The organism is Nannocystis sp. RBIL2 (assembly GCF_026626745.1).
Classification (GTDB): domain Bacteria; phylum Myxococcota_A; class Polyangia; order Nannocystales; family Nannocystaceae; genus Nannocystis.
On record NZ_JAPNJW010000002.1, the window covers coordinates 5303543 to 5361213 of the forward strand.

50 protein-coding genes (2 of these 50 running past the window's edge) are annotated in these 57671 nt (G+C 72.1%); 20 read left to right on the top strand and 30 right to left on the bottom strand.

Annotation, left to right across the window (positions count from 1 at the left end; all coding sequences use genetic code 11):
• On the top strand, positions 1-1254 hold the 3' portion of the coding sequence (locus OV090_RS45925; protein WP_267711364.1) for a hypothetical protein. The gene continues 408 nt to the left of window position 1, outside the view; the window shows 1254 of its 1662 coding nt (coding positions 409-1662); its start codon lies beyond the left edge, outside the window; it ends in the stop codon at positions 1252-1254.
• Positions 1255-1261: 7 nt separating this feature from the next.
• On the opposite strand, the gene OV090_RS45930 is transcribed toward OV090_RS45925, so the two are convergent.
• Positions 1262-2365 (bottom strand): hypothetical protein, encoded by a 1104-nt coding sequence (locus OV090_RS45930; protein WP_267711366.1) that lies wholly within the window; start codon positions 2363-2365, stop codon positions 1262-1264.
• Positions 2366-2879: 514 nt separating this feature from the next.
• Here OV090_RS45930 and eno point away from each other — a divergent pair.
• The gene (gene eno / locus OV090_RS45935) at positions 2880-4169 is read left to right on the top strand and encodes a phosphopyruvate hydratase (protein ID WP_267711367.1); all 1290 of its coding nucleotides are present in this window, start codon (positions 2880-2882) and stop codon (positions 4167-4169) included.
• Between the two features lie 128 nt (positions 4170-4297).
• Here eno and OV090_RS45940 read toward each other — a convergent pair whose 3' ends face one another.
• Positions 4298-4828 carry a hypothetical protein gene (locus OV090_RS45940; protein ID WP_267711368.1) on the bottom strand — a complete coding sequence of 177 codons (531 nt, stop codon included), beginning with the start codon at positions 4826-4828 and terminating at the stop codon, positions 4298-4300.
• Positions 4829-5011: 183 nt separating this feature from the next.
• Here OV090_RS45940 and OV090_RS45945 point away from each other — a divergent pair, with 183 nt between their 5' ends.
• Positions 5012-7558: an ATP-binding cassette domain-containing protein gene (locus OV090_RS45945; protein ID WP_267711369.1), complete on the top strand. Its 2547-nt coding sequence runs from the start codon at positions 5012-5014 to the stop codon at positions 7556-7558.
• A 1-nt stretch (position 7559) separates the two neighbouring features.
• On the opposite strand, the gene OV090_RS45950 is transcribed toward OV090_RS45945, so the two are convergent.
• Positions 7560-8204, bottom strand: coding sequence for a hypothetical protein (locus tag OV090_RS45950; RefSeq protein WP_267711370.1), 645 nt, complete (start codon positions 8202-8204; stop codon positions 7560-7562).
• Positions 8205-8712: 508 nt separating this feature from the next.
• On the opposite strand from OV090_RS45950, the gene OV090_RS45955 reads away from it, so the two are divergent.
• The 4 genes from OV090_RS45955 (at position 8713) to OV090_RS45970 (ending at position 13245) form a co-directional block, all read left to right on the top strand.
• Positions 8713-9342 (top strand): hypothetical protein, encoded by a 630-nt coding sequence (locus tag OV090_RS45955; RefSeq protein ID WP_267711372.1) that lies wholly within the window; start codon positions 8713-8715, stop codon positions 9340-9342.
• Between the two features lie 136 nt (positions 9343-9478).
• Positions 9479-10288: a substrate-binding domain-containing protein gene (locus OV090_RS45960; protein ID WP_267711373.1), complete on the top strand. Its 810-nt coding sequence runs from the start codon at positions 9479-9481 to the stop codon at positions 10286-10288.
• 78 nt (positions 10289-10366) lie between these two features.
• Entirely contained in the window at positions 10367-11710 is a 1344-nt protein-coding gene (locus tag OV090_RS45965) for a hypothetical protein (RefSeq protein ID WP_267711374.1), read from the top strand.
• Positions 11707-13245, top strand: a complete 1539-nt coding sequence (locus tag OV090_RS45970; protein WP_267711376.1) for a hypothetical protein — start codon at positions 11707-11709, stop codon at positions 13243-13245. The genes OV090_RS45965 and OV090_RS45970 overlap by 4 nt, the downstream gene beginning before the upstream one ends.
• 252 nt (positions 13246-13497) lie before the next feature.
• Here OV090_RS45970 and OV090_RS45975 read toward each other — a convergent pair whose 3' ends face one another.
• The 3 genes from OV090_RS45975 to OV090_RS45985 form a co-directional block, all read right to left on the bottom strand.
• Positions 13498-13902 (bottom strand): hypothetical protein, encoded by a 405-nt coding sequence (locus OV090_RS45975; protein ID WP_267711377.1) that lies wholly within the window; start codon positions 13900-13902, stop codon positions 13498-13500.
• Positions 13903-14339: 437 nt separating this feature from the next.
• Positions 14340-14777: a hypothetical protein gene (locus tag OV090_RS45980; protein ID WP_267711379.1), complete on the bottom strand. Its 438-nt coding sequence runs from the start codon at positions 14775-14777 to the stop codon at positions 14340-14342.
• 182 nt (positions 14778-14959) lie between these two features.
• Complete coding sequence (locus tag OV090_RS45985) at positions 14960-17008, bottom strand: permease (RefSeq protein WP_267711380.1); 2049 nt, start codon at positions 17006-17008, stop codon at positions 14960-14962.
• Positions 17009-17641: 633 nt separating this feature from the next.
• On the opposite strand from OV090_RS45985, the gene OV090_RS45990 reads away from it, so the two are divergent.
• Together OV090_RS45990 and OV090_RS45995 are read left to right on the top strand one after the other, a co-directional pair.
• A complete protein-coding gene (locus tag OV090_RS45990) occupies positions 17642-19066 on the top strand; it encodes a VCBS repeat-containing protein (protein ID WP_267711381.1) in 1425 nt (474 codons plus the stop codon).
• Between the two features lie 17 nt (positions 19067-19083).
• Positions 19084-19440, top strand: a complete 357-nt coding sequence (locus OV090_RS45995) for a hypothetical protein (RefSeq protein ID WP_267711383.1) — start codon at positions 19084-19086, stop codon at positions 19438-19440.
• A 3-nt stretch (positions 19441-19443) separates the two neighbouring features.
• On the opposite strand, the gene OV090_RS46000 is transcribed toward OV090_RS45995, so the two are convergent.
• From OV090_RS46000 to OV090_RS46020, 5 genes are all read right to left on the bottom strand, one after another.
• The gene (locus OV090_RS46000) at positions 19444-19968 is read right to left on the bottom strand and encodes a DUF2505 domain-containing protein (RefSeq protein WP_267711385.1); all 525 of its coding nucleotides are present in this window, start codon (positions 19966-19968) and stop codon (positions 19444-19446) included.
• Between the two features lie 281 nt (positions 19969-20249).
• Positions 20250-21413, bottom strand: a complete 1164-nt coding sequence (locus OV090_RS46005) for an SUMF1/EgtB/PvdO family nonheme iron enzyme (RefSeq protein WP_267711386.1) — start codon at positions 21411-21413, stop codon at positions 20250-20252.
• A gap of 125 nt (positions 21414-21538) precedes the next feature.
• Complete coding sequence (locus OV090_RS46010; RefSeq protein ID WP_267711387.1) at positions 21539-22666, bottom strand: FKBP-type peptidyl-prolyl cis-trans isomerase; 1128 nt, start codon at positions 22664-22666, stop codon at positions 21539-21541.
• Between the two features lie 56 nt (positions 22667-22722).
• Positions 22723-23604: a universal stress protein gene (locus OV090_RS46015; protein WP_267711388.1), complete on the bottom strand. Its 882-nt coding sequence runs from the start codon at positions 23602-23604 to the stop codon at positions 22723-22725.
• A gap of 272 nt (positions 23605-23876) precedes the next feature.
• On the bottom strand, positions 23877-25001 hold the full coding sequence (locus tag OV090_RS46020; RefSeq protein WP_267711389.1) for a hypothetical protein: 1125 nt from the start codon (positions 24999-25001) through the stop codon (positions 23877-23879).
• A gap of 402 nt (positions 25002-25403) precedes the next feature.
• On the opposite strand from OV090_RS46020, the gene OV090_RS46025 reads away from it, so the two are divergent.
• A complete protein-coding gene (locus OV090_RS46025) occupies positions 25404-27053 on the top strand; it encodes a fibrinogen-like YCDxxxxGGGW domain-containing protein (RefSeq protein ID WP_267711390.1) in 1650 nt (549 codons plus the stop codon).
• Between the two features lie 112 nt (positions 27054-27165).
• Here the strand turns inward: OV090_RS46025 and OV090_RS46030 are convergent, their stop codons facing one another.
• Positions 27166-27951: a helix-turn-helix transcriptional regulator gene (locus OV090_RS46030; protein WP_267711392.1), complete on the bottom strand. Its 786-nt coding sequence runs from the start codon at positions 27949-27951 to the stop codon at positions 27166-27168.
• Between the two features lie 22 nt (positions 27952-27973).
• The gene (locus OV090_RS46035; protein WP_267711393.1) at positions 27974-28909 is read right to left on the bottom strand and encodes an MBL fold metallo-hydrolase; all 936 of its coding nucleotides are present in this window, start codon (positions 28907-28909) and stop codon (positions 27974-27976) included.
• 561 nt (positions 28910-29470) lie between these two features.
• Here OV090_RS46035 and OV090_RS46040 point away from each other — a divergent pair.
• Together OV090_RS46040 and OV090_RS46045 are read left to right on the top strand one after the other, a co-directional pair.
• A complete protein-coding gene (locus tag OV090_RS46040) occupies positions 29471-29725 on the top strand; it encodes a hypothetical protein (RefSeq protein WP_267711394.1) in 255 nt (84 codons plus the stop codon).
• Between the two features lie 267 nt (positions 29726-29992).
• Entirely contained in the window at positions 29993-30592 is a 600-nt protein-coding gene (locus OV090_RS46045) for a metalloregulator ArsR/SmtB family transcription factor (RefSeq protein ID WP_267711395.1), read from the top strand.
• Between the two features lie 42 nt (positions 30593-30634).
• Here the strand turns inward: OV090_RS46045 and OV090_RS46050 are convergent, their stop codons facing one another.
• The gene (locus tag OV090_RS46050; RefSeq protein WP_267711396.1) at positions 30635-31039 is read right to left on the bottom strand and encodes an MYXO-CTERM sorting domain-containing protein; all 405 of its coding nucleotides are present in this window, start codon (positions 31037-31039) and stop codon (positions 30635-30637) included.
• 398 nt (positions 31040-31437) lie between these two features.
• Here OV090_RS46050 and OV090_RS46055 point away from each other — a divergent pair, with 398 nt between their 5' ends.
• Positions 31438-32265: a protein phosphatase 2C domain-containing protein gene (locus tag OV090_RS46055; RefSeq protein WP_267711397.1), complete on the top strand. Its 828-nt coding sequence runs from the start codon at positions 31438-31440 to the stop codon at positions 32263-32265.
• Between the two features lie 51 nt (positions 32266-32316).
• Here OV090_RS46055 and OV090_RS46060 read toward each other — a convergent pair whose 3' ends face one another.
• The 8 genes from OV090_RS46060 to OV090_RS46095 form a co-directional block, all read right to left on the bottom strand.
• On the bottom strand, positions 32317-33060 hold the full coding sequence (locus OV090_RS46060; RefSeq protein ID WP_267711398.1) for a dienelactone hydrolase family protein: 744 nt from the start codon (positions 33058-33060) through the stop codon (positions 32317-32319).
• A 142-nt stretch (positions 33061-33202) separates the two neighbouring features.
• Positions 33203-34609, bottom strand: a complete 1407-nt coding sequence (locus OV090_RS46065) for a hypothetical protein (protein ID WP_267711399.1) — start codon at positions 34607-34609, stop codon at positions 33203-33205.
• Positions 34610-34657: 48 nt separating this feature from the next.
• Positions 34658-35485, bottom strand: coding sequence for a hypothetical protein (locus tag OV090_RS46070; RefSeq protein ID WP_267711400.1), 828 nt, complete (start codon positions 35483-35485; stop codon positions 34658-34660).
• Entirely contained in the window at positions 35482-36072 is a 591-nt protein-coding gene (locus OV090_RS46075) for an RNA polymerase sigma factor (protein WP_267711401.1), read from the bottom strand. The genes OV090_RS46070 and OV090_RS46075 overlap by 4 nt, the downstream gene beginning before the upstream one ends.
• A gap of 82 nt (positions 36073-36154) precedes the next feature.
• A complete protein-coding gene (locus OV090_RS46080; RefSeq protein WP_267711402.1) occupies positions 36155-37321 on the bottom strand; it encodes a hypothetical protein in 1167 nt (388 codons plus the stop codon).
• A gap of 181 nt (positions 37322-37502) precedes the next feature.
• On the bottom strand, positions 37503-37940 hold the full coding sequence (locus OV090_RS46085) for a hypothetical protein (RefSeq protein ID WP_267711403.1): 438 nt from the start codon (positions 37938-37940) through the stop codon (positions 37503-37505).
• A 208-nt stretch (positions 37941-38148) separates the two neighbouring features.
• Complete coding sequence (locus OV090_RS46090; RefSeq protein WP_267711404.1) at positions 38149-38493, bottom strand: hypothetical protein; 345 nt, start codon at positions 38491-38493, stop codon at positions 38149-38151.
• A 220-nt stretch (positions 38494-38713) separates the two neighbouring features.
• The gene (locus tag OV090_RS46095) at positions 38714-39046 is read right to left on the bottom strand and encodes a hypothetical protein (RefSeq protein ID WP_267711405.1); all 333 of its coding nucleotides are present in this window, start codon (positions 39044-39046) and stop codon (positions 38714-38716) included.
• A 333-nt stretch (positions 39047-39379) separates the two neighbouring features.
• Here OV090_RS46095 and OV090_RS46100 point away from each other — a divergent pair, with 333 nt between their 5' ends.
• From OV090_RS46100 to OV090_RS46120, 5 genes are all read left to right on the top strand, one after another.
• Positions 39380-40261, top strand: coding sequence for an SDR family oxidoreductase (locus OV090_RS46100; RefSeq protein ID WP_267711406.1), 882 nt, complete (start codon positions 39380-39382; stop codon positions 40259-40261).
• Positions 40236-40733: a transporter substrate-binding domain-containing protein gene (locus OV090_RS46105; RefSeq protein ID WP_267711407.1), complete on the top strand. Its 498-nt coding sequence runs from the start codon at positions 40236-40238 to the stop codon at positions 40731-40733. The genes OV090_RS46100 and OV090_RS46105 overlap by 26 nt, the downstream gene beginning before the upstream one ends.
• The gene (locus OV090_RS46110; protein ID WP_267711408.1) at positions 40730-41716 is read left to right on the top strand and encodes a cation transporter; all 987 of its coding nucleotides are present in this window, start codon (positions 40730-40732) and stop codon (positions 41714-41716) included. The genes OV090_RS46105 and OV090_RS46110 overlap by 4 nt, the downstream gene beginning before the upstream one ends.
• A 161-nt stretch (positions 41717-41877) precedes the next feature.
• Positions 41878-43476, top strand: a complete 1599-nt coding sequence (locus tag OV090_RS46115; protein WP_267711409.1) for a leucine-rich repeat domain-containing protein — start codon at positions 41878-41880, stop codon at positions 43474-43476.
• A 300-nt stretch (positions 43477-43776) separates the two neighbouring features.
• Positions 43777-44736, top strand: coding sequence for an aromatic ring-hydroxylating dioxygenase subunit alpha (locus tag OV090_RS46120; protein ID WP_267711410.1), 960 nt, complete (start codon positions 43777-43779; stop codon positions 44734-44736).
• Here OV090_RS46120 and OV090_RS46125 read toward each other — a convergent pair.
• The 8 genes from OV090_RS46125 to OV090_RS46160 all read right to left on the bottom strand — a co-directional run bounded on the left by OV090_RS46125 (position 44733) and on the right by OV090_RS46160 (position 55167).
• Entirely contained in the window at positions 44733-46157 is a 1425-nt protein-coding gene (locus OV090_RS46125; RefSeq protein WP_267711411.1) for a hypothetical protein, read from the bottom strand. The genes OV090_RS46120 and OV090_RS46125 overlap by 4 nt on opposite strands.
• A 4-nt stretch (positions 46158-46161) precedes the next feature.
• Entirely contained in the window at positions 46162-47148 is a 987-nt protein-coding gene (locus tag OV090_RS46130) for an AAA family ATPase (RefSeq protein ID WP_096329844.1), read from the bottom strand.
• Positions 47136-50423 (bottom strand): hypothetical protein, encoded by a 3288-nt coding sequence (locus OV090_RS46135; protein ID WP_267711412.1) that lies wholly within the window; start codon positions 50421-50423, stop codon positions 47136-47138. Before OV090_RS46135 ends, OV090_RS46130 begins: the two co-directional genes overlap by 13 nt.
• Positions 50424-50440: 17 nt before the next feature.
• Positions 50441-50707 (bottom strand): hypothetical protein, encoded by a 267-nt coding sequence (locus tag OV090_RS46140; protein WP_267711413.1) that lies wholly within the window; start codon positions 50705-50707, stop codon positions 50441-50443.
• On the bottom strand, positions 50700-52802 hold the full coding sequence (locus OV090_RS46145) for an AAA family ATPase (protein WP_267711414.1): 2103 nt from the start codon (positions 52800-52802) through the stop codon (positions 50700-50702). The genes OV090_RS46140 and OV090_RS46145 overlap by 8 nt, the downstream gene beginning before the upstream one ends.
• Positions 52803-52815: 13 nt before the next feature.
• Positions 52816-53367, bottom strand: coding sequence for a hypothetical protein (locus OV090_RS46150; RefSeq protein ID WP_267711415.1), 552 nt, complete (start codon positions 53365-53367; stop codon positions 52816-52818).
• 103 nt (positions 53368-53470) lie between these two features.
• The gene (locus tag OV090_RS46155; RefSeq protein ID WP_267711416.1) at positions 53471-54577 is read right to left on the bottom strand and encodes a hypothetical protein; all 1107 of its coding nucleotides are present in this window, start codon (positions 54575-54577) and stop codon (positions 53471-53473) included.
• Positions 54574-55167, bottom strand: coding sequence for a 4Fe-4S single cluster domain-containing protein (locus OV090_RS46160; protein WP_267711417.1), 594 nt, complete (start codon positions 55165-55167; stop codon positions 54574-54576). The genes OV090_RS46155 and OV090_RS46160 overlap by 4 nt, the downstream gene beginning before the upstream one ends.
• 172 nt (positions 55168-55339) lie before the next feature.
• Here OV090_RS46160 and OV090_RS46165 point away from each other — a divergent pair, with 172 nt between their 5' ends.
• Both OV090_RS46165 and OV090_RS46170 read left to right on the top strand, forming a co-directional pair.
• The gene (locus OV090_RS46165; RefSeq protein ID WP_267711418.1) at positions 55340-57436 is read left to right on the top strand and encodes an SDR family NAD(P)-dependent oxidoreductase; all 2097 of its coding nucleotides are present in this window, start codon (positions 55340-55342) and stop codon (positions 57434-57436) included.
• A 125-nt stretch (positions 57437-57561) separates the two neighbouring features.
• Positions 57562-57671: the 5' portion of a hypothetical protein gene (locus OV090_RS46170; protein WP_267711419.1), read on the top strand. 16 nt of this gene lie beyond the right edge of the window; only the first 110 of its 126 coding nucleotides appear in the window; it begins with the start codon at positions 57562-57564; its stop codon lies off the right edge, out of view.

Here is a 57671-nt window from a genome sequence, read left to right on the forward strand (position 1 = left end):
GGCGGGGTCTGGGTCGGCCGGGCGCCGATCTTCGGCGCCGTCGACAACGGCGACCACGTCGTGGAGGTGACCGCGACGAACGGGCCGCTCGTCGACGCCTGGCCGGCGGTGTCGTTCACGGTCAAGACGCCGGCCCCGGGCGGGCAGGCGTGGGCCTTGACGGCCGCGAGCGGAGTGGCGGCCGGCGCCGCCGTCACGCGCGACGGCGACCTGTTGGAGGTCGGCTCCTTCGAGGTCGACGGCGTCTTGAAGCCGTCGATCCGCAAGCGCTCGCGCGTCAACGGTGGCGAGCTGTGGCCCGAAGAGACGATCGTCCTGGACGACCGCGAGGGCGCTGCCGCCGCGGTCGCGGTCGCCCCGGACGGCCGCATCTGGGTCGCGCTCAACGTGAAGGGCGCGGACAAGAAATGGCGGCCGCGGATCGTGCAGCTGGACGCCGAGGGCCACGCGACCGGGATCGAGGTGACCACCGAGGCGGGGCCGACCGTGCGAGGCGTCGCCGTCGACGCCGCGGGCATCGTCGCGGTCGGCTTCGCCGGGTCTGGCCTCGGGGACATGGACGTTATGACATGGCGGATGCTCCATGACGGAACAGCCATGTACACGGCGAAGCCGTGGGACTACGTGCCGCTCGTTCTCGATCCAATGCCCCACAAGTTCGACGACCTCGCGTTCGACGTGGTGATCGTCGACGGCGCGGCGTGGGTCGTCGGCGCGAGCACGGGCAAGCACGACGGGCTCGGCTACGACCCCACGACCCGCGGCTTTGTCGTGCGGCTGGACCTGGAGACCGGCGAAGCGTTGGGCCCGGCGGCGATCGCGGTGCCCGTGAACGCGCTGCGGAACAGCATGTTCCTCGCCGGCGCGCCTCATCCGGACGGCGTCGTCGTCGTCGGCAACGAGAGCAACGACGACGGCACTACGCAGATGCTCACCCTCCAGGCGTTCAACGCCAGCAACGCGCGGACCTACCACGCGAGCGAGTGGTCGGCAGCCGTCGCGTACGGGACCGGCGTCGCCTGGAGCGCCCACGGGACGGCCCTGATCACCGCCGTCGTCCACGACGGCCAGGTGCTCCGCGGCGTCCTGCTCGGCCGCGGCGGACCGGGCGCCAACTTCGACCACCTGTTCCCGGGGACCGAGCCCTCGGCGGCGACCGACCTCGCGCTCGACGCCTACGATCAAGTCTTCATGGTCGGCGAGCGGACGATCGGCGGCGTGCGGCTCGCCCGGGCCTCGCGCGTCCACCAGTGAGCGCAGCTCACTGCGGGATGAAGCTGTTGCACGCCTCGCGTACGAGGCTCGCGGCGGCGCCGTTGAAGAACGTCGCGTACTCGGCCGCGCACATATCGCCGCTGTCGTGGTAGGGGAACAGCTCGATCACGTCCTGGAGGTGCATCGGCCCCGGGGGCTCGTTGTAGTTGCAGCCTGGGATCGGGTCGCCGACGAGCAGCGGCGCGAGGAAGGCGAGCGCCACGATCGAGTCCTCGTCGCCGCCTTTGGCCGCGACCACCGCGTCGCGGACCTTCTTCGGGCTCAGCCAGGATTCAGTGTCCTCGAAGTCCATGATGAGCACGAACACCAGGAGCGCGTCGGGCCGGAGAAAGCCCGCGTTGCAGCCCTCGGGCCCGTTGAGCTCGGGCGAGACGGCCTCGACCAGCGAGTCGGCCAGCGGCGGATCAGACCCTGAAATTCCCACCTGGGCGATACATTTGAACGCTTCGACCGGGTCCGGCTGGCCCGCGATGATGTAGCGGTTCCCGCCGTAGAGGTCGCACGGCTTGTTGTACGCGTAGCCGCCGGCGTTGAAGAGAATGCCCGCGCCGCGCGTGCGATCGCAGGGCCCGATCTGGTCCACGTACTTCCCGCACTCGTAGTCCATGGCGTTCGCACCGCAATGGCCCTTGTTCAGGCACCAGTCGGGCGACTCGCACAGGTCCCCGTGCCACTCCCCGTCCGCGTTGATGCTGATGACATGGGGGTCGAAGTCCGCGAAGTCGGTCGCTATCGTCTCCATGAACCCGGGCAGGCTGGCGATCAGCTTCTCCTGCTCGGGCGCCATCGTGAACAGCGGCGAGATCGCGAACACGAAATCGATCTTGCCCTTGCAGCCCGCGGGCGTCGGATCGCCGAGGTCGGGCGGCGGGGCCATGTCGAACGTCGACGCCGAGCCCGAGCTGCTCGCGGCGGCGCTGTCCTCGGCGCCGCTGGTCGAGGTCGTCGTCGAGGTCGACGTCGTCGTGCTGTCCGAGCCGCTCGTCGTGTGCGCGACGGAAGTGACGCCCGGCCCGGTCGTGACCGCCGGCTGGTTGTCGGTGCCGCACGCGAGCGCGAGGGCGGCGACGACGGCGAGACGGCGAGTCACCCTCGTCAGGGTAGCGCAGCGGGGCGCGCGCTGTCACGCATTCGCCCGACTTCGCCGGCAGACCCGCCCCGACGCCGGTACTCGGTCGAGAAGTCATCGAGGTTCACATGCCGCGAGCATCCCGTCTCATGGCTGACGGCGCGCGGTGTCGGCGAGCGCGTGTCACAATTGCCAGAATAGCGAAGCCATCCCGAGGCCCAGCGAAGCTGCGACTGGCGCCCGGGGTGAGGTCGGCCTTGGCGCCCATGACGGGTGACGGTCGGCTGCGCTCGCATCCCGCGCTTCGGGTGAGCCCGGCAGCCACGCAGTCCCTGCGATGCCTCGCCCGCCCGCGCGGACGATCTCGACGCCCCGCGAGTGAGCAGCCGCGCGGCTGGCCGGCGGGACCGCGGGATTTTCGCGGCAGGTCGCGCGCGTCTGCCAATTCGTTCAGCGCTCGCCCCGGCCCGCGCGCCCGCTCGCCCCGGCGATCGGCTCTGGCCGGCGCCCACGCGAGCGCGCTACCTTCCCGCGCATGAGCGTCATCCTCAGCGTCCACGGGCGGGAGATCCTCGATTCGCGCGGCAACCCCACGGTCGAGGTCGAGGTCGTCACCGACGATGGCAACCTCGGCCGCTTCGCCGTCCCCTCGGGGGCCAGCACCGGCGAGCACGAGGCCCACGAGCTGCGCGACGGCGATGCCAAGCGCTACCTCGGCAAGGGCGTGCAGAAGGCCATCGAGCACGTCAACGGCCCGCTCGCTGACGCCGTCGTCGGCTTCGACGCCCTCGACCAGCTCGCGGTCGACCAGGCCCTGCTCGCCGCCGACGGCTCGGCCAACAAGTCGAAGCTCGGAGCCAACGCGGTGCTCGGGGTGTCGCTCGCGGTCGCCCGCGCGGCCGCCTTCGACGCCGAGCTGCCGCTGTTCCGCTACCTCGGCGGTCCGCTGGCCAACGTGCTGCCGGTGCCGCTGATGAACGTCATCAACGGGGGCGCGCACGCCGACAACAACCTCGACTTCCAGGAGACGATGCTGGTGCCGCACGGCTTCCCGACGTTCTCCGAGGCGCTGCGGGCGGGCGTGGAGATCTTCCACAACCTGAAGAAGATCCTGCGCGCGCAGAAGAAGGTCACGGCGGTCGGCGACGAGGGAGGCTTCGCGCCCGACATGGCGAGCAACGGCGAGGCGCTGGCGGTGCTGGTGCAGGCGATCGAGGCCGCGGGCTACAAGCCGGGCGTGCAGGTCAGCCTCGCCCTCGACGTCGCGGCCTCCGAGTTCTACGACAAGAAGAAGGGCGTCTACGTGCTCGCCGGCGAGGGCGGGCGCGAGCTCGACGGCGCCGCGCTGGTCGGCCTCTACGCCGACCTGGCCGCCAAGTACCCGCTGGTCTCGATCGAGGACGGCATGGCCGAGGACGACTGGGACGGCTGGCGCCTGCTCACCGAGCGCCTCGGCAGCAAGCTGCAGCTCGTCGGCGACGACCTGTTCGTCACCAACCCCGAGCGCCTGCAGCGGGGCATCGACGCCGGGGTCGCCAACAGCATCCTCGTCAAGGTCAACCAGATCGGCAGCCTCAGCGAGACCCTCCAGGCCGTCCGCCTGGCCCAGCACAACCGCTACCGCGCCGTCATCTCCCACCGCAGCGGCGAGACCGGCGACACCTTCATCGCCGACCTCGCGGTCGCCACCGCGGCCGGCCAGATCAAGACCGGCTCCGCCTCCCGCTCCGACCGCGTCGAGAAGTACAACCAGCTGCTCCGCATCGAGGAGCAGCTCGGCGAGTCGGCCCGCTACCCCGGCCCCGAGCTGTTCCGCCGCGGCTGAGGATGTCTCTCGCGACATGAGCGATCGGCCCTGCCCGATCGCTCATGTCTTTAAAAACCTGGCGCGGAGGACATGTCCCTCCGCGCATGTTTGTTTCAGCGAGCCCCGGTGAGGACGGAGGGCCGCGTTCAGGGCGAGGCGGCCTTGGTGGGCGCCGGGGTGGGCGTCGCGGCCGAGGGCGGCGTCGGCTTCTCGATCGTCATCGACGAGCGGGCGCCGCCCGGTAGCTCGCGGGTGACGGTGCCGCTGGGGGCGATCGTCGTGCGGGAGCCGTCGTCGGCGGTGACGATCATCGAGCCGTCGGCGGCGAACTCGGTGCGCTCGACCGACAGCGTCGAGCGCGAGCCGTCGGGGAACACGCGGACCTGCTTGCCGTCCGGCATGATGATCGTGCCGTCCTTCTTGATCTGGACCTTGCTGCCGTCCGGCTTGGTCACCGTGCCGTCGCGCTGGATCGTCACCTTCGAGCCGTCCGACGCGGTCAGGACCTTGGTGCCGCGGCCGCCGGGCTCCATCTTGTAGGCGCCGGACTTGTCGCTCGACACCTCCATCTCGTCGACGTCGCAGGCCACGCCGGCGAGGGTCAGCGTCAGCGCCGCGGTCAGGTGCGAGAGACGCAGGGGCCCGAGACGGGAGGGGCGCGAAATGGGCAGGATCATCTCCCGCTCAGCCTAACACGATCGGCGGGCCCCGAGATTGCCCGCGACGGGCGCGAACGGGTGTGCGACCTGTCCGCTTGAGCAGGCATCCGTTCGCGCAGCCCGCGCTCGAATCCGCAGCCTGCCCCCGCCGAAACGCGAGGAAGTCCCGGCGGCCGGCGCCAGCGGGTACGATGTGCCCGCGTGCATGGGCCCGAGGATACGGTCGTCGTCCGCTCTTCGACGACCTACCTGACGATCGAAGTGGCGGGCCGGAAGCTCCAGGACGTGCGCCTGGGCATGGGCCCGCTGCGGATCGGGCGCAAGCAGGACAACGATGTGGTGATCCAGTCGGCCTGCGTCGCGCAACATCACGCGCGGGTCGAGCCGCACCTGCAGGGCCACCGGATCGTCGATCTCGGCCGCGGCAGCGGCCTCTTGTTCCGCGGCCGGCGCGTCCAATCGCACGTGTTCAACGACGGCGACGTGATCCGCATCGCCGACCCGGTGACCGGCAACTTCGTCAGCCTCACCTATCAGGACCTCGGCAAGCGGGCGCAGGCCCAGCCCGAGGCGCCGGTGCAGCGCTGCGCCCTCGACCGGCCCGCGGTGACCATCGGCCGCGAGGGCTGCGACCTGGTGCTGCCGAGCCTCCAGGTCTCGCGCCGCCACGCGACCATCCGCGCATTCGCCAGCGGCCACGAGCTGACCGATCACGGCAGCGCCAACGGCACCTTCGTCAACGGCGCCCGGGTGCACGTCCACGAGCTCAAACAGGGCGACGTGCTCCAGATCGGCCCCTTCAAGCTGGTCTACACCGGCAAGTCGCTCGATCAGTTCGAGCAGAAGGGAGCGATGCGGATCGACGCGCGCGAGCTGGTGCGGCTCACGCCGGAGGGCAAGGCGATCCTCCATCGCGTCTCGCTCGTGATCGAGCCGCGAGAGTTCGTCGCGCTGGTCGGCGCCTCGGGCGCGGGCAAGAGCACGCTGATGGCCGCGCTGGCGGGCGTGCGCCGACCCGAGGCCGGCCTGGTGCGCGTCGGCAGCGACGACCTGTACGCCAGCTATCACCTGTACCGCGGCGGGATCGCCTACGTGCCGCAGGACGACATCCTGCACCGCCACCTCACCGTCGAGGACGCGCTCCGCTACACCGCGCGGCTGCGCCTGCCGATCGACACCTCGGCGGCCGAGATCGAGGCGCGGATCGTCCGCGTGCTCGAGGAGGTCGAGATGGTCGAGGCGCGCGCGCAGCGGATCACCGAGCTGTCCGGCGGCCAGCGCAAGCGGATCTCGATCGCCTCCGAGCTGCTCGCCGACCCCCACCTGTTCTTCCTCGACGAGCCGACCAGCGGCCTCGACCCGGGGCTCGAGAAGAAGATGATGTACACCCTGCGGTACATCGCCGACTCGGGCCGCACTGTCGTGCTGGTCACCCACGCGACCGCCAACATCACCCAGTGCGACCTGGTCGCGTTCATGGCCGGCGGCCGCCTGGTCTACTACGGGCCGCCCGCGGGCGCGCTGGTCCTGTTCGGCGTCACCAGCGGCGACTTCGCCGACATCTACACCAAGCTGGGCGGCAAGGTCGGCCCGCCCGAGGTGATGCGTCAGGGCGAGCTGGCCGCCGAGTACCGCCTGTGGCACGAACACCACCCGCAGACCAAGCGCGCGCCGACGATGGCCGAGCTGTGGGAGATCCGGTTCCGCCGCTCCGACGAGTACCGGATCTACGTCTACGAGCGGCAGACCGACAGCCAATCCTCGGGGGCGAAGCTCCGCGCGGTCGCCCCGGGCCACTTCCGGATCGCCGCCGAAGAGTCGCTGACGTCGGCGCCCACGCCGGCCCCTCCGCCGCCGAGCCACGACGCGTCGTGGCTGTTCCAGACCCGCGTGCTGGCCGACCGCTACGCCAAGCTGATCGCGGCCGACCGCAAGAACCTGATGATCTTGCTGCTGCAAGCGCCCGTGATCGGCGCGGTGCTGTTGCTCGCGGCGCGGCCGTCGGCGCTGCACATGTCGACCTCGACCAACGGGCGCCTGCTGCTGTTCTTGCTCAGCGTGGTCGCGGTGTGGTTCGGCGTGATCAACTCGGTCCGCGAGATCACGAAGGAGGCGGAGATCTACCGCCGCGAGCGCCTCGCGAGCCTGCGGATCCCCGCGTACCTGCTGTCGAAGTTCGGCGTGCTCGCGGGGCTGTGCGCGGTGCAGAGCCTGGTGCTGATGGTGCTCCTGCTGCTGCGCGTCGACTTCGCCGCCGATTACGTGGCGCTGACCGAGTACGGCCTGATCGACATGACGCGCCAGCCGCCGCTCGGCCTGTGGGGCGGCATGCTGGTCTCGGTGTTCCTCACCTCGCTGTCGGGCGTCGGGCTCGGGCTCCTGATCTCGACCTGGGTGTCGAGCTCCGACAAGGCGATGAGCACCGTGCCGCTGGCGCTGATCCCCCAATTGGTGTTCGCGCTGGCCTTGATGCCGCTGCCCGCGGTCCTGGCCCCGATCTCGTACCTCACCGGCGCGCGCTGGGGCATGGAGTCGATGGGCTCGATCGCCGCGCTGCTCGAGCCGCGCGACATGACCACCTGCGAGTTCCCGGGCGACCCGCTGAGCTGCGAGGTCTACGCCTCGGTCGACTACAGCCCCGCGCCCGGGCACATCGGGCTGGTGTGGATCATCCTCGCGGTCTACACGCTGGCGTGCCTGCTGCTGACCGCGTGGATGCTGCGGCGGCGCGACGCCGCCGACAAGTAGCCTACTCCTCGCCGATCTCGATGTTGTACTTCACCGTCATCTGCGGCCCGTTGTAGCGCGGGAACTCGTGGTCGGCCACGGCCTTGCGCACGCACGGGACGATGCCGAACACCTGCAGGCCGCGCGAGGCGGTCACCGTCACGGCGTCGACGCGACCTGTCTTTCCGAGCAGGCTGACGACCATGTCGAGGCGACCGCCCTTGAGGCCGCCGCCGCTATAACAGGCGGCGATCGACAGACACTCGTTGATCCCGTACTCGACCTCGCGCATGTGAGCGCTGAGCACCTGCTCGCTCAGCTGCTCCTCGCCCTCGCTCCAATCGAGCACCCGCGGGCGCTCGATGTCGAATTGCGGGATCGCCGAGTCGTCGACCGCGACGTGCTTCTTCGGCAGCTCGTCGCGCTCGTGGGTACACTCGCCCCACGACGTGATCTGCGGCCGCATCGGGATCTCGTTGGTCTCGACCTCTTGCTTGGCGGGCGTGTCCTCCGAGCTCTCGACCACGCACGTACCGCCCTCGCAGCGGGTGCCCTGGCCACACAGGCCGCCGCATTGGTCGGGCCCGCGAGAATCACTGTTCCGCTTGCAAGCCACCGGACTCAGGCTGAACGCCACGAGACCGGCGAAGATCATAGTGGTACGCATCGGCTGCCAGGGTAACACCGTCCTGGGTGCAAGAGATGCGGCTCGTCGAGGTTCCGCGCCGGCGGACGTGCGCGCCTCGGCGAGACAGCGCGGTGCGCCCTCGCGCCGGACCCGGACGTGCGCCGGTCAGCCCGGCCCGAACGCGAGAAACTGTCCCACACCCCCGCACCGACGGCCGAACTCGGACGCGCGGCGCCGGTGTCCCAGCCTCGCGGCTGGCGACGATCGCCTCCGCCCGACTCGCGCCTCCGGGTCACCGCGCGGAGGCCTCCGACGCGTCTCGCCTCGCCTGCGTATTTCCGCCTTCACACCGCGACGATTTCCCGCGCCGAACTTCGGCATTCGTGGCTCGCCCATTTCCCCTGCCAAAATTCTCAATGCCATGATCGCCGCCGCAATCGACGTTCCCCCGCGCGACAGCCTGGCCTGCGATCCGTCATCCGCCGCGCGCGGCTTGCCCCGCGCGCGTGCGGCTCGCATCTTCGGCCGAGGAGGTGCTCGCACATCGATGACGACCTACACCTGGACTGCGCCGACGCGCCGCGGCTTCTTGTTCGCCTCGGCGGGCCTCGCCGGACTCGGCGCCGTGTTCGCAACCGACGGCGCGCGCGCGTGCGACAAACACTCCGGCGCCGGCGCACCCTCCGAGGGACGGATCGCCGGGCCGGACGAGCCCGGTGAGCCGATGGAGATCGAAGGCACCGTCTACCGCCCCGACGGCGTCACCCCGGCCGCAGGCGTCGTGCTCTACGCCTATCACACCGCCGCCGACGGCCTCTACGCCGCAACGCCCGGACCGCCGCGCCTGCGGGCCTGGTTTCGCACCGACCCTCGCGGCCGCTACGCCTATCGCACGATCCGCCCCGCCGCCTACCCCGAGCGCCGCTTCGCCGCCCACGTCCACACTCAATTGTGGAGCGACACCGTGCCCGCGCAGTGGGGCACCACCCTGCTGTTCGCCGGCGACCCCTTGCTGTCGGCCAGCGAGCGCCGCGAGTCGGAGGCGCTCGCGCGGTTCGCCAACATCCGCCCGCTCGTCCGCGGCGCCGGCGGTGTGTGGCGCGGCGTCCACGACCTCCGCCTCAAGACCACCGGCGACCACTTCGAGGACAACACCCGCCACGGCCTCCAGGGCTGACACCCGACCTGTCCCTCGGGACACCTCACATGTCCTCGCGGACATCATGCCTTGAGGAACATGTCGCGAGAGACACGCCCGGACCCCGCCGCAGCGGACGCTTGTCTCTCGCGCCGGTGACGGTCATCCTGAGCGCATGTGGACCCGTCGGGCCGTCACCCGCCTCGTCTGGCCGCTGGGCGCCTGCCTGGCGTGCGGCGGCGGCGAGCGGGCCCGGCCATTGCGGCTGGCGACCACCACCAGCGTGCACGACAGCGGCCTCATGGGCGTCCTCGGGCCCGCCTTCACCGCGGCGAGCGGTCGGCCGGTCGAGGTCGTCGCAGTCGGCTCGAAGCGGGCGATCGAGCTGCTCGCCGCCGGCCAGGTCGACGGCGCAGTGACGCACAGCCCGGTCGAGGAGGCGCAGGCCCTGGCGAGCGGGCGGATCGGCGGGCGCACCCCCGTCATGTGCAACGCCTACGTCCTCGTCGGGCCGGTCGCGGCCGCCGGCGTCGTCGCCGGCGCGACCGACATCCGCGGCGCTTTGCGGGCCGTCGCCGGCTCCGGCCGCCGCTTCGTCGCGCGCGGCGACGAGTCCGGCACCCACCACCGCGAGCTGCAGCTGTGGGCGGCCGCCGGCGTCCCGTCCGAGAGCGCCTTCATCCTCCGGGTCCAGGGCACCATGGCCGAGGCGCTGGTCCTGGCCGCGCGCGAACACGCCTTCACCCTCAGCGATCGCGCCACCTTCCTGGCCCGCCGCGGCGATCTCGGGCTCGCAGTCCTGTTTCAGGGCGGCTCCGACCTCGACAACGTCTACTCCGTGCTCGAGCCCGCCCCGCAGGCCGGCGGCGACCTCGACGGCGTGCGCGCCTTCGTCGAGTTCCTGCGCTCTCCGGCGGGCCGGAGCCTGATCGGCAGCTTCGGCGTCGACACCGTGGGCGAGCCGCTGTTCACCCCGGTCGAGTGAGGCAAAAAGCCGCCCCGGGCCGGCCCCAGGCGAGAGATCCTTGCCCTCGCCCGCGCCAGCGGATACCACCTCCTCAGCATGCTCGCCCCTCGCCGTCCCCGCGCCCTCGGCGCGGCGCTCGCCCTGCTCGGGCTGGTCGTCGGCGAGCCCGCGGCCCTCGCCGCGCCCGCCGCCCCCGCGCCCGCCCCGGCGATCCCCGCGGCTCCCACGGAACCTGCCCCGAAGGACAGCCCCGCCGCGAGCCCCGACACGGTCCTCGACGTCGTCCTGCCGAGCGGCCTGCGCGTGCTCGCGGCCCGCGATCTCAGCCTGCCGGTCGCCGCGGTCGTGCTCGCGGTCGAGGTCGGCAGCGAGGACGATCCGCCCGAGCACCCGGGCCTGGTCCACGCGCTCGCCTACCACCTTCACCAGGGCAACCGCGAGCTGCGGCCGGGCGAGTCGATCGCCGCGGCCCAGGACGCCGGCGGCGTCCACCTCCTGGCCACCGGGCCCGGCCAGATCCGCTTCGAGTCGCTGGTGCCGATCTCCCGCCTCGAGGAGGTCCTGTTCGCCGAGTCGCAGCGGCTCCGCTTCCCCACCGTCGACAAGCGCCGCTGGGACATCAGCCTCGGCTGGGCCGGCTCCGACGTGCGCAGCCCCGCCGGCCTGCGCCCGACCGACCTCGCCGCGCTGCACGGCGCCGCCGGCCTCGGCCACGACGGCCGGGCGGTCGACCGCTCGCTCGCCGACATCACCCCGCCGGCCCTCGCCGCCGCCCTGGCGGCCAAGTTCAGCTACGCCCGCGCCACCCTCATCGTCGTCGCCCCCGAGCCGCCGGAGGTCATCCTCGACCAGGTCCGGGCCCGCTTCGCCGACTTGCCGCCGGCGACCCGCGCCTTGCCGGTCCGCTCGCCGGTGCCGGCAAGGCCCCCGGTGGCGCCGATTGCCGCGGGCGGCAAGCCGCCGCTGTTCGCCTGGTCGGTCCCGGCCGACGGCGCCTCGTCGGCCTGGGCCGGGGCGATCTGCCGCGCCCTCAACCGCCAGAAGCCCACCCCCGAGGAGCCCCGCAAGTCGCGGATCGGCTGCGACTTCGACCCCGACCCGCGCCGCGCCGCGCTGGTCCTGCGGGCCGTCGGCGCCGACGATCCGGCCGCCTTCGTGCGCGCCCGCCTGGCCCGCCTCGGCGGCCCCGACCAGCCGCTGCTGACCTCCCAGGCCCAGTTCATGGCCCAGGCGATCCGCCTCTACGCCCGCACCGCCCTCGGCCTGGCCCGGCTGCTGGCCGCCTCGCCGGCGCAGATCCCCGGCCCCGTCGCCGTGGACAGCTCGACCGCGCGCCGCCGCGACGACCTGCTCGGCCTCACCAGCCTCGCCGGCCGCCCCGGCCTCAACCTCACCGTCGAGGACGCGCTCCTCATCGGCCCCGCGGAGCCCAAGCCTTGACCCGACGTCCCCGGCTGCGCGCCTGCCTGCTGACCGCCGTGCTGCTGTCCCTCGGGACAGGTTGCAAGCGCAAGGACACCGTCAAGGTCGAGATCTTCGACGAGGCCGCGCCGCCGGCCTTGACCGAGGCGCTCGGCGCCCTGGCCCCGCCGTGGCCCGCGCCCGAGCGGGTCGTCCTCGCCGACGGCCTCCTCGTCCACTGGCTGCGCGAGGAGGGCACCCCGGCGGTGCACCTGCGCCTGGTCTTTCCGACAGGTGACCTCAAGCCCGCGCTGCAGGGCGCCCCGGCGCTGATCGCCGCCCGCAGCGTCGCGCTCGAGCTCGAGGCTCTGGCCGCGCGCCTGTCGATCCGGGTCGAGTTCACCCCGCGGGCCGGCCGCTACGAGGTCGCAGTCCACGGCGTCGACGCCGAGCTGTCCGCCATCCTCGCCGGCCTCGGCGACATCTTCTCCGCGCCCGGCCTCGACGGCCCGCTCGCCCGCGCCCGCAAGCAGGTCGCCCACGACCTGCGCTCGCCCGACGCCGAGACCCAGGCGCTCGGGGTCCTCACCGCGCGCCTCCTCGGCACCACCCCGGCGCACGAGCAGATCGCCGCCGCCGCCGTGCAGGACGCCCCCGAGACCGCCCTGCGCGACGCCTGGGAGGCCCTCACCGACCCGCGCGGCGCCCTCTTCGTCGTCCACGCCGGCGACAGGCTCGCCGCCCACGAGGACGCCCTGGCCGACCTCGCCGGCCGCTGGAAGCAGCGCGTCAAGCTGATCGCCGCCGGCGAGGCCACCGAGGAGGCGCTGGTCCGCCTGCGCCAGGGCCCGCGTCCGGCCGCACCGCCGGCGCAGCACCTGAGGCGCCCGCCGATCGCCCCGCTCGAGCGGGTCGACCCGCCTGCCTCCGGCCGCGGCAGCCGCAGCCTGCTCGTCCTCGGCCGCTCGCTCCCGCTGGCGACCGCGCGCGACCGCAGCCTCGCGCGCCTGGTCCAGCGCCACCTGCAGGCCGAGCTCGACATCCGCCTCAGCATCACCGGCACCGTCGGCGTGTTCACGATCCACGTCCCGCTCGGCGCCGCCGGCCGCGGCAAGCCGGCCGCCGACCCGCTGGAAGAGGTCGAGGCCGCCGAGCAGGCCGCCGATCCCGCCGAGGCCGACCCGCTGAGCCGACGCCTGCGCCGCGAGCTCACCGTCATCCGCGACTACCTGCGCGAGCGTCCGCTGGCCCAGGACCTGCTCGGCGCCGCCCAGCTGTGGCTCGGCGCGCGCATGGTGGCCGCCAGCGTCGGCGGCGAGGACTGGACCGCGCTGTGGAGCGACGCCCTCGACCTCTCGGTCGCCGACGGCGAGATCGTCGCCGCCCTCGCCCGCGACGCCGAGACCATGCTCGCCGCCACCCCCGACGAGGCCGCCGCCTTCATCACCCGCTGGCTCGACCTCGAAAAGAGCGAGCCCGGCTGGGCCTGGGTCGCCGTCGGCAACGAGGCCGACCTCAAGGGCATCATCGCCGCCGAGAGCAAGGGCATCCAGTTCGACCCCCCGCCCGAGTGACGCCTGTCTGAAAGGACAGGCGACCGCCGACACCGCGCAAGTCGAGGCTGTCCCAAGAGACAGCCTGCACCACGGTCGTTGCGGCCCGAGTGACGACCGACAAGTTCGGCCCGCCGAGACATTTTCGGCAACCTGCCAGGCATCGACCTCGGCGTGCGCCCGGATCGGCCCGCAACCCCTGGTTCCTGGGTCCCAACGTCTTCCCCCTGAGGTCGGCGCATTCGCCATACCGACGAATGCGCCGACGCGGCCTCACTGCGGCTTCGGCAGCTCCTCGGTGCCCTCGCAGATCCGCGGCCCACCGCACGACTCGTCGACGGCGCAGATCCGCGTCAGCGGCTCGAGGGCCGCCGCGACGTCGCGGACGTCGCAGCGCGCCCGGGCGCACGCCTCGAGGCCGGTGCTCGCGTCGGACATACAATCGAGCACGCAGCTGCACGAGCGCTCGTCGTCGCAGGCCTGGACCCCGTCGCAGCAGGCGATCCGCAGGCACGAGCGGCACTCCGGCTCGTCCTCCTCCGGCACGCACTCGGTGCCCGGGCCCCCGTCGTCGCCACCCTCGTCGCCTCCGCCCGAAGGCTCGAGGTCGCACTCGTGAATGAAGGGAATGGCGAACACGAGGCTCGCCGCGAGGACGCTCGCAGAATGAAATAGCATGATCTCTCTCCTTCTCGGCGCCGGACCGAACCGACCGTACGTCTGTCCGCCCCGTCGTCTGCGTGAAATCTGCTTCAGGCCGCGGTACCGTCAATCACAGAATGTTGATATCGGGCACACGCTCCCACCTGTGACGCACTGCCCTGATCCCACCCCCACCCGGCGAACGTGCGCTGCAGAACACCGGTCCGCGAGCTTTAAATCAGCCGTCTCCAACCCCGCCCGACGTGCCCGCGAGCCCCGCCCGTCGACGCCTGTGCCACCCGGCACACTCGCACCGGCGATCTGGCGCACGCGCACCCATCGCCCCATATCCCCCCTTTCCTTTCAACACCCGCCCCGGCCCCCGCAGCCGCCCGCGCTGGGCCGATTCGCAGCACCGCCGCGAAGTCCATCCTCCCACGAATGCCATTACCGCGGAGCAACCGCGCCACCCGTCAGCCCAGCAAGTCCTCGCCGCAGCGCCGCAGCAGCGCCGGCCACGAGTCTTCGGGCCAGTCGGTGTCTCCGGGCGCGATGGAGATCCACGCGCCATAGGCGATCGAGTACACCGCCCACGCGCGGGCGGCCCGGTGCTGCGCGCGGGTGAACGGCTCGCCCCGCGCCGCCTCGTAGTCGGCGATGAACTGCAAGATCGCCTCCGGCGTCGGCACGCGCCGGACCTGCTCTTGCGACCAGTCGGCGGTGTGTCCGTGGGCGTTGACGCCGACGATGCTCACCTCCGGACGCGTCGCCAGCGAGTCCCAGTCATAGCAGGCGACCAGGCGATCGCCCGCGAAGCGCAGGTGCTCGACGCGCCAGTCGCAGTGGCCGAGCACCTGCGGCGACGCGGCGACGCCCGCGACCTCCCGCGCCCGCCGAGCGAGCCCCCGCACCCAGCCCGTCCCCCGTGCGGCAAGCCCTGCCGCGAGTGATGCGAGCGCCCGCCACGCCGCGCGGGAGGATCCAAGCGAGTGATGCGAGCGCCCGCTCCACCCACGCGGGACAATTCCGTGAGAATGATCGTCGTCGGACAAACTCGACGGCCCCGGCCCGTGCCTACAGCCGCGCCCTCGGGCTAATGCGAGTGCCCGCCCCGCCCGCGCGGGAGGACCTCGGGCGCATCATGCTCATGCGAGTGATGCCCGTGCGCCTCATGCCCGTGCGAGTGATGCTCGTGTCCCTCATGCCCGTGCGAGTGATGCTCGTGCGCCTCATGCCCGTGCGAGTGCAAGTGCGTGTGGTGCCCGTGCGAGTGCGAATGCTCGTGGCGATGCTCGTGCGAATGAGGCTCGTGCGAGTGATGCTCGTGCACACCATGCCCGTGCGAGCACCCCTCATGCGAATGATGCGAGTGCCCGCACCCGCCGTGCGCATGCCCGGCCTCGCCGTGGTCGTGCGAATGTCCTTCGCGCTCCCACAGCCGGGCGAAGAACGCCTGCGGCCCCTGGCGCACGAACGAGATCAAAAACAGCCCTGCGAGCGCCCACGCGGCCGCTTCGGCCAGCGGACCGTGCCCCGCGTGCGGCTGCACTCCGGCCACCCCGCGCAGGTCCGGCAGCACCAGGTCGACCATTAGCCCGAGCCCGACCGCCAGCGCCAGCATCGCAGCCGCGAAGCGGGCCGCCGTCGCCCGGCCGTGCTCCTGCGCCAGCACCCCGAACGTCGTCGCGTTCGTCGCCGGCCCCGTCAGCAGGAACGCCAGCGCCGCCCCCGGGCTCAGCCCCTTCGCCAGCAGCGCCGCCACCAGCGGCGTCGCCCCCGACGCGCACACGTAGATCGGCACCCCGAGCGTAGCGAACAGCAGCACCTGCAGCGGCCCCGGGATCGCCATCAACGCCGACGGATCGATCCACGGCTCGATCAGCGCCGCCACCAGCAGCCCAAGCCCGATCCACGGCGCGGTCGTGTCCACCAATTCGCCGAAGCCCGTCCGCAGCCCGCTCCACAGCCGCGCCAGCGCCGGCCCGCGCGGCCCCGCCTCGGGCTCGCTGCTGCCGCCGATCCGCCGCGCCTGCCCGCCGACCCACCAGCCGACCAGCCAGGCCACCAGCGCCGCCGCGACCACCCGCAGCACGGTCATCTCCGCCCCGAGCAGCGGCCACGACAGCAAGATCGCGTCGACCCCGAGCTCCGGCGTGGCGATGAAGAACGCCATCGCCGCCGCCGCCGGCACCCCGCGCTGCAGCAGGCTGCGGTACACCGGCACCACCCCGCACGAGCACAGCGGCAGCGGCAGCCCGACCACCACCCCGCGCAGCGCCTGCCCTGCCGGCCCCCCGCGCTGAAGCCACCGCACCGGCGCCTCTGGCATCAGCCCCGACACCAGCCCGGCCAGCGCGTACGCCAGCAGCAGCGCCGGCGCGCTCTCCCGCAGCAGCTCGCCCAGCGCCGCCAGAGTGCGCGCCAGCGGATCGGCCGCCCCGTGCGTCTCCGCGGCCAGCGCGACCAACAGCCCGAGCCCGACCAGCCCGCCGGCGGTCGCGCCGATCCGGGCCCCGCGGCTATCTGTCTCTTGGGACCTGTGCCCCACGACATGTAACAACAGACCGCCGACGATCGCGTGGAACAGCCCGAGCCAGCTGGCGTCGAGCGCCGCGAACGAGGCGTCGGCGAACACGTAGCCGGCCACCGTGGCCGCCCCGAGCAGCAGCAGCGCCCCCGCGGCCACCACGAACCCGGCCGGCGACAGCAGCCACCACACCCCGACCGCCACCGGCAGCTGGTGGGCGATCACCGCCACCTCGAGCCCGTGCGAATCGCCCTCCTCGAGGTGCGCCAGCGCCAGCGCCAGCCCGTCGGTGAAGGCGTGCAGCGCCATGCCGAGGATCGCCAGAGTCAGCGCGGCGCGGTGGGTGCCGCGGGCCGCCATCCGCAGCGGCCCCTCGGCGATCGCCGGCCCCGCCAGCCCGACGAGCAGGGCCAGGAACGCCGGCCAGCCGGCCAGCGCCAGAGCGCGCGGCACGATCTCGAGCGCCACCAGCCCGGAGACCGCCACCAGCACGAAGCTGTCGAGCGCCGCCATCGTCACGCGCTCGCGACGGGCCGCCGCGTGGAGCAGCGGCCCGAGCACCAGCGCCACCACGCTGATCGCGAGGGTCCAGGTGCCGTGGGAGTCGCCGGGCATCGCGGGCGCGACCATAGCCCGAAATCGCCGCGCGGCGGCACCGGTCCGGACGCCGTTTCCAGGCCGGCCGCGTGCGAGTCGGCGGCAGTCGGGCCCGCCGAGACCGCGGCGTCGCCACCGGCGCCGCCCGACCACGCCGCCTGGCCGGCAGCTCACGCCTCGCCGCCCCGCGTCGATTCTCACCCCGCGCCCGCGACAACGCCCCGCCTTCGCCGAGTCGCCGCCTGCCCGCCGCAATCCTCGTTCACGGGCCGTGACCGGCTCGCCTCGCGACATCGGCGTCACCATCACCGCCGCCCGCTCACCCGCGGCCCACCATCGTCCGCGGCCCGACTGCTTCGTCCCTGGCCGCGCCTCCCCTCCACCTGGCTTCTCCGCGACCTACGTCGTCCGCCGCCGCCCTCTTCGTCGGCGGCCCCATCGCCTCCGCCGCTGGGCCTCTCGTTCGCCCTCGCCGGCCTCACCTGGCGGAAGTGCCATGGCCCATCCGCCATGTCCTTTCGCACCCGAAGCCGCGTGCCGCGCAACGCGCGCAAGCCGACCCGAGGCCCTTCCGCCTTTGCCGTTCGCGGCGGCCCGGACGAGCGACGCTGCGCGTTGACGGCCCCTGGCGGCGCCCGCCATCCTCCCGCCATGGCCTTTTGGACACGGTATTTCCTCGCGCTGACGGCGGTGGCGGCGTGCGGCGGCGGCGACGGCGACGACACCGGCACGACGGGCGCCATGCCCACCTCGACCATGACCATGGCGACCGCCGCCACCATGAACCCCGCCACGACCACCGGCGACAGCGAGAGCATCACCGGCACCACCACCGACGAGGCCACCACCGTCGAGCCCACCACCGTCGAGCCCACCACCGCGGCTCCGGTCACCAGCAGCACCACCAGCGTGGCCTGCGTCGACGGCGAGGCGGACTGTCCCTGTCTGCCCCTTGCGACATGTTTCCCGGGCCTCGAGTGCATCGACGACGTGTGCGTCGGCATGGAGACGCCGGCCATGTGCGGCGACGGTCAGGCCATGCCCGGCGAGGTCTGCTTCAAGCCGTTCGCCCCGCTCGGCATGGGCTCCGGGCCGATCTCCGTCGCGGTCGCCGACTTCAACAAGGACGGCAACGACGACGTCGCCTGCGCCAACAACATGACCAATAACGTCACCGTCCGCACCGGCAAGGGCGACGGCGGCTTCAATGCGCTGAGCGCCCTCGGCGTCGGCATGGGCCCCTACGCGGCCGCCACCCCCGATCTCAACAACGACGGCGCGCCCGACCTCGTCACCGCCAACATCACCGGCAACGACCTCTCGGTCTACCTCAACAGCGGCGGCGGCATGCTCACGGCCCAGCCCGCGGTCCCGGCCGGCGCCCAGGCGCGTCACGTCGTCGCCGCCAAGCTCAACGCCGACGACCTCGACGACCTCGTCGTCGCCAACTACATGGACAACACCCTCACCGTGCTGCTCGGCGACGGCGTCGGCTTCCCCGCGCCCGCCAGCGTCGTCGTCGGCACCGGGCCGACCTGGATCGCCGTCGGCGACATGAACGGCGACCAGAACCTCGACCTCGTCAGCGCCAACTACGGCGCCAGCAGCCTCAGCGTCTCCCTCGGCAACGGCCTCGGCAACTTCGGCCCGCCGACCAGCTCGCCCGCCGGCGGCCAGGTCTACGCCGTCGGCGTCGCCGACCTCAACGGCGACGGCGACATGGACGCGGTCGTCACCATCCCGGCCGCCGGCCAGGTGTTCATCCTCCAGGGCAACGGCCTCGGCGGCTTCGGCGGCGCGATCCCCTACCCCTGCGGCGCCGACCCGATCGGCCTCCTCCTCCACGACGTCTCCGGCGACGGCGCCGTCGACATCATCGTCGCCAACCGCGGCGCCAACACCGTCAGCGTCCTGCGCGGCAACGGCAACGGCGGCTTCACTGCCCCCGAGGCGTTCCCCGTCGGCGCCTCGCCTTACGTCGTCGCCCTGGGCGACTTCAATAAAGACGGCGCGATCGACCTCGTCACCGCCAACAACGGCGACAGCACCGTCAGCGTGCTGATCGCCAACCCCTGAGCCATGTCCTAGAGGACATGTCCGAACAGGCATTCATGACAGACCTCGAGGACATGTCCCTGGAGACAGCAAAGAGCGCGCTGCTGCTCCGCCTGCGCCACGTGTCCGAGGCCTCCATGTGCGCCCAGTGGTACGGGGCGCTCGAGTACATCGTCTGGGACCGGCTCGGCCGCGGCCCGTCGCGGTTCGGCCAGCTGCTCCTCGGCGAGGACTTGCTGGCCGAGCTCGCCGCGCTCGCGCAGCGGGCCGGCGGGTGGTTCGTGTTCGCCTGGGACGCCGACGAGCCCGAGTTCATCGCCCTCGCCGACTGGCTGCCGCGCTACGAGGACTGGCTGCGGGCCGTGCCCGAGGCCGACCGCCCGCGCGACCGCTGAGCCTCAGGAGCTCGCCTTGCCGTTGGCGCGCAGCCACTGGTTGGTGTAGTCGGCGGCCTTTTGATAGCTCTCGCGCATCGTCTTCTCGAGGAACTTCTCGACCATCCCGCCGACGCCGAACATCTTGACCTCGATCTCGAACTCGGCGACGCGGTCCGACTGACCGGGCCCGGTGCGCTCGAGCCACATCTCGGCCTTGATCGTCGTCTTGTCGGCCAGCTTGGACGGCAGGACCCTGGCGATCCACTTCGGCGCGTTGGGCCCGGCGACCTCGAGGCGGCCCTCCTCGACGTACGAGACCGAGTCGCCGAGCACCTTGCGGATCGCCGCCGGCGCGTCGATCTTCGGCGTCACCCGCACCTTCCGCGTCTTGCGGCCGTCGGGCGGGCTCGTCTCCTCGACGACGTCGAACGCCTCGAACTCGAGGCCTTTTTTGTAGAGCTTCTCGTTGTAGTCGTGGTCGAAGAACACCTCGCGCCAGAACGGCTCCGGCTCGATGGCGTACGGGTGCCTGATCGTGAACTTCATCGCCGGGGTTTTTTCACGCGCCCGCGCCCGCGTCAACCGCCGGCGGCGCGGGCCTCCGCGCGCCCGCACCATCGCGCTCCGAGCCATCGCGCCGCGTGCTCGGCACGCCGACCTGCGGCCCCGCGCAAGCTGCGCGAAGGCGCGTCTCCGCGTCCTCGATTCACCCCTGACGGACCTCGCCGCCCGCTCGAACACGCGTCACACGATCTCGGCAGCGATTCACCACACCGGCGCGGAGCGACGCGAGCGACGCCCGGCGATCGCATCGCGCCGGCGGGGCTTCACTTCGCCGGCGTGCCGCGCTGCAGCGCCTCTGCCTCGCGGGGGTTCGCCGCGCAGCGGAAGCCGAAGTGGTGGAACGGCTGATTGCTGGGGAAGTGCGGGCGTCGCCACACGCCGGTCGCGTACGACGCGTCCCAGTACCACGACCCGCCGCGGACGATCTTGCGCAGCTTGCCCGAGCACTCGCGGGCCACCTCGCCGTCCTTCGCGCACGGACCGAGCGGATCGATCCCCTCGCAGTCGGCCCCGCACTCCGCGTAGCTGCGGGTGAACCAGTCGGCCACCCACTCCCATGAATTTCCGGACATGTCGTAAAGGCCATATCGGCCCGGCGCCCGCGAGCCGACCTCCCACGGTCGCCCCGTGTCCGGCTTGCTGCCCTGCTTCTTGACCCCGCAGCCGCGCCCCGACTCGTCCTTCAGGATCGCCCGCTCGCAGGTCGCCGGCTCGTCGCCCCACGGGTGCAGCGCCCCGTCGGGTCCGCGGGCGCCCTTCTCCCACTGCGCCTCGCTCGGCAGCCGCTTGCCCTGGGCCTTGCAATAGCCCTCGGCGTGGAACCAGTTCACCCCGTTGACCGGCTGCTTCGGCCGGTCGAAGTCACTGTACGCCGGCCCGCCTTTCGGGTCGCAGCCCTTGGCCTTCACGCACGCCTTGTACTCCGCGTACGTCACCTCGTTGAGGTCGAGGTAGTACGTCTGCAGCCACACCCGCGCCTGCGGCCGCGCGTGCTCGGGCCCGGTGTCGCTGCCGCGGATGAACCACCCCGCCGGGATGCACGCCATGCCCGGCGGCGGCGGGTCGAGGCAGGCGATCGGCGCCGGCGCTCCGGGCGGCGGTGGGTCGGCGGCCAGAGTGGCGCCCGGCCTGGCGGCCCCGGGACCAACTGTCCCTGCGGCCAGCCCGGCATTCGCGCCACCCGACCCCGCGGACGGACCGGAAGACCCGGGGCCCGCACCTGCGCCGCCTGTCCCTCCGGACAGCCCGGCCGCACCTGTCCCTCCAGACATCTCACCCGCGCTCCCCGACGCACCTGTCCCTCCGGACAGCCCACTGCTCGCGGCGCCGGGCGCCTTCGCGCCGTCACCTGTCCCTGCGGACAGCCCAGGACCCTTGCCACCCGCGGCCTGCTCCGCGCCGCCGCGCTCGCCTGCCCCGGCGGACATGTCCCCGGAGCCAGCGACCGCCGGCGCGCTCCCGGGCCCCGCGGCCCCGGGCGCCTGGTCCGAGGGACCTGCCCGACAGGACAGGCCCACGGTCAACACGGCTGCGGAGATCGCCGCGGGCGCTCTCACCCGGCCTTCTTCTCCGTCGCCGGGGCCTTCGCGTCGGGCTTGGCCGGCGCGGTCGCCGGAGCCGTGGCCGGCTGCGCACCGCCCGGCGCCCCCGAATGGGCGCCACCCGGCGCGCCTGGATGGGCGCCACCCGGCGCGGCGCTGCCCGGCGCAGTGACGCCGGCGGGCGGCGTCGGGGCCGGCTTGACCGACATCAGCTCGACCGTGAACGTCAGGTCCGAGTTGGCGGGGATCCGGCCCTTCGCCCGCTCGCCGTACGCCAGCTTGGCGGGGATCTCGAGCTTGCGCAGGCCGCCGACCTTCATGCCGGCGATGCCGAGGTCCCAGCCCTTGATCACGCGGCCCTGGCCGAGCGGGAAGGCGATCGGCTTGCGCGTCAGCGACGAGTCGAACTCGGTCCCGTCCTTGAGCGTGCCGCGGTAGTGGACCGCGACCTGGTCGCCGGCCTTGGCCTCCGCGCCCTCGCCGACCTTGAACTCGCTGATCTTGAGCCCGTCCTCGAGCGTCTTGGTCGACGCCGGCTTGCCCTCGAACGCGGTGAGCGGCTGCGGGGGCGGCGGCGGCGGCGTGAACGACAGCAGCTCGATGGTGAACACAAGCGTCGCGCCCGGCGGGATCTTCCCGGCCCGGCGGTCGCCGTAGCCGAGCGCCGCCGGCACGATCAGGCGCCGCTTGCCGCCGACCTTCATGCCGACCACGCCCTCGTCCCAGCCCTTGATCACGCGGCCCTCGCCGAGCGAGAACGTGAACGGCCGGTTGCGCTTCTTCGACGTGTCGAAGATGAGCCCGTCGGTCAGGTAGCCGGTGTAGTGGACCTCGACCTCGCCGCCCTGGACCGCCTCGGCCCCCTCGCCGACGACGAAGTCCTCGACCGTCAGCCCGCTCGCGGTCTTGTTGCTGCTGAGCGGCTTGCCGTCGAACGGCGGGTCGTACTTGATGTCCGCGCTCGGCTCGAGCGGCAGCGGCGGCGCCTCGACCTTCGCGGGCTCGGCCTTGACCTCGGCCTTCGCGGGTTCGGCGGCCTTGGCCGGCTCGGCCTTGGCGTCGGTCTTCGGGGCCTCGCCGGCCGTGCAGGCGACCAGGACGGAGGAGAGGAGGAGCGCGAACGGAGCGCGGACGTGCATGGCGCGGCGTCTATATCCCACTTTCGCAGCCGGCGCACGCCCCTGCGGGGCGCACGCTAGGGCCGCGCATCCGGCGGGACCACGAGCACGGGGATCGCGGCCCGAGCCGCCAGCTCGCTCGACGTGCTGAGGGCGATCACCCGCTCGATGCGGCTGAGCAGCCGCGATCCGCACACCAGGAACGGCGCCCCCTGCTCGGTCGCGACCGCGAGGATCTCGGTGATCGTGTCGCCGTAGCGGACCACCACCGGCTCGTTGCGGCCCTGGTCGGCCAGCCACTCGGCGGTGCGGTCCTTGGCCGCCGCGATCGTCTGGCCCTTGAACTGCGCCAGCGCGTCGGTCGACCAGTAGATCTGCGTGTACTCCTCCGGCACGCTGACCACGCGCACGAACACCAGCGGCCGGCCCAGCGACTTCGCCAGCGCGGTGCCCACCTCGACCGCGCCCGAGCTGGCCTCGGCCGGCGTCACCGCCACCACCACCGGCCCGCTGCGCAGCTGGTCCGTCTGCAGGTCGGGCGGCACCACGAACGTCGGCACCACCAGCCGCTGCAGCAGCCGCCGCGCCACGCTGCCGAGCCGCACCAGGTCGCGCCCGTCGCTCGCCGCCTTGCGCCCGACGATCATCCCGATCGCCGACCGTCCGGCCCGCGCGCTCGCCAGCGTCTCCGCCGGCTCGTCCGCCTCGATCAGCTCGATGTCCGCGAACGCCTCGCGCACCCCGGCCCGGTCCATCGCCAGCTCCGCCTCCGTCTTCAGCCGCTCGCGCACCCGCACGCGACCCTCGAACTGGTCGAGCTGATCCACCACCGCGGTTGGCGCGGCGTGAACCCCCACCAGCTCGATCGCCCCGTTCGTCTGTTCGCGCAACCACGCCCCGAAGCGCACCGCGCCGTCGCTGCGGTGGCGGAGATCGACCCCGACGATCCACGTGTTCATGCCGCAACGATGACAGCGCTTCGAGCCCCGGCAACGCCGCACGGCCTCACCGGGCTCATCCGACGGGCCTCCGCCCGCCCGCCGGACCACGTCCCGTCCTGCCGCTCGCGTCCGCTGCCCGCTCGCCACCCCGCTCCCCGATCCCGCCCCGCGACCGATCGCGCCGATCCCGCCCACACGAGGTCACTCGCCCCCGCCCGCGTCACCCGTCCGACTCACCATGTCTTTTAAAACATGTCTTACGAGACAGTTCGCATCGTCGGCCGCGGGCCTCATTGCCAGCGAAAGCGAACCGGGCCAGGGTCGTCGGCGGCGCGGCTGACCCGAAGGACATAACGACCCGCAGCTCCGGATAGCACGAACACGTTGGGATCTTCCGTCCTGTCCGGCACGATCGGCCACGTCGACGCGTCGCCGCAGTAGCTGTCGCAGCGTTTGACCTCGAGGAGGACCGTGTTGGCCTCGCCCACGGCCGGGACGTCGAAAGTGATGATCTGCGAAGGTTGGTCGACCTCCACCGCGATCGTGAGGTCGCGCCAGATCCTGGGCACCCTGTCCGGGAACCCCAGCGCCGACGGCCCGACGACTTCCGGGTCCGCGCACGAGATGTCCAGATCGAACTCCGTCCCCTCCCCGGGGGTGACCACAGTGGCCGGACGACCGCACTCGTAGAACGAGCTCTGAGCGGCCCAGGGATCACAGTACGGCCAATTGGCCTCGTAATCATCGATCGCCTGATCGAGGGACACTCCGAGGATGTCTGCGAAGGTCGCCTCGAACTCGGACCGCGACTGGTCGCGCGAGGTCGCCTGGAGCAGGGCCACATACGGTTCGTCTCCATGGGTGTGAACGAGGTAGGACGTGAAGTGGGCCGCCAGCGCGTATTCGCGGGGATCCGCGCCGCTGGACCAGTGCTCCGCCAGCACCTCGCGGATGTCGAGACCGCGAAAATCGACGGCGTAATGCCGTCCCCAATAGGACGCCGCCCCCTCCTCGAAGAAATGCGGCATGGACCCGAACGTCGCCGAGACCGCGTGGACGAGCTCGTGGATGTCGAGCAGCTCCGGCGTGGACACGTCTCCGTCGACGACACAGGCCCGGTTGCCTCCGCACAAGTCGTGGCTGGAGAGCGGCGGAGCATATAGATAGTAATTGATGATAGGAGCCTCGGGCGCGTGAAATCGATCCTTCAGCGCGGCCGCGTAATCGTCGAGTCGCGACAGCGTCCCCGGGCACCAGCCGTCGAGCTCCAGCAGGGTCCCGACCTGGACATGCTCGCCCTTCCAAACGATGGGCGGCCGCTCCGCCCCGTCACCACCGTGGTCATCCCCGCAAGCGCCCCCGGCGAGACAGACGAGCCCCAAGAGCGTGCAAGACGGAGCGGCCGCGGTGGGCATCGAGGACATTCTCGCATGACGACGACTGGGACGCGCACCGAACCGACCGACGCGCCGATCCGCCGAGAGAGCGTCTCGGGCCACGAGAGGTCTCGATCGACCTTTGCCACCCGACCCGCGCGCGAGACGAGTCGCACGGATCGACGCGCGGGACCGCGGTGTTCCTCGCACCCGGGTCACGCTCCGGCACCTGGAGACGCGACGTATTCGAGCCCTGGCGGACAAGCAGCCGCGCCCTGCGATCGGGCGGTGAAGCCGCGGCGGACACTCGCACACGGCCCAGCCCGATTGCACGTACGGCGGTGATGTCGCGGGCAGCGGAACCGCGCGCGTTCGCGGCTTGACAGGGCCGGTCGCGTCGGCTTACCCGTCATCGTCACCATTGTGTGGAGGCGAGAGTCGATGAAAGTACAGCTTCGTGGAGTCGCGGCGTGGAGTGTTTGTCTGCTGGTCGCATGCAACGGGGGTGACAGCACGACCACCGGGACCGGCGCCACCGATACCACCACCGACACCGGCACCGGCACCGAGGCGACCACGGGGACGCCCACCGAGCCGACCACCGGGCCGACCACCGGCACCACCGCGCTGCCGACGGACGGCAGCGCCTCGGGCGACGCCAGCACCACCGCGCTGCCGACCACGACCGACCCCGGCACCACCGACACCACTGATACCACCACCACGACCGGCACGACCGGCACCACCGACACCACCACGACCGGCACCACCGACGCCGAGACCACCGACGGCACCACCACGACCGGCGGGCCCGACCCGGTGTGCGGCAACGGCGTGATCGAGGCCGGCGAGGCCTGCGACGACGGCAACGACGACAACACCGACACCTGCGTCGAGGGCTGTCAGGAGGCCAGCTGCGGCGACGGCTTCGTCGGCCCCGGCGAGGCCTGCGACGACGGCAACGACGACGACGACGACGCCTGCAACAACGCCTGCGCGCCCGCGTCATGCGGCGACGGCGTGGTCCAGGCGGGCGAGGACTGCGACGACGCCAATCCGATCGACACCGACGCCTGCCTCAGCAACTGCGCCGCGGCCAGCTGCGGCGACGGCTTCGTCCTCGACGGCGTCGAGACCTGCGACGACGCCAACGCCGACGACAGCGACGAATGCACCACCCTGTGCGCCGCGCCCACCTGCGCCGACGGCATCCAGAGCGGCGGCGAGTCCGACGTCGACTGCGGCGGCCCCGAGTGCGACCCGTGCGAGCTGGCCGAGAATTGCAACGAGGGCAGCGACTGCGGCAGCGGCAGCTGCGACCAGGGCCAGTGCGTCGTCTCGGCCAGCTGCAAGGCGATCAAGCAGGCCCAGCCGAACGCGACTGACGGCCTCTACGACATCGACGCCGACGGCGCCGGCCCCGACGCCCCGTTCAAGGTGTGGTGCGACATGACCACCGACGGCGGCGGCTGGTCTCTGGCGATCCGCTTCGCCCCGTCGCAGGGCACCTTCGACTTCTACTCGCCGCACTGGACCACCGTCTCGGTCGTCAACGAGGCGCTGAACTCCCCGACCGACACCCTCGACGGCAAGTTCCAGGCCTACAACACCCTCCCGGGCGCGGAGATCCGCGGCTGCATGCAGCACCCGGTCACCAAGGTCTACAGCTGCAAGCACTACGCGCTGCCGGCTACCACGACCCTGCTGGACCTGTTCAAAAACACGCCGGTCGGCTCCGACATCGCCATGAAGGGCCTGTACTTCGACGAGGCGCAAGCCGAGAAGATCAAGTGGCTGACGATCCAGGGCCGCACGATCGCCGAGGCCTCGATCGCCCCCAACTACATCGCCGTCGGCATCAACATCGACGACGACCAATCGTGCTACGACGCCCGCGTCCGCTTCGGCCTGGTGCTCAACAACGAGGCCACCATCAGCACCCTCAACGACGCCGCCGGCTTCGGCGCCCAGTCGTACTACACCTCCGGCTGCGACCTCGCCCCCGGCGTCGACACGCCCTGGCGCACGCCCTCCGGCTTCGCCGCCGGTCCGAACATTCATAATACCGCCGGCCACATCTGGATCCGCTGAGACCGAGCCAGGGGTCGCGCGCGGACGCCGTCGAGCCCCGCGCGCGGCTCTCCGACAGGAGCAAACCGAATAGACATGTCACAAAAGACATGCCCTTTCGGACATGTTCGTACTACCCGGCGTCGCTCCCGTGCCGTCGCCGCCACGCGCTCGGCGGCTCGCCCACGAACGCCGCGAAGGCGCGCGAGAACGCGGCCGGGCTGGTGAAGCCGACCTCGAGCCCGACCTCGGTCACCTGCGCGCCGGGCTCGAGCAGGCGGGACATCGCCCGCAGCAGCCGCGCGGCCCGCACGAACGCCTCGAACGACATGCGCGCCTCGGCGGCGAAGCGGCGCGCCAGGGTCCGCGGCGAGACCGCGGCGACGCGGGCCGCGGCGGCGATCGTGTGCGGCGCGCCCGGACGCGCCAGCACGTGGGCCATCGCTCGCGCGAGCTCGGGCGTGCGCGCGGTCGGCAAGAACCACGGCCGCCCGCGCGTGACCGCCTCGCGGCACAGGTCGACCAGCACCGCGAAGTAGCGCGCGGCCGCGTCGCCGTGACAGCGTCGCATGTCCCAGCCGGCCGCGTGCTCGAGCAGCGCCGCGACCACGGGCGGGACCGCGAACACGCGCGCGCCCTCGGCGAGGTCGGGCGTGGGCGGGCCGAGATAGGCGGTACACAGGGCCGCGGCGGCGCGGACGCGGACGCGATGGCGCGCGCCGGCGGAGATCCACGCAGCCTGCTGCGGCGGCAGCAGCCACTGCGCGTCGGCGGTCTCGAGGTGCATCAGGCCGCTGCCGGCGAACAGCAGCTGGTGCCGCGCGTGCACGTGCCAGCCGGAGTCCGTCCCGGCCGCGAGGTGATCGGTGAGCACGAAGCTGGCGACCGGGGCGGTGTCGACGTCGATGCGAGGCGGCATCTCGCCGGCGAGGATATCGCAATCATCGCACCAGCGACTGCACGAATCCGTACACCCCGTAGGTGATCAGGTAGTCGAGCTCGCGCTCCGGGAACGCGGCCCGCGCGGCCTCGGTGATCGCCGCGTAGTGCTCCGCGGCCGCCTCGCCGGTGAACGCGCCCGGGTCGTCGACGCCGGCCACGTAGTCGCGGACGGCCCCGTCGATGCCGACCAGGTAGTCCTTCTGGGCGACGACCGCGTCCTCCATCGCCGCCGGGGCGCCGCGCCCGCCGTACACCGTGACGTCCCCCCACGCGCGCAGCTCGTCGAGCGCGGCCGCCCACGCCGAGAGGTCGGGCCGCGGCGCACCGTCGACGATCCCGCCCTCGAGCCACGCGTGCGCGCCGTGATGCACGAGGTCGCCGACGATCAGCGCCTCGGCCGCGGGGATGTGAGCGACGGTCTGGGTGCTCGACACGCCGGCGTTCTCGAGCACCTGCAACTCGACGGTCGCGTCGCCGAGCAGCTCGAGGCGGAGGCTGTCGCGGAAGGTCAGATCGACGGTCGCCTCGGGCGGGTAGCTGTCCTCGGTGAACGTGCCGTTGCCGATGAAGGCGGCCCGCTTGTAGGCGTGGACGCCGGGGATCGCCGCCGCAGTCGCCTCACTCGCGACCACAGTCGCGCCCGCGGCCCGCAGCGGACCGACCCCGTTGAACTTGTCGGGGTTCGGGTGGGTGATGACGACGTAGCGGATCGGCGAATCCGTGTGCGCCCGGATGTCCTCCACCAGCGCCTGCGCGAGCGGCTCGGTGAACTGCGCGTCGAACACCACCACCTCACGCCCGGTGTCGTAATAGAAGGAGTGCGTGTCGAACCCTGCCGCGTCCGAGGTGAAGGTGTGGAGCACCCCCGCTGCCTCGGGCGCGTCACAGGCGACGAAGCAGAGGGCGGCGGTGAGAGCGAGAGCGGGGCGTTGCATGGCGCGGAGCATAGGGACCCCGCCCGCGCCCCGCTTGCCCGTGCCGGCCAGCCGCTTGCTCGCGCCGGCCAACCTTCGCCGCGGCGCCCCCACGGCGCGCATCGCCCCGCAAGGGTCGGCCGTGGGCTATCGCCGACCGGTCATTGCATGCACGACCAAAATGCACGAGACGGCCTCGCCCCATTCGCGCCCCCTCGCCGACGGCGAACGCGCACCGGTTTTCGCCCGGGAGGCGGTGTTATCGCGGCGACGCGCGGAACGGGCGGGCGACGCAATCGCTCGGGGTCGGGCACCCCCTCGAATGGCGCGATCCGCGACCCGGGGCGCGCAGGCCACTGCGCGCGCGACCGCCGATTCGGCCGCGGAACCCCCTATTTCCGGGCGTCTCACCCGATCTAAAAACCAACGTCGCGATTTCTCGCGACGACGCAATTGATCGCCGGTCGGAGGCCACTGTCCGGGCAAGGGCGCTGGTTCGGGCGCCCGGGTCCATCCAATCCACGCCCCTGCGGCCGTGTGCCGTGGGCGGCAACGATACGTCGAGTCCAAAGGAGTATGGTCATGCGTCTCATTCGTTCGCTCTCTTTCGTCGCTGTCGCTCTCTCGTTCGGCGCGGTCGCCTTCGGCGGCCCGAGCACCGCCCACGCGGTCATCTGCTGCAGCGCCCGGCCGTGCCAGGTCGACAACCCGCCGTCGTACTGCTGGAACTGCAACGACGAATGCGCCGAGGACGAGGCCGAGGTCGAGGCCCCGGTCGCCGGCGAGATCGTCTACGACGAGGTCGAGTCGCTCTGCTACGTCGCCGGCACCCTCTGAGCCTGCCGCACGGACGACTGCAAGCCGGGCTCCGCGCGGGGCCCGGCTTGCGTCGTCGCCCCGGCGAGGGCGACGCCCGGCCTCGCCGCCCGCGCCGCCGTCGAGCGGTGAGTCATGCTTGCGCGGCCCGAGCGCGCGGCTTCGCGCCCTCACCAGGAGCTCGGCGCCGTCATGCGCGAGCCTCCGAACGCCGCTACCGGGGCCAACAACCCTTAAATCGACATCGATCAATTTGACAACCATCAAATCGGCCAGTATCGTAGCTACATGTCCGACGTCGCCGCCGACGATCCCAAGCCGGCCCTGGTCCAACTTTTCAAGGGGCTCGCCGATCCGACTCGCCTGCGCATGATCGCCGCGATGGTCGATCGCCCGCGCTGCGGCCAGGACCTCGCGGCCGAGGTCGGCGTCACGCCGGCCACCGTGTCGCATCACCTGCGCGTGCTGTCGGAGGCGGGCCTTGTGCGCGAGACCCGGCAGGCGCCCTACACCTTTTATCAGCTCGACCTCGAGGCGCTGCAGGGGGCGGTCAAGGCGGTGTCGTCGCCCAAGCGGGTGCGCGAGCTGGCGACCGCTTCGCCCGTCGACACCGAGACGCGCGACGTCCTGCGGGCCTTCTTCGACGGCCCGCGGCTGCGCGCGCTGCCGGCCCAGCGCCGCAAGAAGGAGATCGTGCTCGAGGAGGTGCTGCGCCGGCTGCCGCGCCGCCGCGAGTACCGCGAGCCCGAGCTCAACCGCTTCATCGAGGTCGTCCACCCCGACTTCTGCACGATCCGCCGCGAGTGGATCATGGGCGGTTACATGGAGCGCGAGGCCGGGGTCTACAAGCTCGCGCCGCGCGGGCGGACGGTGATCGACGGCGGCTGATCGGCGCCGCTCGTCGCTGCGGTCGCGCGAGCGGCCGGCATCTCAGCCCCGGCTGTGCGCGCGACGACGCCGGCGCACGCCCACGAGCGCGAACAGGACGCCGAGCATCCCGCCGGTCGGGTCGACGGCGCAGCCCTTCGCCTCCGCTGCCGGAGGCGCGGACTTCGTGTCCGCGGGCTTCTCCGGCGCCTTCGCCTCGCTCGCGGCCGCGCAGCGGAAGCAGTCGTACTCGACCGAGCTCGGCGGCGAGCCTTGCGAGTAGTCGAGCCTCGAGCACTTCCACGGCGCACACTGCCCGGCGCCGCCTGCATCGAGCTCGCACGCGGCCCCGGCCGTGGCCCCCTGACACGACGCTATCGACGGAGGCGGCGGAACGTCGGCGCTCGCTAGCGCCGGGGCGAGGACGAGGCCGGCGAGGACCACGAGCGACAGGCGAGACCGGAGCATGAGGCTTCACGATCGCCGATCGCACCGCGAGACGCCAGCGCCCCGACGAGGGGCCGCGATCGCGCCTCTCGCATGTCCCAAAAGACATGTACTTCGGCGCTAGCGAGGGCCACCTCGACGGCGCCGATTGCTCGCACTCGTATCATAGGAGCGGGCGTGCGGGCTCGTCCGGCCGCGAAGGGCTGTCCTCGCGCCGACGGCCTCCGCCAGCGCCACAACCGCGATCGGCGGCGCGATTCCGCTCCGAATCGCAGAGCGCGGCGTCTCCGCACGATCGATCTCCGGGAGCCGGCGCCCCCGATCGATGTCCACATCGCGGCCTCGCGCCTCACCCGTGACGCCATCGCGCTCGCGGCGGCGACGCTCGCGCGCCGCGCATGCTGTATCTTCTTCGCCCCGTGCGCACCCGGCATCACGGCGACACCGACGTCGGTCGGCGTCGCAGCCAGAACGAGGACGCGTTCGACGCCAGCGACGAGCTCGGTCTGTTCGTGGTGTGCGACGGCGTCGGCGGGCGCGCCTGCGGCGAGGTCGCCTCGCAGACCACGGTCCAGCTGATCCGCGAGTGGGTCGAACGCGAGGCCGAGCTCATCCACTACGCGCACGAGGAGGCCCGGCTCGCGCGCAAGCAGGTCGTGCACGGGCCCTCGGTGGAGCCGCAGATCTGCATCAGCCCCGACACCGTCGCGCGGCTGGGCGCGCTGGTCCGCAGCGCGCTGCAGAACGCCTGCTACCTCGTGCACGGCATGGCCGAGTCCGACGCCCGCTACACCGGCATGAGCACCACCGCCTCGGTCGTATTGGTCGCCGGCGAGCTGGCGATCGTCGGCCAGGTCGGCGACTCGCGGGTGTACCTGGCCCACGGCGACGACGTCCGTCAGCTCACCGAGGATCACACCCTCCTCAACATGCAGGTCAAGCTCGGCCTCGCCAGCGCCGACAAGGCGCGCGGGCGCAAGAGCCAGATCACCCGCGCCATCGGCCTGCGCGAGTTCGTCGAGGTCGACATCATGGCCTTCCCGCTGCAGCTCGGCGACCGCCTGCTGCTCTGCAGCGACGGCCTCCACGAGTACCTCGACCAGGCCGCCCACACCTTGATCGACCTGTTCCGCCTGCACCCGCGCGTCGCCGCCCCGGCGGCGATCCGCTACGCCAACCTGTGCGGCGGCAAGGACAACATCACCGCCCTGTTCGTCGAGCTCATCGAGGGCGGCCGCGAGCGTTGATCGTACGTGACTGATCGAGCATGTCCCCTCGGACATGCCCGATCGGCCATCTCAGCGCGGCAGCGTGCGCGCGAACAGCTCGAGCAGCGTGGCCCAGTGGCGCGCGTTGCCGGCCGCGTCGTACACGGGGATGTCGGGGAACACCCAGCCGTGGCGCGCCGGGTACGTCTCGAGCGTGTATTTCACGCCCGCGGCCTCGAACGCGGCGATAAGCCGCTGCTTCTGCTCCTCGGGGAACGTCGGATCGTCGCTGGCGGCCGCCACGTAAACCTCGGCGGTGATCTTCGCCGCCAGCAGGTGGGGGCTGTCGGGCTCGGCGTCGGCGAGGTTGCCAGGGTGGTAGGCCGCGACCGCGGCGAAGCGGTCCGGGTAGTGCCCCGCCGCGGTGACTGCCATGCGCCCGCCCATGCAGTAGCCGACCGCCCCGACCGGCCCCGGGCGCACGCCCGGCTCGGCGGCGATGTGCTCGAGAAACACCCGGGTGTCGCGCATCACCGCCGCGCTGGTGGTCGTCGCGCGATGGCGGGCGAGCCACGCCCCGCGCACGGCCGGATCGGCGAACAGCTTGGCCGGGTCCTGCGGCTCGTAGGGCCCCGAGCGGTAGAACAGGTCGGGCAGCAGCGTGAAGTAACCGGCCTCCGCCAGCCGCTCGCAGTGCTCCACCAGAGTCGGCCGAATGCCGACCCCGTCCATGAACACCAGCACCGCCGGCCACGGCCCCGGCGTGCGCGGCCTGTAGGCGTGGGCGGGACAGACACCGTCGTCGGTCGGGATCTCGATCTGCGTGTGGGTCACGCCCGCACGCTAGCCGATCTCCGCGGCGCGGAGCAAGGCGCGCCTGCGACCGCCTCGGCGCCGGGCATGGGCCCTGCGCCGCGCGAAAGTACATGTCCCTCAGGACATGTACGATTTTTCGTCGCTCGCTCGCTCGCTCGCTTCACCCGCCGCCAGGCTCGATCGACAGCCCGAGGTAGATCACCGACGGGTCGCTCGGCAGGAACGCGATCACCGTGTCGTGCCACATGTTGTGCGTCAGCGTGATCGCGTCGGTGCCGTAATCGTAGCGGTACAGGTCGGTCCCGTACGCCTGATAATTCGAGCCGAACACGAAGTACAGCACGTCGGGGTCGGTCGGGTGGGCGAACAGGTGGTTGCCGTTGTACAGCGTGGCCTCGTTGGCCTCGATGACCGCGTCGAACGTCAGGCCGCCGTCCTCCGAGCGATACACGTGGCGATGGGTCTGCTCGTTGGGGTCTTCGAGGTCGAGGCCCTCGACCCACACGATGTCGCCGTCGACCGGCGAGACCACCAGGTTGAAGCCGTTGGACTTGCCTGGGCTGAGCCCGGTCGCGCTCTGCCAGCCCTCGCCGGCGTCGTGCGACGCCAGCACGCCCTCGGACAGCGCGCCGAACAGCACGTGGTCGATGTCCTGCGGGTCGAACGCGGCGCGGTAGGCCAGCGAGCCAGCGAACGCGGGGATCCCGATCTGCTGCCACGACAGGCCGGCGTCGACCGAGTCCCACACGCGCCCGGCGCTGTCGCCGATCCGCACGTGATCGGGGTCGCCGGGGTCGACCCCGAGGCCGACGATCCCGTCCTGCCCGGCCGGCGAGCTCAGCTTCGTGATCACCTCGTCGTCGACGCGCACGATCGCCTCGTTGTTGTCGCCGTACGCGTACGCCCGCGTCTCGCCGGCCGCGTGCAGGCGCACCGCCGGCGCGTTCGGGTTGCCGGCCGCGCCGATCGAGTGCCACGAGCAGCCCGCGTCGCTCGACGCCAAGATCTGCTGCCCCGAGCCCGCCAGCATCGCCCCCGGCTTGCCGAGCGCGACCAGCCCGAAGGTGTACGTGACCGGCTGGATCTGCTGGTCCATCGGCGCCAGCGTCGTCCCCTGATCGAAGCTGAACGTCACCGCCCCCGTCCCCGTCACCGACGCGCAATTCGGCGGCTGCCAGCCCTCGTTGTTGCCGGTCGTCGAATCGGTGGTGCTCGCGTCGGTGTCGCTCGTGCTCGTCGTCGTCTCCGCCGTCGTGCTGGTGTCCTCGGTGGTCGTCTCGACCGCCGTGGTCGCAGTGGTCGGCTCCACCGTCGTCGTCTGCGTGCCGGTCGGCTCCACCGACGTCACCGTCGAGCTGGTCGGCGCGTCGGTGGTCGTGTCATCGGTCGTGGTCGACGACGGATCGGTCGACGTCTCGGTGGTCTGCGAAGTGGTCTGCGTGGTCGTGTCGGTCTCGCTGCCGGTCTGGCCGACGGGCAGATCGTCGACGCAGGCGCCGAGCAGGCACGCGGGCCCGGACAGCAGCAGGATGCGCAGGGAGATCGAGGTTGCGGGCAAGTAAGTCATGACGGGGTCTCTCGTTGCGAGTGTGTTTCCCGCCCGCGACCTCCGCCATTAATCCATCGTCGTTTGTTCCGTCGCCGCTGCAGCCACCGGGCACGCCGCGCGGACCCGCTCGCGGTACGCCGATCGCGGGTACGCGTTCACAAAGGCTCGCCGCGCGCGCTCGCCTCGAGCCACCTCGCCGGCGTTGCACAGCGCCACCACGCGCAGCGCCTCGCGCTCCTCGGCCAGGCTGCCGCGGGCGAACTTCCGTGCATGCGCATCGATCGCCGCCAGCGCGGCCGCGGGTCGTTCGGCGTCGAGGGCGTCCTTGATCTGCTGAATCAGCATTAATTCTTCGAGCACCGGATCTGCGGACGCATCCGCCCCCCGCGGCGAATCCGCCACGACGTGACGCGCCTGCGATCGCGCCGGTCGGCGCGGCGCAGGATCCGCCGCGCCCATCTCGGTCGTCGCCGCGACTTCGACCATCGCGGGCTCCGGCTCGACGGTTTCCACCGCCGCCGGCTCGGTCACCACCGGCGGCTCCGCGATCGCGTGCACGACATGGCCGCGCGGCGCCTCGATCGCTTTCGGCGTGACCGTCCCCTGCGCGGGCTCGTGGTCATGCGCGTCCAGCAGCATGTCGGCCGGCCCGCTCATCTGCTGCCGCGCGCTCACCAGCCAATACGAGGACGCCCCGATCAGCGCCAGCGCGGCCGCGAGGGCCAGCCAGACGCCGGCGAAGCCGCGACGCTGCCGTCGCGGCGGGCGCAGCGGGATCACCGTCGCCGAGCGGGCCGCAGTCGCTGCCATCAATGCGCGCGCCATTCGTTCGCGCGCCGCCTCGGACGGGCGCTCGCGGTCGCGGTACGCCGCGACGAGCTCGGGCGTGGTCACGGGTTCGTCGCGCATGCGTGCCTCCGTTCGTCGCGCGCGTGCAGCCGCAGGCGGAATCGCTCGAGTCGGGCCCGCGCCGCCCGCAGCCGCGAATACACCGTGCCCAGCGGGATCGCCAGCGCCTCGGCGATCTCGTCCGCCGTCATCTCCTCGATCTCCGTCATCTGAAATACCAGGCGCTTGTCGAGGTCGAGCTCGTCGAGGAACGCCTGCATCAGCGCCGCCGCCTGCTGCACCCGCACCGTCGCGTCGGGCTCGCGCGCCGTCTCCTGCGGCTGCGGCAGCGCGGCCAGGTGGCGCTCGCGGCGGGCGTAGCTGCGCTTGTCGTGCAGCACCAGGTTGCGGGTGATGCCGAACAGCCACGCCCGCATCGACCCGCCCGGGCGGAATGTGTGAAGTCGGTGATGCACGCAGAGGAACACCTCCTGGGTGACGTCCTCGGCGGCGTCGGCGGGGATCCCCAGGCTCCGGGCGATCCGCCACACATAGTCCACGTGCGCGCGATAGATCTCCATTAAGTCCGGCGCGCCAGGCTCCGCGGACATCGGCGCGTCCTCGGCGTGCGGCGGTTCGGCCAGGGGGATCATGGCCGCCTGCTTTCCCGCAGCGAGGCCCTGCCATTAATGAGAATGCAGCGCGATCGCGCGCGGTGACGGGTCCTCCTCCGCATCAGAAAAACCGCGCCTCCAGCTGCAGCCCGGCGCGCAGGCCCACGGCCCCGAAGCGGAAGATCGGCTCGCGGTTATAGAGGAGGGTCGGCCGGTGCAGCGGCACCACCAGCTCGGCCTGGATCAGCAGCGCCCCGTGGCCCCGCAGCGCCCGCGGGGCCCATGCCAGCCCGCCACCGACCAGAGTCGCGCCCCACCACGTCCGGCGCTCGAGGTTGACCTCGCTGCCGACGCCCGCGGCGCGCAGCGCTCCGAACTCGAGGCCGAGCGCCGCCTGCAGCTCGACCGGCCCGACCCGCCGCACCGGCCCGACCCGCAGCGCCCCCGCGTGCAGCGCCAGCTCAGCGCCGATCTGCGGGTCCTCGGCCCAGCGCGCCGGGCTGCGGAACCATCCCGCGTAGCCGAGCGCGACCCGCAGCCGCGACCACGCCACGCCCAGCCCCGCCGCCAGCCCTGCCGTCGCCCGCGGCAACACGCCCACCGCCAGCGCCGGCCCGACCTGCACGAAGGCGCGCGGACGCCCCCCGCCGACCCCGTCCGCCGCGCGCCCGCGCGCCTGCATCCCGTCTGCCGCGCGCCCGCGCGCCTGCGTCCCGTCTGCCGCGCGCTCGCGCCCCTCGCCGCCCGTCTCCGCCGGCCTCGCTCCCGTCGCTCCCGCGCGCTCGCGCCCCTCGCCGCCCGTCTCCGCCGACCCCGCTCCCGCCTCGCCCGCGCGAACGCGCCCCTCGCGATCCCTCGCCTCCGCCTCCGGCACGGGCACCGCCAGCGGAATCTCCTCGGGCGCCGCGCCCGAGGCCGGCCCGACCAGCGCGATGCCGACGAGCAACGCCGTCGCGTTCGCCGTCGCCTCGCAGTCGTGCAGCGTCAGCCGGCGCTCGGTCGACCCGTCGCGGCCCGAGAACACGACCACTAGCAGCCACCCCCCGCCCTGCCGCTCGACCCGCGCCCGCACGGCGCTCACGGCCGGGGACACTGGCCGGGCCCCCACGACCTCGCCGATCCGCGCCACCACCCGCTCGGCCGAGGGGCAGCCCGCCGGCGCCTCCCAGCCGATCGTCGGCATCGCCGGCGCCCGCGCCGGCAGCAACCCCAGCAGCCCGCCGAACGCGACCGCGACCCGACTGCGGCGCGCGCGATCACGACTCCTCGGCTGCTGCGGGCTGCGCACGGCGCTCGTCCGCGGTGATACCACCTGCGCCCGGCGAGCGCCGCGCCGGTGTTCGCGGTCGGCCTCGCGCCACGCGCAGCGCGCCCATCACCCCTCGCGTCGCACGATTCGCCATGCCGGCGCGACGGACCGCTTCGTCGCGCGAGTCGCGAGCCACGTCAATAATGGCACCATCCTGCCATCATACGTACTTCCACGAACCATCGCCGTAGTCCTGGACGATGACCCATCGGCTCTCTGCCGGATGATAACCGACGATCCCCGAGAACGTGCGGTCGAACCCGAACAACGCCCGCGTCTCCTCATGGGTCAGCAGGCAGACGCTCGTGATGCGATTCGCTACTACGATCGCCGCCGGCGCGTCGAACAGCGTCTTGCAGCGCGCGCACCGCCAGACGGAGTAATCGTCGTCCAGATCGAACGCATAGATCGGCGCGAGCGGGGCGACCCGCAACCGCTCCTGTTCGGTCTCCCTGTCCCACCGGATGGCGTCGCCGATCCGGTACCAACGCTCGAGCGCGCCGATCACGATTCGGATGTGCCCATCGGTGTTCTCAAATTCAGCGCCGCAGATCGGGCAAATCACCGGCGTCTCGACGTAGGAGTACGACTCCCTCATGGAGAACAGAGTCTCCCATCCAGCCCGCGCGAGCGCCAGCGGCCTCCCCTTGCCTCCCGGTCGCGGCCAGTGCTCCGCGGACGACAGTCTCGCCAGGATCTCCCGCGCCCTCGCCGATCGCTTCGGAGCCCGCAGTCGCGGCAGCTCGCGGGCCGCTCGCTCTGCGGGCGTGCGCGACGAGGGTCCGCGCGGCGGGTGAGGACGGGAATCAATCGTCGACTTCGTAGCCGTAGAGGGTGTGTTGGTCGGCCCAGTTGAAGAAGTCTTCGAGCTCGATGTCCTGGCCGGCGGCGAAGGCGATTCCGGTCGGGAAGGTGATGTGATTGAACAGCCGCATGGGATCGAAGATCCGGTTGAGCGCCACGCGCGAGCCCGACCGCAGCATGCGGGTGCTGACGGCCGCCTGATTGACGACCGACATCGTCCACGACGTCACCACGAACACCCTGCCGGCCGGCACGGAGTAGATCGCGTGCACGCCCGGCCCGGCCTGATCGAGGGTGAGGAGCCGGAGGTCGGCCGGCTCGATGCAACATTTATCCTTTTTTGCCATAGTTTCTCCAAAGCGAGCAGCCATCGCCGGTTCGACAGGAACCCGCACGCTGCTCCTCGTCAACGTAGCCGGGCCAACGCGGCCGAGCCACGGGCAAGATCGCCACGCGCGTCGGCGGACCTCGTGGCGCTTCGGATCCAGACCGGACAGGAGGAGCCTTGAGCTCGATATGGACTGTGAAGCCGGAGGCCGGACACCACACCCGCTCAGCCGGGCAATCTCAATAGTATCGGTCGATGATCGGCAGCACTTTGTACGCGACCACCGCGCCGAGCATATACGGCACCGCGTACCACAGCGGCCGCGGCGTCGCCGAAGGCAGCAGCGCGACCACGACGGTAGCGGTCGCCCCCATCGCCAAGAACAACCACCACACGATCTCCATGATTTCCCAGCGCAGGTCAGCGCCCGCGATGACACTGCCGCGCGGCGCGTAGCCGAGGCTCGGGTGCACCACCAGCATGACGCAGAGCCCGCCGGCGATCATGGAGAGCACGCGCATGATCCGGCCGTGTCGCCTCCAGCGTGACGGAGCCGCGGCGTCGACGACCATGGTGGCATGGTAGCCGCAGCCCTGATCACGATCAACGGCCGTCGCCGGCGAGTCAGAACCGCTCCGTCGACGCCCCCCATCCGGCCCGCGGCGTTTACATCGGCCGCTCGCCCGCCCAATGCTGTCACCTGCCCTTTCGGCCATATGGGCGACATCGCGCACATTGCGCTCACGCTCCATCCGCTCTTCGCGCCTTCGTCGCGGCCAGCGGGCCCTGCCGTGTTCGAACGCCCGAGCGCTCGCTTGCGGCTCCCCGCGTTGACAGTCAGGCCGCCTGTGCCACGAGTCCCTCGGCACCTCAGCCCACGACGCCAGGACGAACCGGAGACAGCCATGGGCAACGCATCGAAGCGCGACGAGAAGGAAGAGCAGCGGCCGGAGCAGACCCAGAAGCCGCCGGGCAAGGAGTCGAAGATGACGCCGCGCCCGAAGTTCAAGCGGCCCGAGTACCGCGGCAGCGGCAAGCTCGAGGGCCGGGTCGCGCTCATCACCGGGGGCGACAGCGGCATCGGCCGCGCCACTGCGGTGCTGTTCGCCCGCGAGGGCGCCGACGTCGCCATCGTCTATTTGAGCGAGGACAGCGACGCGCGCGAGACCGCCGCCCAGGTCGAGAAAGAGGGCCGCGCCTGCCTGTCGATCCGCGGCGACATCGGCGACGGCGCGCTCTGCCGCGACGCCGTCCGCCAGGTCGTCGACCGCTTCGGCCGCCTCGACATCCTCGTCAACAACGCCGCCGAGCAGCACCCCAAGGACAAGCTCGAGGACATCGACGAGGAGCAGCTCGTCCGCACCTTCCGCACCAACATCTTCTCGATGTTCTTCCTGACCCAGGCCGCGCTGCCGCACCTGCGCAAGCAAGAAGGCGCCAGCGTCCTCAACACCACCTCCGTCACCGCCTACCGCGGCAGCGGCGGCCTGCTCGACTACAGCGCCACCAAGGGGGCGATCGTCGCCTTCACCCGCTCGCTCGCGGCCAACCTCGCGAGCGACGGCATCCGCGTCAATGCGGTCGCCCCCGGCCCGATCTGGACCCCCCTGATCCCCTCCACCTTCGACCCCGAAAAAGTCGCCAGCTTCGGCAGCGACAGCCCGCTCGGCCGCGCCGGCGAGCCCGAGGAGTGCGCCACCTGCTTCGTCTTCCTCGCCAGCGCCGACGCCTCGTACATGACCGGCCAGGTGCTCCACCCCAATGGCGGCGAGATCGTCAACGGCTGAGCGGCTCGCCGCGGTCGTCTGGCTCGCCTGCGCCTGCGACCTGCCGCGCGACCCCGAGGGCACCGCCGAGCGCGTGGTCCTCCACGGCCTCCGCGTCGGCGTCGTCCACGAGCCGCCGTGGGCCTGCCGGCGCGACGGTCACTCGCTCGCCGGCGCCGAGGTCGACCTCGTCCGCGAGTTCGCGCGCGCTCGCGGCCTCGACCTCACCTTCACGTTCGGCGGCGAGACTCGCCTGCTCGCGGCGCTGCAGCGCTTCGAGTACGACCTCGTGATCGGCGGCCTCGTCGCGGACAGCCCTTACGCCGACGACGTCGGCTTCACTCGCGCCTACCACCGCGCAGTCGACGGCGAGCACGTGTTCGCTCTGCCGCCGGGCGAGAACGCCTGGACCATGCAGGTCGAGGCGTTCCTCGGCGGCGCCGACATCGACGTCGCCCTCGCGCGGGGGCGGGCGGACTGCGGTGATTCATGAGCGAGCGCTGGGGTCACACGCCGGCCCACGAGCTCCCGTGCAGCAAGGAGCCGTCGATGCGCCGCGCCGAGCGGGTCGAGCAGGTCTCGCTGCTTTACTTCGTCACCGCGATCGCCTTCACCGCCCTGGTGATGGGCGAGTCGCAGGCGATGAAGACGGTGTGGATCGACGACATCCTCGGCATGGTCCCGCCGTTCGCGGTGCTGGTCGCCGCCCGCCTGCGCCGGCGCGAGGCCACCGACACCTATCGCTACGGCTACCACCGCGCGGTCACCATCGCCTTCCTGGTCGCCGCGGTCGCCCTCCTCGGCTTCGGCATCTATCTGCTCGGCGAGAGCCTCTACACCCTGATCCGCGCCGAGCGGCCGACCATCGGCACCACCACTTTGTTCGGCCGCGACCTCTGGCTCGGCTGGCTCATGCTCGCCGCCCTCGTGTGGAGCGCCGTGCCCACGGTCATCCTCGGGCGGATCAAGCTGCGCCTCGCCGAGGACCTCCACGACAAGGCGCTCTACACCGACGCGCTCATGAACAAGGCCGACTGGATGACCGGCGCCGCCGGCATGCTCGGCGTCATCGGCATCGGCCTCGGCTACTGGTGGGCCGACGCGGTGGCCGCCTGCGCGATCGCCATCGACATCACCCACGACGGCGGCCGCAACCTGCTCGCCGCCTTCGGCGACCTCATGGACCGTCGCCCTCGCGACGTCGCCTGCCGCAGCGACGACCCGCTGCCCGACCGCCTCGCCGCCGAGCTCGCCGCCCTGCCGTGGGTCCGCCGCACCTCCGTCCGCCTGCGCGAGCACGGCCACGTCCTCATCGGCGAGGTCTACGTCGTCCCCGTCGACGAGTCCGCCCCGCTGCAGCGCACCGTGCAGGTCCACTCAGTCGCCCGCGAGCTCGACTGGCGCCTCACCGACCTCACCATCCAGCTCGTCCCCGCCCTCACCCGCGCGGACGACGAAGAAGGCTGCGAAGGCTGACGCGCACCTCGGCGGCGTCCGCCGCAACCTGTCTCGAAGGACATCTCATTCGCCCCTGGCCAGCCCCCCGCAGTTCCGTCCCCGCCCGGCAGTGATTCGTCGGGCACGCACCCCATCGCCCGCCGATGGACATTTCGCCCCGTCCCGGCATCCTGAAGGGCATGCGTCGTCGGCCCTTGCTCGCTCTTGCCCTCGCCCTCGCCTGCGGCCCGGACACTGCCAGCGAGACCGAGCAAGGCAGCACCGGCGAGCCCGAAATTACCACCGGCGAGCACGGCACCGACGGCCACGGCACCACCGATTCACCGTCGCCGACGACCACCGGCGAAATCACCACGACCACCGGCGATCCGACCACCGGCGATTCCACCACCGGCACCACCGCCCCGCCGGCAGTGCAATGCACCGAGATCGTCATCGCCGATCCGCTGCTCGAAGAGTACCTGCGCCATCGCCTCGACGTCCTCGAGGGCCCGATCCCGGTCGAACTCGCCGAATCGCTCGACACCCTTCTCACCGACCGAGACGTCGCCTCGCTGTCCGGCCTCGAGTGCTTCACCGGCCTCACCGAGATCACCTTCTACTCCCCCGACATCACCGACATCGGCCCGCTCGCCGGCCTCACCAAGCTCACGCATTTGCAGTTCTCGAGCAGTCAGGTCACCGACCTCGCCCCGCTCGCCGGCCTCGTCAACCTGAAGTTCCTCAACGTCTCGTCGAACCCGATCGCCTCCTTCGCCCCGCTCGTCGGCCTGCCGCTGACCGAGCTCTACGCCAGCGGCACCCCGAACCTCGACCTGACCGGCCTCGGACAGATCGTCAGCCTCGAATCACTCGCGCTCGGCAACGCCGAGCTGACCGACATCGGCGAGCTCGCCACCCTCGTCAACCTGACGAGCCTCGGCCTGTCCGACAACCAGCTCGCCGACCTCTCGCCGCTCGCCGGCCTCATCGCCCTGCAGGGGCTCAACGTGAGCGGCAACCAGATCACCGACCTCTCGCCGCTCGCCGGCCTCGGCGCCCTGCAGACCCTCGACCTGGCCGAGAACGCGATCGCCGACCTCGCCCCGCTCGCCGACCTCACTGCCCTGGCCCGACTCCAGGCCGAAGAGAACGCGATCGCCGACCTCACTCCCCTCGCCGGCATGACCGCGCTCGCCGAGCTCGACCTGTCACACAACCAGATCGTCGACCTCGCCCCGCTCTCCGGACTGCACGCGCTCACCGACCTCGACCTCGCAGTCAACCACGTCGTCGACGTCGCCCCGCTCGCCTTGCCCGCGCTGTTCGACCTCGACCTGCGCGACAACCAGGTCGTCGACCTCGCCCCGCTGCTCGGCGCGCCCGTGCTCGAGCGCCTCGACGTCTCGGGCAACCCGTTCACGCCCAGCATGACCAGCCTCGCCGCGCACCCTGCCCTGCAGTCCGTCGAGGCCGAGGCCGCCGGCCTCACCGCAGCGCCGGAGTTCGCCACCGCGAAGCTCGTCTACCTCGCGCTCGCGGGCAACGCGATCACCGACCTCACCCCGCTGGCCGCCTATCAATCGCTGCAGCAGATCGATCTGACCGACAACGACCTCACCGCTCTGGCTGCGATCCTCGACGACCCCTGGCTCAGCAAGTGCGACTACATCCAGGTCGGGGGCAACCCGCTCGACGACCTCACCCTGTCGACGACGGTCCCTCAGCTGTGCGAGTTCCCGGTCGACCTCCAGGGCGTCGAGGGCACCCCCTGCTGGGAATGCTTCGATCACAACTGAGCGTGCCCCGCGCCATTGGGAGCTCGTTCTCCTCGAGCTCTGCCTCCGCGCTCTGCTGCGATTCTCGCCGTCGTGACGCGTGACCGTGTCCGCGCGCTCGCACTCCTGAGCGCCGCAAGGGAACACGGGCGCGACCGCACCACCTCGGCCGCCGAAGCCGCCCTCGTTCGTCAGGCTGCGCCGGCTTCGCCGCGCCGGCGCGCTTTCGTCCGGGCTCGCGCTCCTCGGGCCGCACAATCACCGCACGCGGCTTTCGGGCGCGCCTCCCGGGCCGGTGAAAGAAGGGACAGGAGGTCAGCCATGTTCCGCGGCTTCGCAAATGTCTGGACGATCGTCGGCCTCGGCCGGGACCTGAAGCGCCGCGCGCCGCTCCCGTTGCAGGTCGCCGGCGAGCGGGTGGTCCTGTTCCGCGACGGAGAGGGGCGGGCCTGCGCGCTCATCGATCGCTGCCCGCATCGCGGCGTGCGCCTGTCGCTCGGCAAGATCGAGGGCGGATGCCTCGAGTGCCCGTTCCACGGCTGGCGCTTCGCCGGCGACGGCAGCAATCAGCTCGTCCCGTGGAACCCCGACGCCAGGCGCGAGCGGCTCGGCGCGACGCCGTTGCCCGTGCGCGAGCTCGGCGGGCTCTTGTGGCTGTACACGGCCCCCGGGATCGCAGCGCCCTCGGAGCCCGACATCCCCGACGTGCTGCAGCGCGACGGCCTCTCGCTCAGCAGCCTCACCATGCCGTTCGCCGTCCACTGGACGCGCGTCATGGAGAACTCGCTCGACTGGCCGCACCTCCCGTTCGTCCACCGGCGGACGCTCCGCGACGCCCTGCCGCTCCGCCCTGGCTCGCGGCTCGACATCTCCTGGGAGGATCGGCCGTGGGGCGCCCGGACCTCGACCGCGATCGACGGCGTCGCCCAGCCGATCACCCTCGACTACCGCTTCCCCAACACCATGCATCTGCACCTCCCCGCGGGCAGACGGATCTTCGAGCTGATCTTGACCGTGCTCCCCGTCGACGACACGACCACCCACATGATCATGGTGACGGTCCGCGACTTCCTGCGGTCGCGCCTGTTCGACCTCTACTTCGGCCGCGGCAGCCGAAAGATCGGCGGCGAGGATCGGGCCGTCATCGAGACCTCGCTGCCGCGAGAGGTCCCGCCCGCCGGCGAGGAGCGTTCGGTCCGCACCGACGAGCCCACGCTGCGGTTCCGCAAGCTCTACCGCGACCGCCTGATGAACTCGAGCGCCGGCGAGCCCGACCGTTAGGCGAACAGCCGCAAGAGCAGCGCGTCGAGCAGCGCCCGCAACCCGCCCGGCTCGCCGACCGCGAAACTCTCGCCGTCCAGCGCCCAGCGCGGCTCGCCGACCCGCACCCACGCCCTCGCCCCCGCGCGCGGGTCCTCTTGATGCGCCGCGAACACCACCAGCCCGCGCGGGGGAGCCTCCTGCCAGTCGGTCATCGTCGCCAGAGTCACCCGGCGGTGCGCCAGGTCGTCGGCCAGGGTCATCGCCATCAGCCGCGCCTCCTCCTCCGCCGCCTCCGCGTCGGCCTTGCCGCTGGTGCGCCAGCGCAGGTGCAGCTCCGCCCCGCTCGGCCCGAACACCTGCACCATGTCGGCCTGCAGCCGCAGCGTCGCCGCGTCGACCAGCACCAGAGTCTGCGCCTCGAGCTCGGGGTGCTTGTGCCGCTGGTCGAGCGGCCGCTCCACGATCACCGTCACGCGGCGGCGCTGATCGAACAGCGGGCTCTCGTCGCGCGTGTAGTACAGCAGCTCGCCCTGGGCGAAGCGGACGTCGAACAGATCGATCTCCCCCAATTCGTCGCGCCCCGAATCGACGTAGGCCACCTCGCTGCGCACCAGATTCTCGAACCGACCGCGGGTGCTCAGCGCGTCGAAGCCTCCGGCCGGGTAATGACTCGCGTCCTCCTCGTCGACCGCGACCTCCTGCGCGCGCCGGCGCACCGCCATCGCCACGCTCGGGTTCACTCCCCCGATCGCTGCAGTCGCCGCGTGCAGCTCGCGCAGCGCCAGCCGGCTCGACTCGTTGGGCAGGTCGGCCAGGTGGGCCAGCTCCCACAGGTCCTCCGGCGAGAACAGCTTGCCGTCGCCGAGCCCGCCCACGATCGCCGCCCGGATCGCCAGCGCCCACGCCTGCCAGTGCTCGTCGACCGGCGGCTCCTCCCACGCCCCGTGGCGCGCCGGCCAGCTCGCGCACAGCGCCAGCGCCTCGCGCCACGACGAGCGCAAGATCGCCGGGTTGCCCGCGTCGAGCTCGGCCTGCCGCGAAGCTGGCCCGAGGGCCAGGCCGATCGCGTGCGCCAGAGCTCGCGGCTGCAGCTCGCCCGACAGCGCCGCGATCGCCACGTGCGCGTCGCCCACGCTCGGGTCCAGCACCCACTTGCCGAGCACCCGATCTTCGTAGGCCAGCCGCTCGCCGCGCTCCTCCTCCGGCCAGTCGGCGAGGTCGCGGCTCGACGCGAACGCGAACGCCCGGCCCTCGACCAGCAGCGTCCCCAGATCGTGCACGAGGTCGAGCGGCAGCGCGTCGTAGCCCTCCTCCCACAGCGCGCGCAGCCAGCCCAGCGCCGGCGGCAACGACTCCGCCAGCGAGCCGCCGTAGCCGCTCACGTAGGCCCACGCCTTCAGCGCCGGCAGCAGTTCCTCGCGGCTGAGTCGCCGGCCCACGCGCTCACCCGCCGAGCCCCAGCAGCGCCTTGACCTTGCTCGCCACCACCGGGATCTCGTCGCGGCGGTTGCCCACGTACGCCAGCAGGTTCAGGTCCGACGTCTGCACCGCCCCGCCGTGATTGAGGAACGCCTGCGTGCGAATGACCTTGTAGAGCTTGACCAGCTTGCGATCGCTGACCAGCACCTTGTCCTCCGTCTCGAGCGCCCGCACGATCCGCCGCATCTCCGCGAACACCGGCCGCGGGAACCACTGCGCCCGGTCGCGGCCCGGCTCGCGGCCCATCCCGAAGCTCAGGTCCATGAACCGCTTCAGCTTCAGGAAGTCGTCGAGCGACGCCGCCCCGCGGGTCCACGGCTTGTGTCCGCTCGCGCGGTACGACTCGTTCATCACCCCCGCGTCGATCAGCTCCTCGAAGTGACGGTCCTTCACCGGCTTCGTCTCGATCTTGAGGATGAAGCGGTCGGCCATCGCCTCGAGCTCGCTCTGATCGGGGATGTCGTTGGTCGCCGCGAACAGCATCACCAGCCGCACCGGCGTCGGCTGCCCGTCCTGGTAGAACTTGCGCTCGTTGAGGATCGTCAGCAGCGTGTTGAGGATCGCCGAGTTCGACTTGAAAATTTCGTCGAGGAACGCCACCCGGCAGTCGGGCAGCATCCCGCGCGTGCGCCGGAGGTAGCGCCCCTCCTTGAGCACTGCGATGTCGATCGGCCCGAGGATCTCGCTCGGCTCGGTGAACTTCGTCAGCATGTACTCGAAGTAATCGCCGGCCCCGAGCCCGAGGCTCTCCGTCAGCTTGACCACCAGGTCGCTCTTCGCCGTCCCCGGCGGCCCCACCAAGAGCAGCGGCTCCTGGGCCACCGCGCACAGGATCGCCAGATCGATCTCCTCGTCGCGGGCCACGAAGTACTCCTTCAGGCCCCGGCGGTGCTGCTGGATCCGCGCGCGGATGTCGTCGATCTCGGGCTCGAGCTCCTCTAGCGTCCACATACTGCGCTCCAGTCGGTGACGATGCGCCGGCGCAGGGCGTGTTCTTCCTGGTCGAGGAAGCCCTGCACACGGTCGCTGTGGCGGGTACGGCTGTCCGCCAGGCTGTCGACGATCGCCTCCAAGATCAGGATCTTGTGCGTATCGAAGTAGCGGCTGGCGGTGAACGTGTCGCGGAACGCCGCCAGCTCGGCGACGAACCGGCGGAACCGCTCGACGCGCGTCATGTTGGGCCAGTGCCGCAGCGCCTGCGCCACCGCCAGCCCGCCCTGCGCCCGCGTCACATAGTCGAGCCCGTTGCCGAGCACCTGCGTGCACAGCGAGTCGAGCACCTCGTCGGCCACTCGCTCCTCGCCGATCTGCACGAACCCGGTCGCCACCGTCGCCGACAGCGCGATCTGGTCGCTCGACGTGTACGCGTGCACCCGCGCCAGCGCCTCCAGCAGCGCCCGCGCCGGCTCGAGCCCGCCGAACCGGCGCAGCGCCGCCAGCCCGCGCTGGGTCGCCCGCACCAGCTCGCGCGCCGACCCCAGCTTCTCGCTGCGGGCGATGTTCACCAGCGCCTCGAGCAGGCGCCCGAGCATCGCATCGTCGCCGAGGCTCGCCGCCCCGTGGATGCACGCCGCCACCGCCTCCGCGCGGTGGCTCAAGATCTGGATGTTGCCGAGGCCCGGCTCCGCGCTCGCCAGCACCTCCGCCACCACCGCATCGCTGCCGCTCGCCAGCGCCCGCCGCACGCACACGTCGACCGCCTCCGCGAGCAGGTAGTCGAACGAGCGCGTCCCCGCCGACAGCTCGCGCGACACCACCTCCGCCAGGCCGCTCACGTCGACCCCCGGCGGCAGCTTGTAGCGCGTCGCTTTGGGCACCGTGTCCTCCTCGCCGCTCGTGCGCAGCCACATCGACCGCTTCTGCAGCCACGTCACCGCCTGCTGCAGCCGCGGCTCGCGGACGCCCTCGACGACCCGCCCCACCTCGGCCGCCCACACCTCCGCGCTGCCGCCCGAACTCTCGTGGGCCAGGCGCGCCATGTACAGCCGGAACAGCGCACGGTTGGGGATCTCGTGGACATCGAGCTCGAGCTCGACGGGCGCGATGAGGTCCTGAGCCAGCCCGCGCGCGCCGAGCCGCGCGAACCCGACGGCGAAGATCAGGCGCAGGAAGGCCGTCGACGCGTCCATGTCGGGCAGCCCTGCGTGGGCCGCCTCGTGCCACAGCGCCTCGAGCGCGATCAACTGTCCCTGCTGCAGGCGATCGCCGCGGGCCTCGGCCGGCTCCTCGTTGGCGTGGTCGTCGCCCTCGCGCGCCAGCGCGTGCCGCACGAACCGCGGCAGGTCGTGCAGCTCGCTCAGCCCGCGCTCGTTGATCCCGCCGACGATCGCCTCCTTCGCCCGCGTGATGCCGAGGCGGTCGCGCGCGTGGCGGTGCCAACCTGCGAGCACCGCCCACGCCAGCCGGCGCGACACCGGCAGCCGCGGGTCGGCGAAGATCGGCAGCGCCAGCTGCATCAACTCGTCGGCCGGCGGCCGCTGCGTCGCCACGCGAGCCACCAGCGACGCCCCCAGGCGGCTCGCCTCCGCCGGCGTGCGCCGGTCGGCCACCACCCACTCCATCAGCGCGTCTTCGGAATCACTGCCGCGCGTCGCCGCGACCAGCCGCCTCGCCAATTGCGCGTCGTAGGGCGGCCCGCCGTGCAGCAGCGCCATCTCGAAGCAATCGGCCGCCTCGTCGCCGTCGCCGAGCTCCGCCTTGATCTCGCCCAGCTCCTGCCACACCTCGGGCTCGTCGCAGCCGCCCGCGATCACCCGCCGCTCGAGCGTCCGCACCTGCTCTCGCAGCGCCCGCAGGTGCGCCGCCGCGTCGACGTCGACCGCGCTCACCGCCTCCTCGACCACCACCGGCTTCGGCGGCGGCGCCCGCTTCACCGGCCCCTCGCGGGTCACCGGCTTCTTCGGCGCCGGCTGCCGCGCCTCCTTCGGCCACTCGATCGTCACCTCGGGGAACTCGAACACGCTGCGCTCGAGCAGCTTGTCGAGCTCGAGCCGGCGGTCCGTCGCCACGTAGTCGATCCACCGCTGCAGCGGCTGCTCGTCGACCTCGACGATCGTCACCACCCGCGGCCCGTCGCGGTCCTCCGTGACCACCACGGTGTGCGCCCGCTCGAGCCCCAGAAGCGCCCGCAAATCATCGCGCCGCAGCACCGGCATCAAGCGTCGGCCCGTCGGCACATACAGGTTGTCGGCCCCCGCCACCTGCGAGTAACCCGGCACCCCGAGAGTGTCGCTCACGCGCCCGGCCATGCGCGGCGTCCCCGGCCGCACCCGCTCGCGCAGCAGGTACACAGTCCCGTCCGCGCCCGTCAGCCGCGCCACGGTCAGGCGCGACAGCTCGTCGGCAGTGCTCACCTCGATCAGCGGCTCGAGCTCGAGCAACAGCTCCGGCGTCAGCAGCCACAGGTCCGGGTCGGTGAGAGCCGCCGGGGCCAGGCGGATCGGCACCCGGAACCGCACCTCCGACTCCACCGAGCGCATCGCCACCCGCGGCGCCTCGAGCTCCGGCGCCACCGCGTCGAGGATCGTCCGCGCCCGCCACTCCGCCGGCGTGCGCACCCACTGACCGTCGCGGTCGACCAGCGCCGCCTGATTCATCCGCGCCAGCGAGGCCACCGCCGGACCCGCCGCCGGATGCTCGAACGACCAGGCGACCCACAGCGGACTGCCACCATTGCGCCCGTACACCGCCACCTCGCCGCCGCCGTCGCGCGCCGCCATCATCAAATAAATCGGCGGCGCCTTGACCTTCACCGCGAAGCTGCCCGCCGCCGCCTCGTCGACGAAGCTGATCACCTGCGCGTCCGAGCGCCCGAGCAACAAGAGCCGCTCGAGCAGCAGCCGCGGCGCCTCCGAGTCGGAGCGCATCACGAACAACGCCTCGTCGACCAGTGGTTCGCCCGCCAGCCGGCGCAGCCGCAGCGCCTCCACCAACCGCGGCGCAGCGCGCTCTTTCCACAGGTTCCAGCGCGTCGGCGCCCCGCCGCGCAGCGGCGTCAGCACCAGCGTCTCGTCCTGCTCGTCCGCGGTCGCCAGCGGCAGCCCGCGCGGCAAGAGCCTGTCCGCAAGGACAGCATCGAGCGCCTCGCAGGTCAGCGCGCTGCCCGGCCCCGACCGGTCGAGCAGCACCGACCATGTCCTTTCGGCCAGGAACGGCGCCGCCTCGAGCAGCACAGTCAGCGCCGCCCCGTCGCTCGTCGTCCCCGTCAGCAGCAGGCAGAACCGCACGTCCGCGCTCGCTCTTCTCAGGTGCCGCGCACGCCGGCCTTCTCGCGTGCGGCCTCCTCGCTGGCCGCCGCGCCGGCCTTCGGCGCCTTCTCGACCACCACGCGGTCGACGGTCATCCCGCCGAGCACCTGCTCGAGCGGCCGGCCGATCAGCCGCTCGGCCAACGCCCGGTGGTCGCGCTCGTGCTCGTGCGGCAGCGCGTCGCTGTCGGACTCGTAGTGGATCACCACCTCGCGCTCCCCCGTGCGCGGGTTGTGGCGCAGACGGATCGTCACCTCAGCCATGGCTCTCTCCCTTCGTCAACGCGCTCAGCTCGGCGCGGTCGAGCACCTTGCGCGACAGCAGCGTCTCCGCCAGCGCCTCGAGCATCGCGCGGTGGCCGGACAACAGCTCCTGCGCCCGCTGGAGCTCCTTCTCGAGGATCTCCGTCACCTCGGCGTCGATCCGCTCGCGGCGGCGCTCCGACATCGGCGTCCCGTGGCGCGGCGCGTCGTCGAGGCGCACCAGCACCCCCGTGCTCGCGCCCATCCCGTACTCCTCGACCATCGCCCGCGCGATGCGATTGACCTGCTGCAGATCGGTGTGCGCCCCGATCGACACCTCGCCGAACACCAGCCGCTCCGCGCACATGCCCCCGAGCCCGACGCAGATGTCGGCGCGCATGTCCGCCGCAGTGATCGCGTACGGCCGCGCCCGCGCGGCCCGCAGCACATAGCCGAGCGCCCCTTCCATGTCGGCGGCGATCGAGATCCGCTCCGGCGGCGTCGCGTGCTCGACCAGCATCGCCAGCAGCGCGTGCCCGGCCTCGTGGATCGCCACCACCCGCTCCTCCGCCGGGCTCAGCACCACCGCCGCCCGCGTCTTGCGCTGCAGCGCGCGGTCGATGTCCTCCGGCGTGAACTTCTTCTCGCCGGTGCGGATCGCCTGCCGCTTCAGCGCCCGACACACCGCGTAGATGTGGTCGCCCGTGAACGGCAGCCCGCGCGCCCGCTCCGCCAGCCCCTCCGTGCGCCGCACCAGGTGCTCCTGCAATTCACGCGACAGCCCGAGCTCGAGCTTGCGGTCGTAGATCTCCACGATCTCGCGCCGGTCCTGCACCCCCGGCGCCGGGATCTCGATCAAAAACTCGAATCGCCCCGGCCGCAGCAGCGCCCCGTCGAGGCTCTCGAGGAAGTTCGTCGTCCCGACCACGAACACGCTCTCGCTGCCGCGGAAGCCGTCCATTTCGGTGAGCAGCTGATTCACCATCGAGTGCTCGACCCCCGAGCCCTCGTACGTCCCGCGCGCGTGGGCGAACGCGTCGATCTCGTCAAAGACCACCACCGCCGGCGCGCTGCGACGAGCCTGGCGGAACACCCGACGCAGGTTCTCCTCGCTCTCGCCGACCCACTTCGACTTCAGCTCCGGCCCCGACACGATGATGACAGTCGCGTCCATCGCGGTCGCCATCGCCTTGGCGAAGTACGTCTTGCCGGTCCCGGGCGGCCCGTGAAAGATGATCCCGCGCGGCAACAGCCCCTCGAGCGCCTGGATCTCGCTCTCGCTCCCGAGGCTGTCCTTGCGCCGCAGCAGGTCGAGCAGCTCCTCACGCAGCCGCAGCTTCACCTCAGGGTAGCCGCCGATGTCGCGCTCGAGGTCGACGTTCGGCAGCTCGACGTCTTCGCTGACCGTCTGCCGGCGCAGCTCGCGGTACACCTGCGCCGCCTGCGAGCGCCCCGGCATCGCCTCGCGGCGCAGCCCGACCGCTTGCATCAATCGCCGCAGCCGCACCGGGTTCAGGCCCGACACATATTTATAGAGCGCGAACGGATCGAAGTTGTCGGCGTCGATCGCCTTCGCCTCGCGCTGGGTCACGATCTTCCCCAGCGACTCGCGCGGCACCCCGACGATCTCGCGGCGGACCGCGAACACCCCCTCGATCACCTTCGGCAGCGAGAAGCTCGGGTCGCGGAAGCCGAGCAGCACCGCCTCCGGGTTCTCGTAGAGCAGCGGGATCGCCTCGCGCGCCTCCATCGTCAGGCTCGTGTGCGTCGTCGTCAGCACGTCGAGGTGCAGCAGTACGATGATCGTGCGCTCGACGCTGCCGCGGATCGCCGTCGTCAGCTGCGTCAGCATCGACGCCAGGTTGCCGCGGCTCTCCTCGCCCTCGCGCGGGCGCCCGTCGACGATCACGATCTGCGGCCCGCGCCCGTTGGCGGCCCCGCGGCGCAGCCGCGCGCGCACTGCCAGGTACACGTGCAGCGCCAGCTCCTTGTCGCACTCGACCAGCACGCTCATCCCGCGGCGCAGCCGCTCCTCGATGAACGTCACGTCCTGCGCGCAGGCCATCTCGACCGCGTCCTCGACCCGCACCTCGCCCGGCAGGGTCTCGATCGGCACGGTGCGTCGCACGCTAGACCCGCACCTTGATCGTCAGCTCGAGCTCGCCGTCGGCCCCGCGGCCCTCGTGGACGCTCTCGATCTGCCCCATCGACGCCGCCTTCTGCCGCAGCGCCTCGACGTACACCTTCTGCAGCGCCGCCTGCAGCTCGCCGCGGATCTCGCCCTCGCGCGCGCCGAGCCGCCGCGCCACCTCCTTCGCCAGGTCGCGCTCCGCCTGCTTGCCTGCCTCCGCCAGCCGCGAGTTCGCCTGCTCCTGGCTCGTCGCACGCGTCGTCACCTGCTTCGACGCCGCCGCGCGCACCGTCACGGTCCGACCGTCGGGCGCCAGAGTCACCGCGACCTCGCCGAACTTGCGCGACATCTCTCCGCCCTGTCCCTTGGACCAGCCGCTCGCGGCCAGCTCCTCGCGCAGCAGCGCAGTCATCGCCCCCTCCGGCAGGATCTCGAGCATCCCGACGTCCATCTCGATCGCGTCGGCCGTCTCGACCTGCTTCGCAACGTCGTGGTACGTGACCGGTCGCCAGTTGGGGTCGCTGATGCGAATTCGGTACCCTCGGCTCACGCTGCCTCCTCGCGGGCGCCCATCCTAACCGACCCGCACGCGCCCTGGCGAGGCCGAACGATCGCGTATCTTCCTGTGCGTCGGAGTCGTCCTCGGCCGTCGCTCACCCCAGCCGACCCGTCAGCACCCGCGCGAGCGCGTCGAGGCGCGCCAGGTGCGGCCGCAGCACCGTGTCGTGCAGCTCGAGGTACAGCTGCGACTCCTCGTAGCGGCGGTCGCCGAACGCGTGGCGCGTCATCGCTTCGCGCAGCTCCGCCAGCCGCTCGCCCAGCCCCACGATCCGCGCCAGCGCCCGGCGCAGCGCGTCCTGTTGCGAGCGCAGCATCAGCCCCGAATCCGCCACGAGCCCGGCCGACACCACCGCGGGCGGATCGGCCCACTCGCCGCTGCACAAGCGCGCCAGCGCGCGACACAGCGGCCGCGCCAGATCGAGCCGCGCCCGGAAGTCGATCGCGTGGATGAATTGCTCGAGCACGCGCGCCGCGGTCAAAAGTCGCTCTGCCCGCTCCTCGCCCGGCGACCAGCGCATGCACCTGACGATCTGCTCCGCCCACTGCTCCGCCAGCACATCGTCGAGGCACTCGAGCAGCACCACCTGCGGCCCGTTCAGCAGCAGCTCCACCTTGCCCGACGACTCCTCGCCGTCGACCTGGCGCGACCAGTCCTCGAGCGCGAACAGAGTCGCCAGCGGCGAGCCCAGGCACAGCCGCCGCCCCAGGTCTTCGCGGATCTCCCGCGGCATGTTCACGCGCCCCAGGTGGCGCACCGCCAGCGCGTACACCAGCCAGTCACCGGTGTCCGTCCCCGCGATCTTGATGATGCGACGGATCTGCCGCCGCGCCTTGCGCGAGCTGCCCTCGCCCTCCACCACCTCCGTGGGCCGGGCGATCTCCGCCAGACGCTGCGTCGCCTGCACCCACAGCTCGTAGGTCGCCTCGGTGAAGCGCAGGCGAAAGCCCTCGCTGCGGGCCGCCTCCCAAATTCTTCCGCGCACGCGTCGGCCGCGGCGCAGCACCACGCGCTCGCGCCGACCCGACTCGACCAGCACGCGCAGGCACGTCGACGCGATCCTGCGCCCCGCCACCTCGATCAGCTCCGGACGCGGCTGCGACACTGGATGCGTCGGCACGATCCGGACCGCGCGGCCGCGGATCAGCATGTCGAGCACCTCGAGCGCGTGCCCCTCGTCGACGCTGACGGGCAGACTCATCGCGCCACCCGCGTGCGCGGCCCGAGCAGGGGCCAGCCGTTGAGCGTGATCTCGCCGCCGCGGATCCGCAGCTCCACCGTGTTGCCGCCCTGCAGCTTCGGATCGTCCGGCGCATAACGATCGCTCAAGAAGTGCAGCACCTGATTGTCCGAGCCGATGAAGCGCCGCCGCTGCGAACGCAGCTTCGCCTCGAAGCGCCCGTCGACCAGTAAATCGGTCGCCGCCAGCAGCCGCGCCGCCGCCGGCCCCTGCGTCTGCAGCTCTGCCAGCGTGTAGCCCGTGAAGATCATCACCGACAGCCCGTGCGCTCGCACCCCCTCGGCCAGGGGCGCCAGCGCCTCCGCCTGCGCGAACGGCTCGCCGCCGAGCAGCGACACGCCCTCGGCCCCCGACGCACATGCCTCTTCGACCAGGTCCGCCGCGAGCCGCCGCGTCGCCCCTTCGCCGCCGAACTCGAGCATCTCCGGGTTGCAGCAGCCCGCGCAGCGCAGCGGACAGCCTTGCACCCACACCGCGTAGCGCACCCCCGGCCCCTCCGCCTCGGTCCGCGGCACGATCATCGCCACCTCGATCGTCGCCCCGTCCGGCATCTCGGCGCCGCAGCGTAACACGAACCGTTGCGACCTTCGCCGCGGTCGCCGACGGCTCCCAGCGCCGGCGCGGTCGTTCGTGAGTCGTGCCGCGAGCACCTCGGTGCCCGTCGAGGCTCGGGCGCGCGATCGCGTTGGTGTATCATCGCCGCCGCGCGCTGCCGCGCCGCTCATGGCCACGCCGATCGACCGCGCGAGCCTCCTCGCCGACCTCTGCACCGACCGCCAGCTCGCGACGCCCCGGCGCCTGGCCCACGGCGCCGTCCTGCCTGGCGCGCACCTCGACCTCTGCGGCCTCGACGTCGCCGCCCTGCTGCCCGCGCTCGACCTCCCGGGCCTGCGCGGCCTCTGGCTCGGCGACTGCGACCTCGGCCCTGAAGCCGCCCTCGACCTCGCCGCCCTCGTCGCTCGCCACCCGCGGCTGTCGCACCTCTCGCTGCGAGGCAACCCGCTCGGCCCGCCCGGGCTGTCCGACCTCTTGCCCGCGCTCGCCGCTCACACCGCGCTGCGCAGCCTCGACCTCGGCCGCGCCGCCCTCACCGCGCGCTCGGCATGTCTCGTCGGACATGTCTTCAAGAACAGGGTCCTCGACGACCTCCGCCTCGACGGCCCCTTCTTGCTCGACGCACCGGCCACCACCGATTGGTATCGCCTGCTCCCGCGGGTTCCATGGCACCGCCTCGCCCTCCCGCGCTCGGTCGACCGGGCCGCGCTCGTCGCCGCCGCCGGGACCAACCTTCACCTCTGCGCCTTCGACCTCGACGACCTCCCCACGCACCTCCGCGAGGGCCTCGCCGCCCGCCTCGCCCGCAACGCCAACCGTCAGCCCGAGCGCCGGCCCGCGCCCGAGCTCGCCCGCCTGCGCCGCGCCCTCCCTTCGCTCGACCTCGCCCACGAGCTCCCCCCGCCGCTCGCCGAGGCCGACCTCGCCGCCGCCCTGCGCCTCCTCGGTCACCTGTCCCTTCGGCCATCTCTCCTCCGCAGCGAGCACCCGCGGCTCGTCGAGCTGCGCCGGGCGGTGTTCGGCTTTCACCGCGACGACCGTCGCCAGGCTCGCAGCGACCGCCGCCGCGACCGCCGCCGCCGCGAAGCCCAGCAGGCCGAAGATCGCCGGCGCAGCGAAGCCGCCGCCATTCGTCAGCGCCACCTCGGCGTCGCCGCACCCGCCGCCGAACCTCCCGACCCCACCATCCACGAGCTGCACGCTGCCCGCCCCTGCTACGTGTGCAAGCAGCCCTACACCCGCCTGCACTTCTTCTACGACCGCCTGTGCCCCGGCTGCGCCGCCCGCAGCTACGCCCGCCGCGGCGACCTCCTCGACCTGCGCGGCCGCGTCGCCCTCGTCACCGGCGGGCGGATCAAGATCGGCCATCAAGTCGCCCTGCGACTGCTGCGCTGGGGCGCGCGCGTCATCGTCACCACTCGCTTCGCCCGCGACGCCGCCCGCCGCTTCGCCGCCGAGCCCGACTTCGCCGAATTCCGCGAGCGCCTCGAGATCGTCGCCCTCGATCTGCGGCAGATCCCCCGCGTCGAGGCCTTCGCCGCCCGCCTCGACGCCGAGCTGCCCGCCCTCGACATCCTCGTCAACAACGCCGCCCAGACCGTCCACCGCCCGCCCGAGTTCTACGCCGCCCTGCTCGCCGACGAGGCCGCGCCCGCGGCCCTGCCGCCCGCCCTGCAGTCGCTGCTCGTCCAGCCACATGTCCCTGGGGACATCTCGCTCGCCGAGCACCCGCTGTTCCCCCAGCGCAGCGACGACGGCTTCGGCCAGCCGCTCGACCTGCGCGAGCGCAACAGCTGGCGCCTCCGCCTCGACGAGGTCGGCACCATCGAGATGGTCGAGGTCCAGCTGATCAACACAGTCGCCCCGTTCGTCCTCAACGCTCGCCTGCGCCGCACCATGGCCCGCGCCGCCGGGGCCGCCTTCGTCGTCAACGTCTCCGCCCCCGAGGGCCGCTTCGACCGCGACTGGAAGGCCCCGTACCACCCGCACACCAACATGGCCAAGGCCGCGCTCAACATGATGACGCGCACCGCCGCCGACGACTACGCGACCGACCGGATCTACATGACCAGCGTCGACACCGGCTGGGCCTCCAACGAGAACCCCGCGCCGATCGCCCACGCCATGCGCGAGCGCGGCTTCATGCCCCCCCTCGACCTCGTCGACGCCGCCGCCCGCGTGTGCGACCCGATCGTCCGCGGCCTCCGCGACGGCGAATTCCTGCGCGGCGTTTTTTTAAAGGATTTCGAGCCGATCAGCTGGTGAGCCCCGCCACCTGCCCTGGGCCCGTGAAGACGCGCCACGAGCCGAATCAAAGTACATGCTCGCCGTGCCACGTCGTGACGGCCCGTCCTCGAATGGCATGAGGTCTCGCCGAGGAGGTGAGACCGATGCAGACGAAGCAGAAGGCGCGCAGCGAGAGGTTCAAGCGGAAGGTACTGGCGCGGTGGCGATGGTTGGCGGCGCGCGGCGTGGGGATCGAGAAGGCGGCGCGGGAGAT

Excerpts from the sequence above, each read along its gene's own strand:
- OV090_RS46115 (WP_267711409.1), top strand. The coding sequence starts at position 41,878 with ATGCGTCGTCGGCCCTTGCTCGCTCTTGCCCTCGCCCTCGCCTGCGGC.
- OV090_RS46065 (WP_267711399.1), bottom strand. The coding sequence starts at position 34,609 with ATGACTTACTTGCCCGCAACCTCGATCTCCCTGCGCATCCTGCTGCTG.
- OV090_RS45960 (WP_267711373.1), top strand. The coding sequence starts at position 9,479 with ATGTGGACCCGTCGGGCCGTCACCCGCCTCGTCTGGCCGCTGGGCGCC.
- OV090_RS45950 (WP_267711370.1), bottom strand. The coding sequence starts at position 8,204 with ATGCGTACCACTATGATCTTCGCCGGTCTCGTGGCGTTCAGCCTGAGT.
- OV090_RS46005 (WP_267711386.1), bottom strand. The coding sequence starts at position 21,413 with ATGTCCGCCGGGGCAGGCGAGCGCGGCGGCGCGGAGCAGGCCGCGGGT.
- OV090_RS46105 (WP_267711407.1), top strand. The coding sequence starts at position 40,236 with ATGGCGGCGAGATCGTCAACGGCTGAGCGGCTCGCCGCGGTCGTCTGG.
- OV090_RS46085 (WP_267711403.1), bottom strand. The coding sequence starts at position 37,940 with ATGAGGGAGTCGTACTCCTACGTCGAGACGCCGGTGATTTGCCCGATC.
- OV090_RS46035 (WP_267711393.1), bottom strand. The coding sequence starts at position 28,909 with ATGCAACGCCCCGCTCTCGCTCTCACCGCCGCCCTCTGCTTCGTCGCC.
- OV090_RS46160 (WP_267711417.1), bottom strand. The coding sequence starts at position 55,167 with ATGCCGGACGGGGCGACGATCGAGGTGGCGATGATCGTGCCGCGGACC.
- OV090_RS46095 (WP_267711405.1), bottom strand. The coding sequence starts at position 39,046 with ATGGTCGTCGACGCCGCGGCTCCGTCACGCTGGAGGCGACACGGCCGG.
- OV090_RS46025 (WP_267711390.1), top strand. The coding sequence starts at position 25,404 with ATGAAAGTACAGCTTCGTGGAGTCGCGGCGTGGAGTGTTTGTCTGCTG.
- OV090_RS45995 (WP_267711383.1), top strand. The coding sequence starts at position 19,084 with ATGTCCGAACAGGCATTCATGACAGACCTCGAGGACATGTCCCTGGAG.
- OV090_RS46010 (WP_267711387.1), bottom strand. The coding sequence starts at position 22,666 with ATGCACGTCCGCGCTCCGTTCGCGCTCCTCCTCTCCTCCGTCCTGGTC.
- OV090_RS46045 (WP_267711395.1), top strand. The coding sequence starts at position 29,993 with ATGTCCGACGTCGCCGCCGACGATCCCAAGCCGGCCCTGGTCCAACTT.
- OV090_RS46075 (WP_267711401.1), bottom strand. The coding sequence starts at position 36,072 with ATGATCCCCCTGGCCGAACCGCCGCACGCCGAGGACGCGCCGATGTCC.
- OV090_RS45985 (WP_267711380.1), bottom strand. The coding sequence starts at position 17,008 with ATGCCCGGCGACTCCCACGGCACCTGGACCCTCGCGATCAGCGTGGTG.
- eno (WP_267711367.1), top strand. The coding sequence starts at position 2,880 with ATGAGCGTCATCCTCAGCGTCCACGGGCGGGAGATCCTCGATTCGCGC.
- OV090_RS45965 (WP_267711374.1), top strand. The coding sequence starts at position 10,367 with ATGCTCGCCCCTCGCCGTCCCCGCGCCCTCGGCGCGGCGCTCGCCCTG.
- OV090_RS46155 (WP_267711416.1), bottom strand. The coding sequence starts at position 54,577 with ATGAGTCTGCCCGTCAGCGTCGACGAGGGGCACGCGCTCGAGGTGCTC.
- OV090_RS46130 (WP_096329844.1), bottom strand. The coding sequence starts at position 47,148 with ATGTGGACGCTAGAGGAGCTCGAGCCCGAGATCGACGACATCCGCGCG.
- OV090_RS46050 (WP_267711396.1), bottom strand. The coding sequence starts at position 31,039 with ATGCTCCGGTCTCGCCTGTCGCTCGTGGTCCTCGCCGGCCTCGTCCTC.
- OV090_RS46000 (WP_267711385.1), bottom strand. The coding sequence starts at position 19,968 with ATGAAGTTCACGATCAGGCACCCGTACGCCATCGAGCCGGAGCCGTTC.
- OV090_RS46120 (WP_267711410.1), top strand. The coding sequence starts at position 43,777 with ATGTTCCGCGGCTTCGCAAATGTCTGGACGATCGTCGGCCTCGGCCGG.
- OV090_RS46015 (WP_267711388.1), bottom strand. The coding sequence starts at position 23,604 with ATGAACACGTGGATCGTCGGGGTCGATCTCCGCCACCGCAGCGACGGC.
- OV090_RS45940 (WP_267711368.1), bottom strand. The coding sequence starts at position 4,828 with ATGATCCTGCCCATTTCGCGCCCCTCCCGTCTCGGGCCCCTGCGTCTC.
- OV090_RS46040 (WP_267711394.1), top strand. The coding sequence starts at position 29,471 with ATGCGTCTCATTCGTTCGCTCTCTTTCGTCGCTGTCGCTCTCTCGTTC.
- OV090_RS46100 (WP_267711406.1), top strand. The coding sequence starts at position 39,380 with ATGGGCAACGCATCGAAGCGCGACGAGAAGGAAGAGCAGCGGCCGGAG.
- OV090_RS45975 (WP_267711377.1), bottom strand. The coding sequence starts at position 13,902 with ATGCTATTTCATTCTGCGAGCGTCCTCGCGGCGAGCCTCGTGTTCGCC.
- OV090_RS46020 (WP_267711389.1), bottom strand. The coding sequence starts at position 25,001 with ATGCCCACCGCGGCCGCTCCGTCTTGCACGCTCTTGGGGCTCGTCTGT.
- OV090_RS46110 (WP_267711408.1), top strand. The coding sequence starts at position 40,730 with ATGAGCGAGCGCTGGGGTCACACGCCGGCCCACGAGCTCCCGTGCAGC.
- OV090_RS45955 (WP_267711372.1), top strand. The coding sequence starts at position 8,713 with ATGACGACCTACACCTGGACTGCGCCGACGCGCCGCGGCTTCTTGTTC.
- OV090_RS46165 (WP_267711418.1), top strand. The coding sequence starts at position 55,340 with ATGGCCACGCCGATCGACCGCGCGAGCCTCCTCGCCGACCTCTGCACC.
- OV090_RS46090 (WP_267711404.1), bottom strand. The coding sequence starts at position 38,493 with ATGGCAAAAAAGGATAAATGTTGCATCGAGCCGGCCGACCTCCGGCTC.
- OV090_RS46030 (WP_267711392.1), bottom strand. The coding sequence starts at position 27,951 with ATGCCGCCTCGCATCGACGTCGACACCGCCCCGGTCGCCAGCTTCGTG.
- OV090_RS46140 (WP_267711413.1), bottom strand. The coding sequence starts at position 50,707 with ATGGCTGAGGTGACGATCCGTCTGCGCCACAACCCGCGCACGGGGGAG.
- OV090_RS45990 (WP_267711381.1), top strand. The coding sequence starts at position 17,642 with ATGGCCTTTTGGACACGGTATTTCCTCGCGCTGACGGCGGTGGCGGCG.